This is a genomic window from Hahella chejuensis KCTC 2396 (genome assembly GCF_000012985.1).
GTDB classification, from domain to species: Bacteria; Pseudomonadota; Gammaproteobacteria; order Pseudomonadales; family Oleiphilaceae; genus Hahella; species Hahella chejuensis.
Map to the genome: position 1 here is coordinate 3,817,269 of NC_007645.1, position 57,671 is coordinate 3,874,939.

54 protein-coding genes (2 of these 54 cut by a window edge) are annotated in these 57,671 nt (G+C 55.5%); 20 read left to right on the plus strand and 34 right to left on the minus strand.

The genetic code is table 11. The annotated features are described in order from the left end of the window. The 6 genes from HCH_RS16465 to HCH_RS16485 all read left to right on the plus strand — a co-directional run. Positions 1–726: the 3' portion of a peptidoglycan-binding protein gene (locus HCH_RS16465; RefSeq protein WP_041598720.1), read on the plus strand. The gene continues 30 nt to the left of window position 1, outside the view; the window shows 726 of its 756 coding nt (coding positions 31–756); its start codon lies beyond the left edge, outside the window; the stop codon is at positions 724–726. Between the two features lie 3 nt (positions 727–729). Continuing rightward, positions 730–1,278 (plus strand): DUF5991 domain-containing protein, encoded by a 549-nt coding sequence (locus HCH_RS16470; RefSeq protein WP_011397479.1) that lies wholly within the window; start codon positions 730–732, stop codon positions 1,276–1,278. Beyond that, positions 1,275–1,601 (plus strand): hypothetical protein, encoded by a 327-nt coding sequence (locus HCH_RS16475; RefSeq protein WP_011397480.1) that lies wholly within the window; start codon positions 1,275–1,277, stop codon positions 1,599–1,601. Before HCH_RS16470 ends, HCH_RS16475 begins: the two co-directional genes overlap by 4 nt. 466 nt (positions 1,602–2,067) lie before the next feature. Beyond that, on the plus strand, positions 2,068–4,398 hold the full coding sequence (locus tag HCH_RS16480) for an immune inhibitor A domain-containing protein (RefSeq protein ID WP_011397482.1): 2,331 nt from the start codon (positions 2,068–2,070) through the stop codon (positions 4,396–4,398). A 191-nt stretch (positions 4,399–4,589) separates the two neighbouring features. Continuing rightward, positions 4,590–4,736 (plus strand): hypothetical protein, encoded by a 147-nt coding sequence (locus tag HCH_RS34275; protein WP_158304967.1) that lies wholly within the window; start codon positions 4,590–4,592, stop codon positions 4,734–4,736. Positions 4,737–4,819: 83 nt separating this feature from the next. Next, positions 4,820–5,719: a DMT family transporter gene (locus HCH_RS16485; protein WP_011397486.1), complete on the plus strand. Its 900-nt coding sequence runs from the start codon at positions 4,820–4,822 to the stop codon at positions 5,717–5,719. A 63-nt stretch (positions 5,720–5,782) separates the two neighbouring features. On the opposite strand, the gene yfbR is transcribed toward HCH_RS16485, so the two are convergent. The 15 genes from yfbR to HCH_RS16560 form a co-directional block, all read right to left on the minus strand. Beyond that, positions 5,783–6,388: a 5'-deoxynucleotidase gene (gene yfbR / locus HCH_RS16490; RefSeq protein ID WP_011397487.1), complete on the minus strand. Its 606-nt coding sequence runs from the start codon at positions 6,386–6,388 to the stop codon at positions 5,783–5,785. Positions 6,389–6,470: 82 nt separating this feature from the next. After that, the gene (locus HCH_RS16495; RefSeq protein ID WP_011397488.1) at positions 6,471–7,109 is read right to left on the minus strand and encodes a cation transporter; all 639 of its coding nucleotides are present in this window, start codon (positions 7,107–7,109) and stop codon (positions 6,471–6,473) included. A gap of 88 nt (positions 7,110–7,197) precedes the next feature. Continuing rightward, positions 7,198–7,635 (minus strand): Cd(II)/Pb(II)-responsive transcriptional regulator, encoded by a 438-nt coding sequence (cadR, locus tag HCH_RS16500; protein WP_011397489.1) that lies wholly within the window; start codon positions 7,633–7,635, stop codon positions 7,198–7,200. Between the two features lie 47 nt (positions 7,636–7,682). Continuing rightward, positions 7,683–8,606 carry a TolB family protein gene (locus HCH_RS16505; RefSeq protein ID WP_041598721.1) on the minus strand — a complete coding sequence of 308 codons (924 nt, stop codon included), beginning with the start codon at positions 8,604–8,606 and terminating at the stop codon, positions 7,683–7,685. 392 nt (positions 8,607–8,998) lie between these two features. After that, on the minus strand, positions 8,999–10,840 hold the full coding sequence (locus tag HCH_RS16510) for a protein kinase domain-containing protein (RefSeq protein WP_011397491.1): 1,842 nt from the start codon (positions 10,838–10,840) through the stop codon (positions 8,999–9,001). A 17-nt stretch (positions 10,841–10,857) separates the two neighbouring features. Continuing rightward, positions 10,858–12,444 carry a dihydrolipoyllysine-residue acetyltransferase gene (locus tag HCH_RS16515; protein WP_011397492.1) on the minus strand — a complete coding sequence of 529 codons (1,587 nt, stop codon included), beginning with the start codon at positions 12,442–12,444 and terminating at the stop codon, positions 10,858–10,860. A gap of 12 nt (positions 12,445–12,456) precedes the next feature. Beyond that, positions 12,457–13,434, minus strand: coding sequence for an alpha-ketoacid dehydrogenase subunit beta (locus tag HCH_RS16520; RefSeq protein WP_041598722.1), 978 nt, complete (start codon positions 13,432–13,434; stop codon positions 12,457–12,459). Then, positions 13,427–14,614, minus strand: coding sequence for a thiamine pyrophosphate-dependent dehydrogenase E1 component subunit alpha (locus HCH_RS16525; RefSeq protein ID WP_011397494.1), 1,188 nt, complete (start codon positions 14,612–14,614; stop codon positions 13,427–13,429). The genes HCH_RS16520 and HCH_RS16525 overlap by 8 nt, the downstream gene beginning before the upstream one ends. Before the next feature lie 456 nt (positions 14,615–15,070). Beyond that, a complete protein-coding gene (locus tag HCH_RS16530) occupies positions 15,071–16,228 on the minus strand; it encodes a hypothetical protein (RefSeq protein WP_011397495.1) in 1,158 nt (385 codons plus the stop codon). A gap of 55 nt (positions 16,229–16,283) precedes the next feature. Beyond that, complete coding sequence (locus HCH_RS16535) at positions 16,284–17,153, minus strand: hypothetical protein (protein WP_041598723.1); 870 nt, start codon at positions 17,151–17,153, stop codon at positions 16,284–16,286. A 253-nt stretch (positions 17,154–17,406) separates the two neighbouring features. Next, positions 17,407–18,276 carry a hypothetical protein gene (locus HCH_RS16540; protein ID WP_011397497.1) on the minus strand — a complete coding sequence of 290 codons (870 nt, stop codon included), beginning with the start codon at positions 18,274–18,276 and terminating at the stop codon, positions 17,407–17,409. Between the two features lie 249 nt (positions 18,277–18,525). Then, on the minus strand, positions 18,526–19,434 hold the full coding sequence (locus HCH_RS16545; protein ID WP_011397498.1) for a DMT family transporter: 909 nt from the start codon (positions 19,432–19,434) through the stop codon (positions 18,526–18,528). An 86-nt stretch (positions 19,435–19,520) separates the two neighbouring features. Then, positions 19,521–20,585 (minus strand): PLP-dependent cysteine synthase family protein, encoded by a 1,065-nt coding sequence (locus HCH_RS16550; RefSeq protein WP_011397499.1) that lies wholly within the window; start codon positions 20,583–20,585, stop codon positions 19,521–19,523. A 55-nt stretch (positions 20,586–20,640) separates the two neighbouring features. Further along, entirely contained in the window at positions 20,641–22,026 is a 1,386-nt protein-coding gene (locus HCH_RS16555) for a Y4yA family PLP-dependent enzyme (RefSeq protein WP_011397500.1), read from the minus strand. A 19-nt stretch (positions 22,027–22,045) separates the two neighbouring features. After that, a complete protein-coding gene (locus HCH_RS16560; protein ID WP_011397501.1) occupies positions 22,046–23,188 on the minus strand; it encodes an NAD/NADP octopine/nopaline dehydrogenase family protein in 1,143 nt (380 codons plus the stop codon). A gap of 554 nt (positions 23,189–23,742) precedes the next feature. Here HCH_RS16560 and HCH_RS16570 point away from each other — a divergent pair. Beyond that, positions 23,743–24,660 carry a LysR family transcriptional regulator gene (locus HCH_RS16570; protein ID WP_011397502.1) on the plus strand — a complete coding sequence of 306 codons (918 nt, stop codon included), beginning with the start codon at positions 23,743–23,745 and terminating at the stop codon, positions 24,658–24,660. A 58-nt stretch (positions 24,661–24,718) separates the two neighbouring features. Here the strand turns inward: HCH_RS16570 and HCH_RS16575 are convergent, their stop codons facing one another. Both HCH_RS16575 and HCH_RS16580 read right to left on the minus strand, forming a co-directional pair. Continuing rightward, positions 24,719–25,960 (minus strand): hypothetical protein, encoded by a 1,242-nt coding sequence (locus HCH_RS16575; RefSeq protein WP_011397503.1) that lies wholly within the window; start codon positions 25,958–25,960, stop codon positions 24,719–24,721. 178 nt (positions 25,961–26,138) lie between these two features. Continuing rightward, complete coding sequence (locus HCH_RS16580) at positions 26,139–27,116, minus strand: calcium/sodium antiporter (protein ID WP_011397504.1); 978 nt, start codon at positions 27,114–27,116, stop codon at positions 26,139–26,141. A 463-nt stretch (positions 27,117–27,579) separates the two neighbouring features. On the opposite strand from HCH_RS16580, the gene HCH_RS16585 reads away from it, so the two are divergent. The 3 genes from HCH_RS16585 to HCH_RS16595 are packed head-to-tail and all read left to right on the plus strand — an operon-like array spanning position 27,580 to position 31,615. After that, the gene (locus HCH_RS16585) at positions 27,580–28,110 is read left to right on the plus strand and encodes a heme NO-binding domain-containing protein (protein ID WP_011397505.1); all 531 of its coding nucleotides are present in this window, start codon (positions 27,580–27,582) and stop codon (positions 28,108–28,110) included. After that, positions 28,107–30,497: an ATP-binding protein gene (locus HCH_RS16590; protein ID WP_011397506.1), complete on the plus strand. Its 2,391-nt coding sequence runs from the start codon at positions 28,107–28,109 to the stop codon at positions 30,495–30,497. Before HCH_RS16585 ends, HCH_RS16590 begins: the two co-directional genes overlap by 4 nt. Next, positions 30,494–31,615 (plus strand): response regulator, encoded by a 1,122-nt coding sequence (locus tag HCH_RS16595; protein WP_011397507.1) that lies wholly within the window; start codon positions 30,494–30,496, stop codon positions 31,613–31,615. Before HCH_RS16590 ends, HCH_RS16595 begins: the two co-directional genes overlap by 4 nt. A 79-nt stretch (positions 31,616–31,694) precedes the next feature. Here HCH_RS16595 and HCH_RS16600 read toward each other — a convergent pair whose 3' ends face one another. The 9 genes from HCH_RS16600 to HCH_RS16640 form a co-directional block, all read right to left on the minus strand. Further along, positions 31,695–32,801 (minus strand): protein-glutamate methylesterase/protein-glutamine glutaminase, encoded by a 1,107-nt coding sequence (locus tag HCH_RS16600; protein WP_011397508.1) that lies wholly within the window; start codon positions 32,799–32,801, stop codon positions 31,695–31,697. Further along, positions 32,798–33,757, minus strand: a complete 960-nt coding sequence (locus HCH_RS34625) for a chemotaxis protein, stimulates methylation of MCP protein (protein ID WP_011397509.1) — start codon at positions 33,755–33,757, stop codon at positions 32,798–32,800. Before HCH_RS34625 ends, HCH_RS16600 begins: the two co-directional genes overlap by 4 nt. After that, a complete protein-coding gene (locus HCH_RS16610; protein ID WP_011397510.1) occupies positions 33,730–34,569 on the minus strand; it encodes a CheR family methyltransferase in 840 nt (279 codons plus the stop codon). The genes HCH_RS34625 and HCH_RS16610 overlap by 28 nt, the downstream gene beginning before the upstream one ends. Then, positions 34,569–35,081, minus strand: coding sequence for a chemotaxis protein CheW (locus HCH_RS16615; protein WP_011397511.1), 513 nt, complete (start codon positions 35,079–35,081; stop codon positions 34,569–34,571). The genes HCH_RS16610 and HCH_RS16615 overlap by 1 nt, the downstream gene beginning before the upstream one ends. Before the next feature lie 30 nt (positions 35,082–35,111). After that, positions 35,112–36,767, minus strand: coding sequence for a methyl-accepting chemotaxis protein (locus HCH_RS16620; protein ID WP_011397512.1), 1,656 nt, complete (start codon positions 36,765–36,767; stop codon positions 35,112–35,114). Between the two features lie 142 nt (positions 36,768–36,909). Beyond that, positions 36,910–39,039: a chemotaxis protein CheA gene (locus HCH_RS16625; protein WP_011397514.1), complete on the minus strand. Its 2,130-nt coding sequence runs from the start codon at positions 39,037–39,039 to the stop codon at positions 36,910–36,912. Between the two features lie 223 nt (positions 39,040–39,262). Next, positions 39,263–39,529, minus strand: coding sequence for an STAS domain-containing protein (locus tag HCH_RS16630; RefSeq protein ID WP_011397515.1), 267 nt, complete (start codon positions 39,527–39,529; stop codon positions 39,263–39,265). A gap of 31 nt (positions 39,530–39,560) precedes the next feature. Then, positions 39,561–39,929 carry a response regulator gene (locus tag HCH_RS16635; protein ID WP_041598726.1) on the minus strand — a complete coding sequence of 123 codons (369 nt, stop codon included), beginning with the start codon at positions 39,927–39,929 and terminating at the stop codon, positions 39,561–39,563. Between the two features lie 205 nt (positions 39,930–40,134). Then, the gene (locus HCH_RS16640) at positions 40,135–41,841 is read right to left on the minus strand and encodes a putative bifunctional diguanylate cyclase/phosphodiesterase (RefSeq protein WP_011397517.1); all 1,707 of its coding nucleotides are present in this window, start codon (positions 41,839–41,841) and stop codon (positions 40,135–40,137) included. Positions 41,842–42,153: 312 nt separating this feature from the next. Between HCH_RS16640 and HCH_RS32450 the strand changes: the two genes are divergently transcribed. The 6 genes from HCH_RS32450 to HCH_RS16670 all read left to right on the plus strand — a co-directional run bounded on the left by HCH_RS32450 (position 42,154) and on the right by HCH_RS16670 (position 48,851). Then, positions 42,154–43,332, plus strand: coding sequence for an ATP-binding response regulator (locus HCH_RS32450; protein WP_049780974.1), 1,179 nt, complete (start codon positions 42,154–42,156; stop codon positions 43,330–43,332). A 149-nt stretch (positions 43,333–43,481) separates the two neighbouring features. Beyond that, positions 43,482–44,336 (plus strand): alpha/beta fold hydrolase, encoded by an 855-nt coding sequence (locus HCH_RS16650; protein ID WP_011397519.1) that lies wholly within the window; start codon positions 43,482–43,484, stop codon positions 44,334–44,336. Positions 44,337–44,765: 429 nt separating this feature from the next. Then, positions 44,766–45,680: a 30S ribosomal protein S6--L-glutamate ligase gene (gene rimK / locus HCH_RS16655; protein WP_011397521.1), complete on the plus strand. Its 915-nt coding sequence runs from the start codon at positions 44,766–44,768 to the stop codon at positions 45,678–45,680. 56 nt (positions 45,681–45,736) lie between these two features. Continuing rightward, positions 45,737–46,597, plus strand: coding sequence for a mechanosensitive ion channel family protein (locus tag HCH_RS16660; RefSeq protein ID WP_011397522.1), 861 nt, complete (start codon positions 45,737–45,739; stop codon positions 46,595–46,597). Between the two features lie 36 nt (positions 46,598–46,633). Continuing rightward, positions 46,634–47,461: a magnesium transporter MgtE N-terminal domain-containing protein gene (locus tag HCH_RS16665; RefSeq protein WP_011397523.1), complete on the plus strand. Its 828-nt coding sequence runs from the start codon at positions 46,634–46,636 to the stop codon at positions 47,459–47,461. Between the two features lie 55 nt (positions 47,462–47,516). Next, entirely contained in the window at positions 47,517–48,851 is a 1,335-nt protein-coding gene (locus HCH_RS16670; RefSeq protein WP_011397524.1) for a magnesium transporter, read from the plus strand. Between the two features lie 64 nt (positions 48,852–48,915). Here HCH_RS16670 and HCH_RS16675 read toward each other — a convergent pair whose 3' ends face one another. Continuing rightward, positions 48,916–49,206 (minus strand): hypothetical protein, encoded by a 291-nt coding sequence (locus HCH_RS16675; RefSeq protein ID WP_148212593.1) that lies wholly within the window; start codon positions 49,204–49,206, stop codon positions 48,916–48,918. A gap of 389 nt (positions 49,207–49,595) precedes the next feature. On the opposite strand from HCH_RS16675, the gene HCH_RS16680 reads away from it, so the two are divergent. Further along, entirely contained in the window at positions 49,596–49,955 is a 360-nt protein-coding gene (locus HCH_RS16680; protein ID WP_148212594.1) for a hypothetical protein, read from the plus strand. Positions 49,956–50,104: 149 nt separating this feature from the next. Here the strand turns inward: HCH_RS16680 and HCH_RS16685 are convergent, their stop codons facing one another. Further along, positions 50,105–50,857: an SDR family oxidoreductase gene (locus HCH_RS16685; protein ID WP_011397528.1), complete on the minus strand. Its 753-nt coding sequence runs from the start codon at positions 50,855–50,857 to the stop codon at positions 50,105–50,107. Between the two features lie 78 nt (positions 50,858–50,935). On the opposite strand from HCH_RS16685, the gene HCH_RS16690 reads away from it, so the two are divergent. Beyond that, a complete protein-coding gene (locus HCH_RS16690; protein ID WP_011397529.1) occupies positions 50,936–51,322 on the plus strand; it encodes a winged helix-turn-helix transcriptional regulator in 387 nt (128 codons plus the stop codon). Between the two features lie 107 nt (positions 51,323–51,429). Here the strand turns inward: HCH_RS16690 and HCH_RS16695 are convergent, their stop codons facing one another. Both HCH_RS16695 and HCH_RS16700 read right to left on the minus strand, forming a co-directional pair. After that, positions 51,430–51,807, minus strand: a complete 378-nt coding sequence (locus HCH_RS16695) for a hypothetical protein (RefSeq protein ID WP_011397530.1) — start codon at positions 51,805–51,807, stop codon at positions 51,430–51,432. A gap of 47 nt (positions 51,808–51,854) precedes the next feature. Beyond that, complete coding sequence (locus HCH_RS16700) at positions 51,855–52,238, minus strand: hypothetical protein (protein ID WP_011397531.1); 384 nt, start codon at positions 52,236–52,238, stop codon at positions 51,855–51,857. A gap of 229 nt (positions 52,239–52,467) precedes the next feature. Here HCH_RS16700 and HCH_RS16705 point away from each other — a divergent pair, with 229 nt between their 5' ends. Both HCH_RS16705 and HCH_RS16710 read left to right on the plus strand, forming a co-directional pair. Then, a complete protein-coding gene (locus tag HCH_RS16705; RefSeq protein WP_049781225.1) occupies positions 52,468–53,187 on the plus strand; it encodes a HupE/UreJ family protein in 720 nt (239 codons plus the stop codon). 10 nt (positions 53,188–53,197) lie between these two features. After that, positions 53,198–53,794 (plus strand): hypothetical protein, encoded by a 597-nt coding sequence (locus HCH_RS16710; RefSeq protein WP_011397533.1) that lies wholly within the window; start codon positions 53,198–53,200, stop codon positions 53,792–53,794. A gap of 345 nt (positions 53,795–54,139) precedes the next feature. On the opposite strand, the gene HCH_RS16715 is transcribed toward HCH_RS16710, so the two are convergent. The 4 genes from HCH_RS16715 to HCH_RS16730 all read right to left on the minus strand — a co-directional run. Continuing rightward, positions 54,140–54,535 carry a hypothetical protein gene (locus HCH_RS16715; RefSeq protein WP_011397534.1) on the minus strand — a complete coding sequence of 132 codons (396 nt, stop codon included), beginning with the start codon at positions 54,533–54,535 and terminating at the stop codon, positions 54,140–54,142. Between the two features lie 221 nt (positions 54,536–54,756). Then, positions 54,757–56,583, minus strand: coding sequence for a carbohydrate-binding protein (locus tag HCH_RS34280; RefSeq protein WP_011397535.1), 1,827 nt, complete (start codon positions 56,581–56,583; stop codon positions 54,757–54,759). Between the two features lie 249 nt (positions 56,584–56,832). After that, positions 56,833–57,066 carry a hypothetical protein gene (locus HCH_RS16725; RefSeq protein WP_011397536.1) on the minus strand — a complete coding sequence of 78 codons (234 nt, stop codon included), beginning with the start codon at positions 57,064–57,066 and terminating at the stop codon, positions 56,833–56,835. A 221-nt stretch (positions 57,067–57,287) separates the two neighbouring features. Then, on the minus strand, positions 57,288–57,671 hold the 3' portion of the coding sequence (locus tag HCH_RS16730) for a hypothetical protein (RefSeq protein WP_011397537.1). 261 nt of this gene lie beyond the right edge of the window; 384 of the gene's 645 nt are visible here — the last part of the coding sequence; its start codon lies beyond the right edge, outside the window — the gene reads right to left on this strand; it ends in the stop codon at positions 57,288–57,290.

Here is a 57,671-nt window from a genome sequence, read left to right on the forward strand (position 1 = left end):
GGCGGCGTCAATAGAAAAGCGGACGTCATCCTCGCGCAAACCCTTCTCAACCGCTACGCCAAAACCCACAGTTCGCGCTTAGTGGTGGACGGCGTCGCAGGCGCCGCCACCGTCTCCGCCATCAAACGTTTTCAGCGGGAAAAAGCCGGTATGAACAAACCTGACGGGCGCATTGACCCAGGCGGGCGCACCTTGGGCGCACTACTGGGAGGCAAGCGTTTGCGTATCGCCTGGGGCGGCCGCACGTCCTCCACGTTCAACGCCAAAGTCATAAAAATCGCCGCCGCGATGGATATGTCGCCGGACTACCTGATGGCCTGCATGGCGTTCGAAACCGGCGAGACCTTCAGCCCCAGCATCACCAACGCCGCCGGCAGCGGCGCTATCGGCCTGATCCAGTTCATGCCCTCCACGGCCAAAGCGTTAGGCACCAGCGTTCAGGCGCTCAAGGGTATGTCGGCGGTGCAGCAGTTGAAATATGTGGAGAAGTATTTCAGCCCCTACCAGGGACGTTTGCAGAACCTGGAAGATGTCTATCTTGCGGTGCTGTATCCCGCCGCGGTGGGCATGAATCCGTCCCAGGCCCTGTTCCGGCGCGGCACGCTGACCTATACCCAGAACAGTGGTTTTGATAAAAACAAAGACGGTATCATTACCCCCGCTGAAATTTCACTGAAAGTCCGCGCGGCTTACGAAAAGGGTCTCACGACGGGCTATATGGGATGAGCTATGACCGCACGCCAACGTATTTTATCGCTTTTTCTGATCACTACCGCCGCCCTGCCGGCGTTCGCCGAAGACTCCGATGACTCAACGCTGATCGTTAACTGGGACGGTCGCTACCGGTATGAGTCCCAACAGGGCGACACCGCCGGAGGCACGCCAATTATCATGATTCATCTGTTGACCGTGGCCAAAGGAGAAACGCCCTGCCGCCTTGAGATCAACGGCTTTCAGACCGCGGAGAACCTGATCTGCGCGACCGAAAAATCCGGCGCGCGCATTGATATTAATTTCGTCTCCCATGCCGGCGGCTCCACGAAAAACAGTTACGGCATAGAGGTATATAAACCTGGAGAAACGCTGTTTTCGCTGGAGCGCAGCGCGCAGGACGGCGACCTCATCACCCACTGGGGGGCGCTGACTCCAGACGGCGTTAAAAGCCAAAGCGGCGCTTACTTCGTAAAAGAAGCGTCGAATGAGTCCCTTTCATCGCCGCAACAAAAACGCTTAGACTTATCGTCTCCAGATAAGCAAAAGAACGAGTCAAGTGAATGATGAAACTATCCAAAAGGACCTTTACCAGCGCACTGCTATCCCTGCTGATCGTCTCCGCTCCCGCCCTGGCCTGCGATGAAGATCACGCCGGGCCGCAAGCCGGAGCGCCAGCCAATATCGAAAGCGTCATCAAGAAATTGCGTAGCGAAGGAGCCATTCCCGAAAACGCTACTTACGCTGAAGCAGAGGAAGCTGCGCGGCAGTATTTGAGAGAAAAAGCGCATGCTTCCGCACAGTCAAAAAAGGCCACTGAAAAAACCAAATCCGGAATCAATTCCGGTCAACCGCAATACGCGCCCGCTCCCTCCCCAAACAACTCCTGACACACACGGCGCGGGCTCCAGGCTCGCGCCGCTCAAAATAAAGATTATTTACCCAAAGTACTGATATTATAGAATTTTTTCTGGTTTACTAAATAGCGCGACCACGTAAGCGCTTGCTTATGAGGCCGTTTAAAAGGAAGCAAGGACGTCTCCGGCGTCCCTCCGTAATGTACGTTATTGGGGACGTTTGACCGCTAAGGACATTCCTTATCGGATCGGCAGGGAAACTATAAAACCAAATGGCTTTTGTGAGCGTCGTCAGTGGCCGTTCAATGGTCGCTCCGGCACTCACTAGGCGTCGCGGGGACTTGGCGTTCACCTGACCGGCGCGGCTTCCGCGTCCGACCGGGCGAACTACTTTTTTATCTCGTTTTGAGATTCGCCGGCAATCCATTTGCCTGCTCTCCCCGCTTGAGCCGAAAAACGGCTTTACACAAAAGGGCAATCAATAAAAAAGGAATTAATCATGCATAAAAGAAGCATACTATCGCTCGCTATATCCGGGCTGCTCGCCTCCGCTTCTGCATTTGCGGCCAGCCAGTCGCATCAGCATGGCGCAGGAGCCTTCGACCCCAGCATCGCAAACGAAGGCCGTCTGATTCAAATGCTGAAGGCCGGCGGCAAAATCTCCGAAGGCGCGACGCTGGAGGAAGCCACCGCCAAGTTGCAAGACTGGTTAAAAGAACGCAGGGCCCACGAACTGCAACGCGCTCAGATGCAGGCCACCACTTCCGCTACCGCGGCGGCGCTTGCCGAAGAACCTCGTCGCGCACATGGCGCCCATCTGAAAGACCAAAGATGGCGCGAGTTGGACAACCGCAAGCTGTTCCCCGATAACCTGCAACTGGAAGAATGGACCGAAGGCGCCCGCAAGGCCAAAGTGCTCGCCATTCTGATGGAATTCCCGGACTTCCCGCACAACTCCATTCAACCTGGCGAAACGGATATGTACTACGAGGACTACAACCGGGAGCATTTCCAGGACCTGTTGTTCTCCGGCTCCGGTTACGAAGGGCCCAATGGCGAAAACCTGATCTCCATGCGTCAGTATTATGAAGCGCAGTCCGGCGCCAGCTACTCTGTAGAAGGCAACGTTGCGGGCTGGTATATGGCGCAGAAACCTGCTGCGTTTTACGGCAACAACGTAGACGGCGACGCCCGCGCGCTGATCCGTGAAGCCCTTTTGGCCGCGGCGGCGGACCCCAGTGTGGATCTGAGCGACTATGACATCGAAGACCGTTACGACCTGGACGGCGACGGCGACTACTGGGAGCCGGACGGTCTGGTTGACCACGTGATGGTGTTCCACTCCGCAGTGGGTGAGGAAGCCGGCGGCGGACAGCTGGGCGAAGACGCCATCTGGGCGCACCGTTGGAACCTGGGCCAGATTTTCCCGATCGAAGGCACCACTTCCGAATCCGACAACTGGGGCGGCCTGATGGCGGCGTATGACTACACCATACAGCCAATCTCCGCCGCAGCGGGCGTGTGCGCGCACGAATACGGTCACGACCTGGGTCTGCCGGACGAGTACGACACCCAGTACACCGGTAAAGGCGAACCTGTTTCTTACTGGTCCATCATGTCCAGCGGCTCATGGGCAGGTAAGATTCCGGGCACCGAACCTACCGGTTTCAGCGCCTACGCCAAAGAGAAGCTGCAAGGCATCTGGGGCGGCAACTGGCAGCACGGCGCCACGCTGTCCATCGACGAACTGGACCGCAAAGGCGAAGTCCTGTTGCTGGACGAAGCGGTGAGCAAAGGAACCAACAACGATGTCATCCGCATCGACCTGCCGAAGAAAAAGCGCGTGATCACCACGCCAGCCAGCGGTCAGTACGCGTACTTCGGCGGTAAAGCCAACGACCTGCACACCAGCATGTCCTATGATCTGGACCTTTCGTCCGCCACCTCCGCGAAACTGGCGTTCAAGACCTGGTACGACATCGAAGCGGATTGGGATTACGGCTACGTGATGGTGGAAAGCGAGTCTGGCAAAGTCAGCCTGCCCGCGACAATCACCACTAACACCAATCCCAATGGCAACAACCTGGGCAACGGCATCACCGGCGCGTCCGACGGTTGGGTGGACGCTGAATTCGATCTGTCCGCTTACGCGGGTCAAACCGTTAAAGTCAGCATCGAGTACTTCACCGACTCCGGCACGCTGAACCCAGGCATGTACGTGGATGATATCGCCCTGTCCGTAGACGGAGCGGTGGTCGCCAGCGACAACGCGGATTCCGCGCCAGTGTTCACTTTGGACGGCTTCACCGCCGACGAAGGCTTCACGGTGTCTGATCGCTATTACCTGATGGAATGGCGTACACACAACGGCGTTGACATCGGCCTGGAGCGCCTAAACGTGTCCGGTCAGTTGATGTCCTTCAACCAAGGTCTGGTGGTTTGGTTCGTGGATGATTCCTGGGATAACAACCACGTTGGCGTGCATCCCGGCGAAGGTTTCCTGGGCGTTGTCGACGCCGACCAGAGAGTGGTTAAGTGGGAAGACGGCAGCGTCGCATCCACCAAGTTCCAGTTGCACGACGCGGCGTTCAACGTGATCGCCTCCGAACGCCTGAAGCTGGACCTGACCGATGTGGACTCCGTAGGCTCCACACTGAAAGACCAGAACCGTCGCCCCTATCCGCGTTTCATCGACCGTCTCAACTACATGAGCGACGAGATTCCTGATGCGGGTCGCAACATTCCGGAATTCGGCCTCAACGTTCTGGTGCTGTCACAAAGCGCCGACGGCAAAGTAGGCAAAGTTCTGGTCAGAAACACTTCCCGATAGTCACCCTTACGACTATTCGCTAAGCGCCCTGCGGGGCGCTTTTTTTATACGCCGCGTCCCGCATTTTTTTCGAAGAGCCGCCTACATGGAACACGCGATTTCCCAATCTGAATCAGATAGCTATCCGGTGCTTGATTCCCTCTTTTCAGGGTCGTAAGATCAGCGTTCGATCATATCAACGATTTGCAAACATGACCCAACCTCTGGACATCGCCAAGACCGCCTGCGCATCCAACCTGGATGTCGGCTTTGGCGTCCGTGACGTTTTCATGTTTTGCTTCACTCCTCCACCCCGTCGCCTTCAGGCTGGCGCGCCACCGCCGCCCGCTTTCCACTGAAATAATCTTCACGCCTTCCACCTGATGTCAGCATAGCGCTGACGTGGCCGGCATTTATTTTTCCCTGCGACGGGCAACCCAATATGTCTACAAACAAAACGACGTTACTGTCTTATTCCGCAACGGCGCTTTTCGTGCTGCTTTGGAGCAGCGGCGCTATCTTTTCCAAAATAGGTCTGGAGTCCGCCTCCGCTTTCGCCTTTCTTCTGCTTCGCTTCGCCATCGCTTTTGTAGTGGTGTTGAGTATCGCCCTGAGTCATGGCCTCTGGCTGCCGACACCGGGAACACGGGTCCGCGCGGCGGTCACCGGCTTGCTCATGATCGGCGGGTATTCCATCTGCTACTTCAAGGCGCTGGAGCATGGCGTTACCCCGGGAGTGCTCGCCACCGTGCTCGGCGTGCAGCCTATCCTGACCTTGCTGGCGACAGAGTCCGCCTTTTCCCTGCAACGTCTCTCGGGACTCTTTCTGGCGTTATCGGGATTGGTGCTGGTGGTGTACCACAGTATCGGACTGGCGCAGATTTCCGCCACCGGCGTGGTGTTCGCCCTGGCCGCCCTGGGTTCGATCACCACCGGGGCCATTCTGCAAAAAGGCGTGAAGCAGTCACCTGTCGCGGTCCTGCCGCTGCAGTACGCCATGACGCTGCTACTGTGCCTTGCGTTCACGCCTTACGAGCCTTTGACAGTGGAATTCAGTCTGCGCTTTGGCGTGGCGCTGGTATGGCTGGGGGTCGTTATTTCGGTGGTCGCCACGCTATTGTTGTACAGGCTTATTCAGGCCGGAAATCTGGTGAATGTCACCAGCCTCTTCTACCTGGTTCCCGGCGTAACCGCCGTTATGGACTACCTGTTTCTGGGCAACCAGATGTCGCTTCTGAGTTTGCTTGGCATGGCGGCCATTCTGTTCGGTTTGACGTTGATTTCCCGGACTCGTCAAGTCGAGCCAGTCGACGCCAGGATAATTCCAGTCACCGATAAATAGCTCTCAGCAGCGGATAGCGCTCCATTTGGGGCGCTTCTTCAAATGGAAAGCGCGAACGGAGCGTCAGCCTCGCACCGGATCGTGGTGTTTCAACAGTTCATCCAACGTCAGCAGATAACTGTCCACAAAGGTCGCCATGAAATATTCCACTTCCGGCATCTGCAGCGCACGGATGCGCGCCTCCACGTCCGCCTTGGCGTCGTCAAACTCCTTGTTGCCGGCGGCCACTTCCATCTGACACTTGAGATAAGCGCTGATCAGATCAGCCGCTTTGACGAACTTCACGGCGGCGGCGTCAAACTTGTCATGCAACAGTAAAGGCTCAAAGGGGTTCTGCAGCTCGTCCGGCAAGGTGGACAATACTTCCTTCTCCGCCTCCCGCTCGATGGCGTGATAGGCGTGCTTGATGGCTTCAGAGTGATATTTGATAGGACTGGGCATGTCTCCGGTGATGATTTCCGAGACATCGTGATACAGGGCGGCGACCGCCAGCACGTTAGGGTCGACATCGCCGTTGAACTTGCGATTGCTGATCAGCCCCAGTACATGGGCGATGGTGGCCACCTGCCAGCTGTGCTCCATGACATTCTCCTCCACCACATTCCTTTTCAGCCCCCAACGTTTGATCCAGCGCAGGCGTTCAAGGTAAGCGAAGAATTTACTGGTCATAGGCAGGTCTCCTGAGGCAATGTCGGCGGCCGGTGATAAAAGCGAATTATAACCGTCCGCCGTCGTCTACGCCCAGACGCCTTCAGGCTTTCGCAGCGGCTTCATGATCGTGACGCAGCTCTTTTCTGGCGTGACGCAGCACTTGAACCGCAGCGCTTAGCGCCAGACAGGCCATAATGCCGGCGACGATCAGGTCAGGCCAGGCGCTTCCTGATCCGAACACCCCCAGGGCGGCGAGCATAACAGCGATATTGCCCAACGCGTCGTTCCGGGTGCACAGCCATACACTGCGCATATTGCTATCGCCCTCGCGATAAGCGTACAGCATGGCGGCCACCCCCAGGTTAGCGGCCAGGGCCAACGCGCCGATAACACCCATAGTCAGGGCTTCCGGCAAGGTTCCCGTCATGGCGCTCCATACCGTCGAGCCCAGCACCCACACGCCAAAAGCGCCCATGGAAGCGGCCTTCAGTAATGACGCCTTCGCCCGTATGGCCAGTCCCATGCCCAACACCCAGAGACTGATGCCGTAGTTGGCCGCATCTCCCAGGAAGTCCAGTGAGTCCGCCAGCAATGATACCGAGTCGGCCTGCAACCCGGACAATAACTCCACCGCGAACATGCCGCCGTTGATCAACAGGGCCCAAAACAGGATTTTGCGATAACGCCCGTCGACTTTCGGTTTTTCTTCATGCTCATGGTGACAGCAATGCATACCCATTCGTTGTTCTCCTTACATTTGGATATGCTCAGGTTAAAGTCTGGAGTCGCTACAGGGTCAAGCGTCCAGTAGAAAAAATTACGCCCCTTCAGGAATGGGGCGTTTCCCCGTGACAAGGGCACTCGCCTTCTGCCGGATCGTGATTCAATCCTGTCAGAATGCCGCACTCGGAAGCGCGATTGTGAATGCGGCACTTATCGCGCAGGGATTGCAGCTGCTCCCTGAGTTTCTCCAGGTCGGAAATTTTCTGCTCCAGCGCCAGCAGATGGGAATCCACCAGATCATTGACCTCGCCGCAGTCCAGAGAGGGGTGATCGCGAAAATACAACAGAGATTTGATTTCGTTGAGGGACATGTCCAAAGAGCGGCAATGGCGAATGAAGTTCAAGCGCTCCAAATGACTACGCCCGTATTCACGATAACCAGAGGCGCTGCGCGGCGGCGCCGGCAGCAGGCCTATTTTTTCGTAATAACGGACGGTTTCCGCATCGCAGTTCGTCGCTTTCGCCAACACGCTGATTCGCATGATTTCCCCTTGCTCACTATCGCCGCTGATAAAGGCGGAAAGCAGCGCTATCGGGTGACCATATAAATGCGCGTCTTGCCGCCTTCCGTCTTCTGATAATACAGTTCAGAGCCGTCGCCGGAAATGGACGGCGCTTCCGCCATCACATCCCCCACTCCTGTGACCTCCACCGGAGAGTCGAACGGTTGACTGGTGGAGCCCCGCACCGCTCGCATGATCAAAGCGCGATCGCGATTGTTGGCGCGGTCCGCCAACAGGATACGGGTAAAGAACAACTCCAGTCCATCCGACGAAATCGCAGGACTGTATTCGATATCCCGGGTGTTAACGTTCTCCATCACCCGTTCCACTTCACTCTGATCATAATAGTAAGTGGCGCCGCCACGGTGGGTGGCGAAATGGATATCCGCCCGCAGCAGTTGTCCGTTCATGAAACCGCCCGCGCCCCAGGCCGCCTCAGTGAAATACAGCACACGGCTGTCCGGGCTGACTTCCGGCCCCATATTGCCCTGGAATTTGCGGGCGAACGCATTCGCCTTACGCGGCGGCAGACCATCGATAGCGCGCACGGAAGAGAGCTTGCCGCCGGAGAAGCGACCGCTGCGCACCATGGATTCCACCCCCGTGTCGGAGAACACCAGATTGTTGTCCACGTCGATGGCGGGCGCGCCCTGGATATACTTTTCATCTTCGCCGCCCAGACTGATCTGGCCGCTATAAGCCCATCCGCCGTTGGCGCCGCGCTCGGCGTAGTGCAGCAGGCGTTGGTTATTATCCACGCCGCCATTAAAAAACAGAGTTTTACCGTTGCGGGAAATGTAGGGCTCTTCCTGGTTCATGGGCGAACCGTCAGGTCCGTTGGGGATACCGGAAATCGTCACCTGCACAGGGTTTCCGAAATCAGCCGCCTGGGTGAACCCAGCGGCGGAGGCCAGCGTCAATATACAGGCGGTCAAAACTTTATATCGCATATGCATTCTCTGTATGGTCTTTCGTTTTTCTACTCCCTACAGTGAACATCCCTGATAGTTGTTCTAGTTTTTCCCACAGCTTTTCCCATTCTGCCGGGCCTTGAGGGCAAATAAACCAACCTCCGTCACAAAAGAAACGAAAACCAGTTCACGTAATGCGCCGCCCCAAACCAGCGGGCGTCCAGGGAGGAAGCCGGTAAGGCCACCAGTTATGCAAAAATTACGCCCCGATTACTGCTTTAAATACAGCACGTAATAACGCAATTTTCAAGTTATCTGGCGCCACAGAGCGTAAAGAAGTGCACTAAATTGGTGTTTTGGCGAAGGTGGCGCGCACCATTTTTGCACACCCTAATAACCAGGCGAGTGCGCGCATCCATTTAGGCCTGGCGTTAAGAGGTCGGACCGGCGGTTAGCGCAACCGCTTCATCCCGCGGATTCTTCGGATAATATTTTTCCGGCAGGCGCTCAATATGAGAAAAGAATTTGGTGTCTTTGTAGGGCATCTTCATGAAACCTGACACGCCCAATCCTTTGATCAGGGGAATGGCGGCGATGATTGCGTCCAGGCAATAACGGAACTCCTGCTCCCTGGATGGGTCCAGCAGACGATAGTAGCTATGGATCTTTAAGTGAGTGGGCAAGCTCTCGAAAATGATGAGGCCGGTATGATGTATATTATTAAGAAGCTCAAGTATCTCCATGATTTCTATAGGAAGAACCAGAAACTCTTCCGGGTCTGGACCGTCTTCAAAATAGGAGTGCACCCTGGTTTGATCCTCCAGATCCGGGGTGGCGCTCACCTCATAACCCAGACTCAACCCTGGCTCTGGAATAAAGGGTTTCTCCGGCCCTTCACGATCCACGTGTAAGGTATCGCGAGCATTGAACAGACAGCTTTTGAACACCCCCTGCCGATGAATCGCCCGCGCCAGATTCACCATATTGTTCACTGCGGCGACAAACGCCGGCTTTAAATCCGGGTCGCGCAGGTTAAGACTGGTGTCGATATACACTCCTTCCTTCTCCCAGCGCACCGCCAGCCCGCCCACCACAGGGTAGCGGCCAAGACGGCTAACCGCGGCGATAAACGCCTTTTCCGTCTCTCCCATGCCTTGCATGAAGTTCTTGTAGTAGCGATCCAATTGCACATCATTGATTTCTTTCAGCTCTTCCTTGACGCCCTCCTCCCGCAGGAAGGACTTACGCGAGCTGTACACCACAGTATCGATGCCGCGCTTCTGTGGGCGCACCCAGACCGGGGCCAGCGGCGTCTCCTGGACCGGCGGCAGATCCAGCATGACCAAACGCGCCATATGTCGCAGAAAATAATCGCCCGCCTTGGCGCGCACGGTGGGATCATCGTCCATCATGGCGTCCAACATGCGGGCGAATTCCGCCGGCAGCCCCAGAGATACTGCGGGCAAAGCGCGGTGGCCAAAACGGCAGGACTGCCCGGAAGCGAGGGCGTATAAGGTTCCCGCCACGCCCTGCTCGTCGAAACGAGGCGACGACAGGCCGCCATTGAGCTGCTCGTCGCCGATGAAGTAGACGTCCCCCAGACGCGCATTGGTCTGTTGCAGGTCACTGGACATCAGCTCCATGACATTGGCGGAGACGTATTGATTGTTCTCATCCAGTTGCGCAAAGACGGCGGAACCCCAATCGATCAGCGCCACCTGCTCGGTATCCGGGTTGTACACCAGATTGGAAGGCTTGATGTCGCCATGCACCAGAGGACGCCCGGCAGGTCCTTTATCAGAGCGGAGATTTCTTAATATATCAGCAAGTTGCGCGGCAATCTTAACAACCAGTCTAGGCGGCATACGCCCCACTTTGAGGGAATATTGTTCAAGATCCACTCCCGGCGCCCGCTCCATCACCAGAATGGATTGCCGACGAATGCGCTGAAAGGCGATCAGGCTGGGCACTCTGGGGTGCTCCACCAGACCCAGCATAAACGCCTCTTCTTCCAGGCGATCCTGCAAATGCTGGGGCAAAGTAATGCGGGAAAATTTGAAAACGTATTGTTCGCCGCCAGCGGTGACGCCTGCGAACACAAAACCGTAGGCGCCCTTGCCCACCATTTCTATATCACGATAGCCAAGCTGCTCAAGCTGGACCTTGCACAAGGCGACCCAGTCCTTGAGCTTCTTGGCGTCATTGTGACTGAGCAGGTAGATCGACTGCTCTTCCGGAATATAGAACTGTTGTAGCTTAGGCGCGCCGGTCATTCACTCTCGCAGGGTTATCAGCTCAGATGCAGCAACATCGAGGTTGGGTCCTGCAGATAAGATTTCCACATATTGCTGAAGCGGGCAATGGTTCCGCCATCAATGATGCGGTGATCGCCGGACCAACTGATGTTCATGATCGAGCGCGCCACTACCGAGCCGTCGCTATCGAACCTGGGCACAGTCTGGGTTTTACCCAGCGCCACAATCGCCACTTCCGGCAGGTTAATGATTGGCGACGCGTACGTGCCGCCCAACGCGCCGATATTCGAGATGCTGATGGTTCCGCCTTTGAGGTCTTCCTGACGCACGGAGCCGTCCCGCGCCGCATGGGTCAGGCGCTCCACTTCCCGCGCAATGTCGAGAATGCTGCGACTTTCCACATGCTTGACGTTGGGCACCAGCAGACCGACTTTGGAGTCCACCGCCATACCGATGTTGCAATGCGGCAGATAATGAATCTCCGTGCAGTCGTCATTGACCCGGCTGTTCATGATCGGATATTTCAGCAGCGCCATCGCCATGGCTTTCATGATGAAAGGCATCAGCGTCAGACGCACGCCGGCTTTCTCCGCCTCTGGCTTGAGCTGCTCGCGCAAAGCCAGTAATGCGGTGACGTCAACTTCATCGCCAAAGGTGAACTGGGGAATGGTCGTGGCGGCTTCCACCATGCGTTTGGCCATGACCGCACGCACGCCGCGAATCGGCTCCACCCGCACTTCGCCGACGCTGGCGGGCGTTTCCGGAGCTTTACTTGGCGCCGGAGCGGCGTCAGCCTGCAGGGATTTCCGATACTTATGAATATCATCCTTCAGCACCCGCCCATGCTTGCCGGAGCCCGGTACGCGATTCAGGTCCAGAGAAAGCTCTCTGGCCAGACGGCGCACCGCCGGGCTGGCGGGCACTTTGACGCGCCCTGAAACTTGCGCCGGAGGCGGCGAAGACGCCGCCAGACAGGCTGACCTGGAGGCGTCTTCGCCGTTGACCTTGGCGGTCGTCGCAACAGGCGCTGCGCCGTCCGCTTCAAAGGAGAACAGCGGCGTATGCACTCTGGCGATTTCGCCTTTGCCGTAGTGAAGTTTAACGATACGACCAGCGCGGGGGGCGGGAATTTCAACCACCGCCTTGTCAGTCATGACGTCGACGACAGGCTGGTCTTCTTCCACATGGTCGCCTTCCGCTACCCGCCACTCGACAATCTCACACTCTACAATACCTTCGCCGATATCCGGCAGGATGAAGTCGTCCCCGCTTTTCCCGGCAGGCCGGGACGTTGGAGCCGGTTTTTGCTCCGGCGCAGGCTTGCTGTCCGCTTGTTTGACCGCCGCCCCCTGCGCAGGTTCCTCGTTGACCGCTTTCGCAGCCCCCGCCATGTCCACCGCAAACAAAGGGGAATGCACTTTGGCGGTGTCGCCCTCGCGGTAATACAATTTGGCGACGCGGCCGCTATTGGGCGCGGGAATCTCCACCAGAGCCTTGTCAGTCATTACCTCCGCCACAGGCTGGTCTTCCTGTACGAAGTCCCCTTCCTGCACCAGCCATTTGACCAGCTCACACTCAACAATGCCCTCGCCAATATCGGGCAAAATAAAATCAGTCACCATCTTCGCCCCCCCTTAAAAGTTCACGCTCTGTTTAATCGCTTCATAGATCTTCAGGTGATCCGGCAGATACTCTTTCTCCAGCACCAGCGGGAAAGGCGTATCCAACCCGGTCACCCTGGCGATGGGCGATTCCAGATAAAGGAAGCAGCGCTCCTGAATGGTGGCGGCGATTTCGCCGGCGAAGCCGCCGGTCAAAGGCGCTTCGTGGGAGATAACCAAGCGTCCGGTTTTCAGCACCGAATTGGCGACAGTGTCCACGTCCCAGGGCAGAATGGTTCTTAAATCGATAATTTCGCAGGAAATGCCGTCTTTTTCCGCCATTTCCGCTGCTTTTTCGATGTATTCCATTTGCGCGCCCCAGGCCAGCAGAGTGATGTCGGAACCTTCCTTCAACACTTCCGCCTTGCCCAGCGGCAACTCATAATCTTCCTCGGGCACTTCGCCCACAGAGGCGCGATAAATGCGTTTGGGCTCGAAAAACACCACCGGGTTAGCGTCGCGAATGGAACTGAGCAGCAGCCCCTTCGCCTGATAGGGGTTGCGCGGAACCACGATTTTCAGACCGGGAGTGTGCGCAAAATAGGCTTCCGGCGACTGCGAGTGATAATGTCCGCCGGAAATGCCGCCGCCATAGGGCGTACGAATAGTCAGACCGCCGACATCAAACAGGTTGCCGGAGCGATAGCGGTACTTGGCGGACTCATTCACAATCTGGTCGAAAGCGGGAAAGATGTAATCCGCAAACTGGATTTCCGCCACCGCCATATGGCCCTGGGCCGCCAGGCCGTTGGCGAAGCCGATAATGCCCTGTTCCACCAGCGGCGTGTTGAAACAGCGGGCGCGACCGTACTTCTCCTGAAGATGACTGGTGGCGCGGAAAACACCGCCAAAAACACCGACATCTTCGCCGAAACAGATTACTTTCTCATTCTCCGCCATCGCTATATCGAGGGCGTTGTTGATCGCCTGTAACAGATTCATCTTAGCCATGCGTCATTCTCCCCGCGCTCTTGGGATACGCGTCCGGATACTTGCGGACATGCATCTTGAGTTTTTCTAATTGTTCATGCAGTTGCGGGGTCACTTCGTCGTAGACATCCGTCACCAGCGACTCCACCGGCGGCGGAGGCCGCTTCTCGGCTTTCTTCATGGCGTCCAGCACTTCCTGACGCATGCTGTCCTGAAGTTGCTTTTCTTCGTCTTCGCTCCACCATTTTTTCTTGATCAGCCAGTTGCGCATGCGCGCGATAGGGTCTTTGGCGCGCCAGACGTCTTCTTCTTTCTTGCTGCGATAGCCGGATGGGTCGTCGGAGGAGGAGTGGGCGGCCAGACGGTAGGTCATGGCTTCGATCAACACGGGCTCGTTTTCTTCGACGGCGATCTTGCGTGCGGCCAGGGTCGCCAGATACACCGCCAGCACGTCGTTGCCGTCTACGCGAATGGCGCGCATGCTGTAGCCTAACGCCCGCGGCGCGATGCCGTCCGCGGCGAACTGCTCGCTGGAAGGCGTGGAAATAGCGTAGCCGTTGTTGCGGCAGAGGAAGATAACCGGCACTTTGTGTACGGAGGCCATATTCAGGGCGGCGTGAAAGTCCCCTTCAGAGGCGGCGCCTTCGCCGAATACGGTCACGGTGCAGAGCCCCTTGCCTTCCAGTTTCTGGCCGTAGGCGTAACCGGCGGCCTGAGGAATCTGGGTGGCCAGAGGCGAAGAAATCGTCATGTAATTGAGTTTGGCGGAGCCGTAGTGAATCGGCATTTGCCGGCCTTTGCCATAATCCAGCTCGTTGCCGAACAGCTGGTTCATGAACTCGTCCACCGAGAATCCGCGATAGGCCAAAGCGCCCTGCTCCCGGTATTGAGCCATGATCATGTCCCGATCATCCAACGCCGCAGCGAAGCCGACAACCGTGCCTTCTTCGCCGGTGGACTGCAGGTAAAAACTGAGACGCCCCTGACGCTGGGCGGCCAGCATGCGTTCATCCAGCACGCGGGTGAACACCATGGTGCGGTAGATCTTCAGGGCTTCTTCCTGATCCATCTCCGGCAGCTTAGCCCCTTTATAGGTCGCGCCATCCTGTTTCAGGACCTGAAAGATGGGAAACTTAAATTCATTTCCCTGAATGAATTCAGGTTTATGAATAACTTCTATTGTTTTTGTTGTTTGACTCATAGGGTCCTCTTCCTGGATACGTTCGGAGGCAAGGCGGGCCCCTTTTGAAGGCTCCGCTCCACTTTCTACTGTAGACGGTAATCCACCCTGAGGATAATAGACTTTAGTGACGTTGACGTAAACGTCAGCATTGAAAAAAGATGCCGACTGTTCAATCCAGTGACTACAGAGTTTTGTGCGGCACGAAATTGCTCGATATATCTGCTTTCGTAAGCAATTGAAAGCCCCCTCCTGCGTGATCAGAGGAGCTCAGGAGACAAAACCCATGTCGTCCAATAAAAGAAGTCTCTCGGCTTCCGGGCATCAATCGCAAGAAATAACCCAACAGCCGAGCGAGTGTTATGTAGGGGGTATAGTTAGATATCTGAATCCGTGATTACAACTATCGTGTCAAAACAAACGGAATCGGTTAATACGCTTGAGCTGATAACGACTGACGATTATGGAAAGGTTTCATCAACCCTTCCATTCCTGGTTGCCTTTGCCAAAGGCAGTAGACACAAATCCTGGTACATGCCGGGCATACGCGCTGAACTTGCCCGCACTTTCCTTGGCTAATACGTAACCAGACACACCAAAAAAAACCGCAGCCAAAATACTACTGGCGGAGGAGAACATTTCATAGCTTTTTTCAAGCACTGTGTAGCCCGCAGCCCCGGCCACTCCAGAGATAACAGACTTTGCCGCAAGTTTTTCCATTTCCGCGATAAATGCTTGACGAGCGTCTTTGTTACCTAAAATATCAGTAGGATTAACCTGAACGCCAGCATAGTGTAATCCCACTTTTTCACACAGGTCTTTCAACGCTTTTTCCGTGGTGTTTTTCCCTCGTGGGTTGGAAAAATACACAATCTGATTTTCCAACTTATTCCCAGCGGCAATTACATTATTGGCAAGAGGGTTACTTTGAATAGTCTCCAGGGCTTTTACAAAAGAGCCCGCCCCTTCGCCATGAATCAGCCAGCGAATATTCGCGTTTTTCATTTGCGCATTCTGAATCAGGGACACTATGTTTTTTACATACTGCTGGTTGTTGAAATCATTATTCAGCCAGACCAGAGAGAAGTGATTACTCGACTGTTTGACTGTGTTTGGACTGAAGGCTACGGAATAGGCGTTGGCGATATGGACAAAGATCTTTTGTCCTGCTTCCTCTTTGTTTGCAAACTTACCCGGCACCGCCGCCATATGTGCGCCGCTCCACTGATGGCTAAGTTCCATCACCGTCTGTGGTTTATTGTCTGTTTCCCAATCTTTTTCCGCCTGATTCCAACCAACTTGGTAAAGCCCAGGAGTATTGCTGGTAGCCGGCTCAAGGCCTTTTTCGTCGACACACAACCACAACACTTTGACATCACCATTTGGCTCAATACTGTATTGCAACCGCATAGCCCCGAAGTCTTGTTGTTTCATCCCGCCGGTCTGGGCGCCGGGAGTCAGCGCCAGCGTATAGATAGCCCTGTACATACTGGTCATGTAAAAGTTCCCGGAGTGCTGACGCTTAATCCTCAGCCAGTTGTCATAATTCCGCTTATTGATCAGCACATTGCGCTGCACATTGGGATCTTCTTCTTTAGTGATAATCGCAGGCCATTGTGGGTCCTTAAGAGACACGGCTTTCTCCTCGTTTAAGTTCGTTATTTAGATGGTTTCCGGTGAGCAAATATACTTAGGGGACAAAAGACGGCGGAGAGGAACCGGGTTTAAGAATCACCACACGGGGTTCGCCTATGCCGGACTCTCCATACCGCCATTCCGGGTACACCCAGTTTTCCGGCTCCCGTTGGAGTGAAATGCGGGCACCGGGCCAGCGGTGTCGGGCCTGTTCCTGCTGGGCTCGGGCCGAGGGACTAAGTTTCAACTCGATATGGTGGCAGACCTTGTCCCGCAGGACATTCAGATGTCGGATGGCGTATTCCACGGGGGCATAGCCGTTGTTATGGAACATCAGACGAAGGTAATGGCGGTCGTCCAGGGGGGTCACGGCGTAACTAGAGTATTGGGCCCGCATAAAGTCCTCCTCTTCAATCAGCTCTCCCAGGTTTTTATGTACTTCATAGTGCACCCATAAGCTATCGCCCGACTGACGCACCACCCAATTCACTGGTGCGATCCTTTCACCTCTGGCTGGAGTATTCGGCCCCATTTGATAAATTAAGTGTATTAGCGCCTGCTCCAGATGATGAGGGTTAAAACAACTCATCCCTTCCGGCAGGCAGTTAACCCGCTCCACTACCGCAATGAAGGTCGTATAACCCAGACGCCTCAAGCGCCAGAACGGACCGTAATAATCCCAGTTTCGCTTAATAAACACAGTACTGGAAAAGGGGTCATCAAGGGTGCTGTCACGGTACAGCGCCGGGTCATAAATATTGACCTGGGGAATCGGTGCTTGTACGTCCTCAAATCCATCAGAATCGTGATGAGGCGGTAGTTGCAAGCACAGTTTGGTACCGCTTAAGTCAATTTCGATGGTTTCCGGTCTGTTCAGGCCCGGAATGTAGGGATGTCTACGGGAGGCGAATAAGCGTTTTAGCATAGAATATTTGACGTTAATCCTTTTCTCCCCTGTCAGCATAAACGACAGGAGGCTACTCACTATAATGAAGGGTATTGCAAATACTAGAGACAGGCCCTAGTAGGGTCAATCGTCCATATTACTTATGTTTTATTGGTCGTGGGCCAGCACGCAGATATCCAAGTTCATGCTGGTGACGCAAAAATCCTAGAGGGTGAACGTGCGCCCCTAGTCCAAGTTCATCTCCCAGATGATTTCCGGTGAGCAAATGTATTTAGAGATCAAAAGGCGGCGGCGCCGAACCAGGTTTAAGAATCACGACGAGAGGCTCATTCAATCCAGATTCACCATACCGCCATTCTGGATACACCCAATTTTCCGGCTCTCGTTGGGGTGAAATGCGGGCATCGGGCCAGCATCGCTGGGCTCGATCCATTTGCGCTTGGGCAGATGGGCTGAGTTGCAACACAATATTACGACAAACTTTGTCCCGCAGGGTGTTCATATTATAGATAGCCTGCCCCACTGGAACGTAACCATGATTATGAAACATCAGGCGCAGATAATAACGATCATCCAAGGGGGTCACTGCGTAGCTGGAATAACTGGCTGCGCTGGAAGGGTTAGGTGCATGAATTCTGGCCAAGTCTTGGTGTACTTCGAAGAAAGTCCATTGCGTTTCACCAGCTGCTCGAACCACCCAATTAACCGGTGCGAGTCTCACCCCAGGTAGAGGGTCGTTAGGCCCCATCTCATAAATCAAGTGTATTAGAGCTTGTTCCAGATGATGAGGATTAAAGCAACTCATCCCTTCCGGCAAGCAGTTAACCTGTTCCACCACTGCAATAAAGGTGGTGGAGGCCACTGGCTGCATGCGCCATATTGGGCCGTAATACTCCCAACCCCGCTTAATGAAGACAGAGCTCGAAAACGGATCTTCAGGTGTACTGTCACGATAGATTGACTGGTCATAAATATTGACTTTAGGTATCGGGGTTTGCATTGCTTCAAACCCCTCATAATCGTGATGGGGCGGCAGTTGCAAGCACAGTTTGGCGCCGCTTAAATCAATTTCAATTCTTTCCGGTTTGTTCAAGCCAGGAATGTATGGATGTCTACGGGAGGCGAATAAGCGCTTTAACATGGGTTACTTGGCGTTTTGTCAGCGTAAAACGAATAAAGACTACTAAATGTTGAAATCAGGGATACTAGAGATGAGGTACAGCAGGGTCAATCGGTCGTTTTATTAGTGGAATGCGCTTAATCCCTGAGAGCTTCGCCTTGAGCGCCTTCATGCCGCAAAGCGTCGTGACTATAAAGCCGTTTTTACTGTCCCTGATAAAAAACCAACAAAATCATCGATCTTCCCGGGCCGCCAGGGCCCGGGGCTCACTCAGGACGCTTTGGCGTCATAGGTTTTGTCGCGCCGAAGGGCCCGTGGGAGAGGTAGCTTCATCCCGTTTTTTACGGAGACCATCAGCACGGACAGGAAGATTACTCCACTTCCCAATAGCGTATAGAAGTCCGGCGTTTCATCGAAGAAAGCCCAGCCGATTAAGTAGGCCAGAGGCAGAGCCAGGTAGCTGATGTGAGCGGCGATGGCGGCGCTGCCGATACGCAGGCCGACTATCCAGAAATAGCTGTATACGGAACCCAGTACGGCGATCAGGCCGATAAAGGAAAAGTCTTTGACTGACACTGGCGACCACTCCGCCACCGCCATGGGGCCGGACATGAGTATCGTCAGGATCGCCAGCCAGAACATCAGGCTGATGGGGCTTTCCTGGGAGCCGTACTTCTTGGTGCCAATGTGCAGTAACGCGAACCCTAGCGCGCCGGCGAGCGGATAGATGATTTCCAGAGGCGCAAAGTCGCCGCTGGGCCGGGCGATCAGCAAAACGCCGATAAAGCCGACCAGTGTCGCCAGCCAATGTCCCGGCGCCACTTTCTCTCTCAGCCAAAGCGCGGAAATCGGCACAATAAACAAGGGCTCGGCGAAGAAAATCGTGACGACCACCGCCAACGGCAGATTGGCGAGGGAGTAAAACAACAGAAAGGAGGCGACGCAGTTGAGCACGCCGCGCATCAAGTGCGCCTTAGGCGACTTCCAGACAAAGATGCCCGCGCCTTCTTTTACCGCCATGGGAATCAACAGCAGCGCAGCGAAGCACCATCGAAGAAACAGCAATTGCCATGTATCGACGTCTTCCCCCACCTGTTTAACGAAAGCATCCATCCCTGTGCCTGCGACGACAGCGATAAAAACGAACGTCATGGCTTTGCTATTGTGTGTGTTTTCCATTTTGGTATCCCTGATTTTTATTCACGGTTGACCGCTCGGCGCTCACCCCCTTGTGAACGCCAAAACCGCATCGCGTCACGCCTGCGTCAGAGACACAGGCTCGCCGCCCTGGCGTCCGCCCCGGCCCGGGTCTTGTTGATTCGCCCGGGAAAGGCCGGCGTGAGCCAGCGGTTTAACTCCTGATGCACCCGCGGTTCGAACAGTCCCCTCTCGCTCATCCACTCATCATTGAAAATTGTCGGCAGATATTTTTCTCCTCCATCACAGACGATGCAGACCATCGTCCCGCTTCCGCTCAGGTTCTGGGCGATTTTGACGCTCTGGTACACCGCGCCTCCCGCCGAACCGCCAATCAACAACCCGCGCTGACGCGCCAGGTAACGACAGGTTTCAAACGCTTCCGCGTCCGTCACCTGATATCCGTAATCCACCAACTCCCGCCGAAACGCCGCGCCGATGGCGTCGCCGGGCGGAACGCCGGTGCCGGACTGGTAATAAGGTCCGCCTTCCTTGCGAAACACCACCGAACCCACCGGCTCCACGCCGAAAATGCGAATATCGGAACGATACTTCTTTAACTCCGAAGCCACGCCGGTGATGGAGCCGCCCGTACCGACACAGGCCACCAGCGCATCAATGCCGCCATCGGTGTCGCGAATCAGCTCATGCGCCAGGGAGCCGGAGTAACCGCCTGGGTTCGCCAGGTTGTTGGACTGATCCATAAAGCAGGCGCCCTCGATTTCACTGGCCAGACGCGCCGCCGTCAGTTCTCTCTCCACCGTCGCCACCTCATCGTCGGCGTAATCGCCTTTAACGATGTGCACTTCTCCGCCGTAAGCCTTCACCGCCATGACTTTCTCGACGGCGGCGTGATGGTCCATCACGGCGATAAAGCGAAAGCCCATTTCCGCGGCCAACAGGGCCAATCCCGTAGCGGTGTTGCCGGAAGACGACTCCACAATCACGCCGCCCGGCTGCAAACGGCCTTCCCTCACCGCCGCTTCGATCATGCTGCGGGCCATGCGGTCTTTCATGCTCATGCCGGGGTTGAACTTTTCCAGCTTCAGCAGCAATTTCCAGGAGCAGTCCTGCAAAGGCAGCTCCAGTAGAGGGGTTTCGCCAATTAATTCCGACACTTTTGTTTTAATCATGTTCATTCCTTATTCGTTATATATCAGTGCTTTCCAGTCCTGATTGCGAAACTGCTCAGAACGACTCATCCAATCGCCATGACCAATCGCCATGCCCTCCTTCATGGGCGTCGGTTGCGATTAATGCAAGCTTTTTCGGTGTCGGCGCACGATGAAAACAGGTCTCCATGAGATCCATCTGATAACCGGCGGTGTTCACGAAGGCCAGACAATCTCCTGCTTGCGGCAGATTCTTGAAAGGAATCCACCTCTTCGTCAGCACGTCCGACTCCAGGCAGCTACCGCCTGCAATGTAGGCGACGCCGGCGCCGCCCTGGCCTGCGCCAATCACGATCGGGTCCACCAGAAATTCCGAATGGAACCAGGTTTCACAGGCGCTGAAGCTGAAGCCGTCGACAACGATGACATGCTTGTCCGGTCCCAGGCGCTTCACGCCCTTGACGCGAAACAAAGTCATTCCGGCCTGATCCACCAACGCGCGCCCTGGCTCCACGTATAACGCCACGCTCTCTTGTCGCAGGCGCTCGCGATTGCCGCAGGCGGCCAGAATGTCCTCCAGGGCCTCTTCTTTGACCCGGGGGGACCAATAGGGGTAAAAGTCGCTCGGTGGATGTCCGTCCGTGTAGTAATGAGATCCGTTGTATCCCTGAAACGCCTCCCAGTTGCTTCGCGAGAGGTATCGGGTGGGGAAGCCCCCGCCAATGTTGACGCTGCGGGCGTCAAAGCCCAGTTCGCGAATGTAGCGGATCATTTCAATAGACACCGCCAGCGCCTCGGCGCGTTGACGGATGGAGTAGCCGCCCAGGTGAAGCGCGACGCCTTCCAGCTCCAGGCGATCCTGAAACGGCTGCAATGTGTCCGCCAGCGTCCTCAACGTTTCACTGTTCATGCCAAAGCGGCTGGCGCCGACATCGCCGTTCCAGCGCAGCTTGATGCGGGTCTTACCGCCTTTGTGAGACGCCAGCAGCAACGCCTGCAGGCCCTCGAATTCTTCCGCAGAGTCAATGGCGACGACCGCCCCCTTCTTGACGCCCAGTTCAACAAAGTCAGGGCTTTTAAACGCGCCGGACAGCGAACAGGCATCGCCCTCCACGCCCGCCGCCAGCGCATCCTGCAACTCAAACAAACTGGAGACATCCGCTCCCGCGCCATTGACCGCGAGGGCTTTGAGAAAGCTGTTGCAGCGATTGACTTTCATCGCATACAGCACGTCGCCGCGAATATCGGCGGCGGCGTACACCCGCCGAAAGCGGTAGAGATTTTCTTCAAATATCTGTGGAAACATCAGGTGCACGGGCGAGCCATGGGCGTCCATCAGCGCCTGTAAACGAACGGGATCGCAATCCAGCACCCTTTGCGTCAGGGAATGGGCCAGCGGCGCCAGAAAGGGCGCAACCTCTCCCCTCACGCCGCCTTGCCGGCATGATTTAATTGTCACCATTACTTCCCTGCTCCTTTGGCTAACGCACCAACGCCATGGGGCGTTGCGGCCAACCCGAGGGAAAATAGCGCTTAATGTTGTCTTCAAATCCCCCGCAATATTCATAAGCCCAATCCCGAATTTCCGCGAGCATGGGGGTATTTACGTTGAGTCTTTTGGCTGCTTCCAGGAAAAAATCCATGCCGTAAGGCACATCTTCCGTGAAGATACGGTGGCGACGATTAACCTCAAAACCGCCTTCACACGTCAACATGGGAATCTTGATGCCGGCGTACGCCGGATTGGTGCGGAAAGTAGAGTATAGCGTGCGCGGATCAGCGATCTGTCTGCCGTATATTTTCACGATGTCTTCGTGTAGCGGCAGCACAAACGGGAATTCGGAACGATACGCGCCTTTCAACGCAGCCAGTATGGCCTGCTGCTCTTCGTCGCACTTCTTGATCAGATAAGCGGCGAACTCGGTGAGATCTTCATAGAAGTTCAGGCGTTCTTTGAAGGGCTTGCCGTCCCACTGCGAATACGGCCCCACCAGGGAATACAGAATCGGCAAATGTTCGATGGGATTGCCGGCGCAGGCGCTCAGTTCAATGTAGTGCTCCACCCGACTCGCCGGCTGGTAGAACAGCTTTTCCAGGGCTTTCTTGGCCAGCTCCACCTTGATGTGTGTCGGGTTGGAGATAGCGTAGAACAGCTCCTTCTTGAACCCGAGAATGCTGACGCTCTGGCCTGGCGTAAGATGCGAGGCCATCACCGGCGTGTCCTTGATGCCCCAGGCGTAGACATTGGAGCGGCGGCCGATGTGATAGTCCACCATCCAGTCAAAGGCCCCCCAACCGGGTATTGCGCACAACTGCACGACCTTGTCTTCAGAAATCAGATTGGCGATTTGCGCCAGAACGCGGGGACGATCGTTAGCGGGATTGGTGATAAAAATCAGATCCGCCTGGGGTATGACTTCAACGGGATTGTCCGTTACACGCACCGGCTTGGCGTGCAGATCCTCCCCATAGGGGGTGGATACGACAATCTGGCCATTGGCGCCCAGTCTTTCGTTTATTTCCTGGGCTTTCCGGGTCAGCATCGAAACTTCCTGCCCTCGTGAGGCGAAGATACCCAGAAGTGCGTGGGCTTGTTGGCCCCCGCCAATGATTACGATATTCATATTGCGAACTTCCTTTCCATTACTTCTTGACTTGGAACACTGGTTTGTCAGGTCAAACGCGTTACCTTACGCTTTGCGTTGCTGCGTTATATCGCTCTGAGCCGGGTCCTGCAATTGCCTGCAACATCCGGGTTTGCGGCGGGCTTTCCATGTGCGCCCCTGGCCTGGGCGTCCTACGCTGGAAAATCATTGGATGAATGTCGGGTTTGGACGCCTGTTGCATCACAAGCCTCCAAACAACCCTCCACGAAACCAGCGACGAATCGAACGGTGCGTGGACGGAGAGTTGAAATACCAGGCCAGTCAGGAGGAAAATCCTTCCAACCGGCATGACGACACACCTATCCGGCCGACGGTCCGCCTCTCATTGCGCCAGTCAAACCGCCGCATTCCGAGAACTAAACCTGTCGCCGCGAACAGTGACAACCTTGTCAATACCATGCAAAAAGCAACGTTACAATTTGTTTTTATTTAGAAAAAGATATTTTAATCGACTCAAAAAAGTAAATTGATTATATTGCACATCGCTGTGATATTTTTTCCACGAGGGATGTATGAGGAGTAACTCACGGCCTTCATTAAAAGCCTTGGAAGTTTTTGAAGCAGTCGCCCGCCACCAGAGTTTTTGTAAAGCGTCAGAAGAGCTGTGCATCAACCACAGCGGGGTCAGCAAGCATATCAAGTCTCTGGAGCTGCATTTCGAAAAGCGGCTGTTGGTGAGAAACAACAAGCAGGTGCAACTGACCGACAGCGGACAGCGTCTGTGGGAGCAGCTAACCCAAGCCTTCGAGATCATTCGCGGCGCCTGCGGCATTCCCCACGAAAAGAACTTTATCGAAATCAAAGTGCCGGTCACTTTCGCCATTCGTTGGATGCTGCCGCGCCTCAGCCGCATTCGCGAAGAAACAGAACTCAATCTGAAGGTGACGACCGCCTGGCGTCATTCCGTCGATTTTCTGAAAGAACATTACGATATGGGCATCATCTTTTGCGACGATCCGTCCGAGGAGTTCTTTTACGAGGAAAACCTGGTCGCCGTGTGCTCCAAAGACTATTACGAGCAGTTACAGGGGTTGTCCGACCAGGAGATTATGAATCAGGCGAATTTCATCAGCCCTAACCCTTCCATGTCCGACTGGGAACTGTTCTTCTCCCACACCGGCCTGTCCAGCGCTCAGATCAGTGCGGACCGGATGCTGATCATGGACTCCATGGAATCCGCCATCACCGCCGCCGTGAAGTTCAGCGGCGTCGCCATCACCGATGTCCTGTACGTGCAGAATGAACTGGCCGGCGGACAATTGATCAACGTGTTTTCCCGCACCGTGAAAACCGGTTTGGGCTACAAACTCACCTGCGTCCCCTCGTTACGGGACAGCCGGGAATATGAAACGCTGCAGGAATGGATCACCCGCGAGGCCAATAGTCAGCCAGCGCGCATCTTGAGTACTGAGGCCGTGGCGGCGGAGTAGCTGTTACAACGGTCTCTTACTCTCCTCGCCTTTTCCCCCGCAATCTATCACCCGCGCCCTAGAAAATATCCGCCGAGTCATCATCCTCTTCCGTGAAATCTATGATGGTCTCCCCCAGGGAGGCAGCCTTGGCTCGGCTGTAAAACTCTCCTGAATAGTCGCCGCCCAGCAGGACTTCCGTTCTGTCCGTCTCGCCAAACAGATAAATCATTCGCTCTGAAAGAGCCGGCGCAGAGGTTTGATCACGTAATCGCGCAATGGTTTCTTTAAAGACTTCTTGGGCGACAGGCTTGTCGATGTCCGCGAAACGCTGCTCCACTAGCGGTAAATATTGTTTTGCGTCCAGGTCGGCGATGGCGCAAGCAGCATAGGATAAATTTTTCGTATTTTCGGGATTCTGAAGAAACGCCGCAGCGCCATCTGCGTCGCGGTTAATCATCCACAACGCGTAGCGGGTTTCCATGACGAATTGAGCGCCTTCATAGCGCCACTCAAAGCTTTCCAGAAAGGACTCCAATACACTCACGTCTCCCGCATACCCGCACAGCGATAGCGCAATCGCCACAGGACCGGTCTTGCAGTTCAGTCCATAAGAGGCGTCGTCATCGCTGACCTTCTTCAAGACCTCCAACAAGATATCGGTAGCGTTGGGTACGTGGTGGCGCGTGTACTCCATAGCGAGAGCGCCTACCAGCCCCTTATTGGCTTCATGATAAAGCGACGGCGTGAAGCCATAAGAAGGCAACTTTTCGCTGCGCACCCTTTTGGCGTACTCGAAATGCCGCTCAAAGCTGGATTCCAAGAACGCCGTCACCCGTCCAGCGTATTCTGCTTTTTGCCCCCAACCGCGCAACGTGGGCAGCCAGGCTGAACGGTAGTCATGATCCTCCACTTCAAGCTGCTGCGTCAGCTTGTCCAGCAACATGGAGAACGTGGTCTCGTCACTCATCTTCGCAAACAGGTAATAACGATAGTCCTGTTCTGTCTCCGCCAGATGTTCATGTAGCGTCTGCATGAACGTCTCCGAGGCGTTCGCCCGGGCGATGAGCGTATCGCAGAAGGCGTGCAGCCCGTTTTCGACAGCGGTAAAACATTCTTTGCTCAACTCCGCGCGGATATCCCAGTCAATGTCGTCGGTCCATAATTCGTCGTTATTGAGAAAGTCATATATCGGGGAGGTCTGACGGCTGATCGTAGTCAGCGTCGCCGCAAAATCCGTTTGGAAGGCGTTGACCGCCGCTTCAATATTGTTTTCGATTTCAGCTTTGAGGGCATGTATAGCATCGTAAGGAATAGTCACGGGATAACATCTCTAAATTGTTTATTTCAGTCTGTGCGCGATTCGCGATTAAAGACGCGGTGAGGATATGCAATGAAACCCGGGCGTATTAATCGGCTGACAGAATGCGGGATAAAAACGAGGAAATAAATCACCTGCGGGCGTCAGGAACCCCATCCCAACGCCCGCTTCGATCTGTTTAAGCAGCGGCCACTACGGTGTAGCCGAGGTAGCTGGTGTAGGCGATGTACACCGCAAGCAGAATGCCGCCTTCGACGCGGTTGATGCGGCCTTGTTTGCCTTTGAAGCCGAAGCCCATGACGAATAGCGCCAGGGTGAGGCCGGCCATCAGCGACCAGTCGCGGTACAGGACTTCCGGCTGCACTTCCAAGGGATGAATGGCGGCGGCGATACCGACGACGGCTAGTGTATTGAACAGGTTGGAGCCGATGACGTTGCCGATGGCGAGGTCGTGCTCGCCTTTACGGATCGCCGCCAGCGAGGAGGCCAGCTCCGGCAGCGAGGTGCCGATGGCTACGATAGTCAGGCCGATGATCAGGTCGCTGACGCCCAGACTCTGCGCTATTGTGACCGCGCCCCACACCAGAATGCGCGAGCTGACGATCAGTAGAATCAAGCCGGCCACCAGCCAGAATATGGCGCTTTTCAACGGCAAAGGATGCGCGATCATTTCATCGTCCACCTCTAACGCCAAGGCGTCGGAGCGCTGCTGCATGCCTTCGCGAATGGTCCAGCCCATCAGGCAGGCGAACACTACCAGCAGAATCGCCGCGTCTACGCGGGTCAAATCGCCGTCCCATAACAAACCGGCGGATAAAAGCGTGATTGCAGTCAGAATCGGCAGTTCTTTGCGTAATACCTGGGAATGTACGGCGATGGGGCTGATCACCGCCACCAGACCAAGAATCAATGCAATGTTGGTGATGTTGGAGCCATAACCGTTGCCCAGCGCCAGACCGGGGTTGCCTTCCGACGCCGCCAGCGCCGACACCACCATTTCCGGGGCCGACGTGCCGAACCCCACAATCACCATCCCTATCAGCAGGGGCGGCATGCCTCCATGCTTCGCCGTCGCAGCGGCGCCCTCCACAAAACGGTCCGCGCTCCAGACCAGTAGCGCCAGGCCAGCAACTATGGCAAGCAATGCAAGCGTCATGCGATCACCTCGCGTTTAGCAGAGTTCGGCGCGTACGCCTTGGGTGCGGCCGGATTCCATGGAACGGAATCGGCGACGTGAAGAGCAAGTAGTTTCATCATGTGCAGCCTCTGGGGTGGAAAGATAAACGCTAAGACGCACGAAAAGCATCCACCCCTGGGTGCTTTTCGTGCGTCTTAGGTCTCATCAATCCTGGGAGGGACACGACCGCCACGGACTTTGCGCCCGGAGACTGTTGACGACCGTCCCGGCTGCCGCCGGGAGACTACTCCCCTAAGAGTGGGCGAATCCTAGCAAACTCCTTTCTTGAGGACAACCTAAAGCTTCCACCAGGCCCGCTCACGCCGCCAGAAGCCTTGCGCCCCGCGGCGTCAGCGCCATTAATAATCGCTCAGGTTGCATTGCAACGCCCACCTCCACTGCTACAATTTTGGTAACGGACCTGCTCAGGAAGAGAAGCAAGATGAAAGGCATCGTTTTCACCGAATTTCTGCAACTGGTGGAAGATAAATTCGGGCTTGAGGAAGTCGACGCTCTTATTGAAGAATCCGGCGTGTCAGGGATATACACCTCCGTAGGCACCTACGACCACAGCGAAATGGTCGAACTGCTGCAAACGCTTAGCGCCCGTCACAGCGCTCCAATTCCTGACCTGTTGAAAACCTTCGGCGAACATCTCTTCGGCCGCTTCTATGTCCTGTATCCGCAGTTTTTCAAGGACATCCACGGCTCGTTCGACTTTCTCAGCAAAATCGACGTTTATATCCATCAGGAAGTGCAGAAGCTCTATCCGGACGCGGAACTGCCGCGTTTTGACTGTGCTCAGCCGCAGCCCAACCGACTGCTGCTGTATTACTATTCAACCCGACATCTGGAAGACCTGGCGGAAGGGTTGATACAGGGCGCCCTGGCCCATTTCAATGACGGGGTCGTATTAAGTCAGCGAATTGAGGAAAAGGACCATATCACCTTTGAGCTGAAAAAAATCCAATGACCAAAATCGCCGTGCTTGAACGCGCTCTCGCCCGGGAACGCGCCGCCCGTCATCAGGCGGAGCAGTTGCTGGAGTTGAAGGCCAGCGAACTATATGAGAGCCACCTGTTGTTAGAGGACGCCTTACAAAAAACCGCAGGCATGGTGCACTCCCTCGGCGACATGGTCAAAGATCGCACCAGGCAGTTGGAACTGGCTCGGGATGAGGCCATGGCCGCCAACAAAGCCAAGAGCCTGTTTATCGCCAACATGAGCCACGAAATTCGCACGCCCCTCAACGGAGTGATCGGCATGTTGCAGGCCATGATGCAGGGCGATCTGTCCCGCGAGCAGAAAGCGCGCGCAAAAACCGCCCTCACCTCCGGCAAACTGTTGCTGACGGTGATCAACGACCTGCTGGACTTCTCCAAGCTGGAAGCCGACAAAGTCAATCTGGAGCGCATCCCTTTTTCACTCGGCCGCCTGCTGGACAGTTGTTTTCCAGTCGTGTGCAGCCAGGCGTCCGATAAAGGCCTGACCCTGACGCTGACCCTGGCCGCCCATCTGCCCGATCAGATCATGGGCGATCCAACCCGACTCAAGCAGATCATCTGCAACCTTCTCTCCAACGCGGTAAAGTTCACCAAGCGAGGAGAAGTGTCGTTGTACTGCTACCCGGTGGAGGACCGTCTTGTGTTCGGCGTGGCGGATACCGGCGTCGGTATTCCCGCAGACCGGCAACAACAGATCTTCGAACCGTTCAGTCAGGCCGACGACTCCCATACCCGGCGCTACGGCGGCACCGGACTGGGCCTGTCCATCAGTTCCCGTCTGGTGGAGGCGATGGGGGGACGCCTGAAGGTTCGCAGCGAACCTGGCGTCGGCGCCGACTTCTATTTCGCGTTGCCTTATCACTCCCTGTCCTTAGATGGGTCAACCCGGCAGCCGCCCTCCGCGCCCTGGGCGGACAAGCCCATTCTCTTGTTGGCGGAGGAGTCCATTACGCCGTTCCTGAAACGCGGCCTGCGCGAACTTGGCGTGGACAACCTGGTTCCGTCCAGTTCTATGGAAGAGGCCCTGAGGGCTCTGGAAAGCGCCTGCCGCCCCTTCGATCTGATATTGATCCACCAACAGACTCCGCCACTAAAAATTATGGAATGGCTACGCGATAAACACGGCGAGCAAAACCTTACCGCCATACGGGTTTTTGGCGCGCAAGTAGAGCTGGAGAGCGAAGCCGCGCTTTACTCCGAGTTGCGTTCGCCCATTCGTCCCCATGACTTATTCGTGCTGCTGCAAAACCACTATGTGGGCGAGAATTGCAGACTCTGTTGCCTGGATGACGACTCCGACGATGACGACGAACAAAGCTGGTGGTTCGGCGGGTCCAGGGTGCTGCTGGCTGAAGACAACGTGATCAATCAGGAAGTAGCCATAGATCTGCTTGGCTCTGTCGGCGTCAAACCGGACGTGGTGGACAACGGGCTGTCCGCCGTGCACGCCGTACAGGGTAAAGACTACGACCTCATATTGATGGACGTGCAGATGCCGGAACTCAACGGCCTCGACGCCACCCGCGCTATCCGCGCTTTAGGCGGCCGCTTTGCGAATATTCCCATTCTGGCGATGACCGCCCATGCGCAACAAAGCGACCGCGACCTGAGTCGCGACGCCGGCATGAACGGCCACATCGTCAAACCCTTCGCCGCCGAGGAACTGTTCGAAACCCTGAGCCATTGGTTGCGCAGTAAAACCCCGGCGCCCACGACGCGGGAAAGCGCCAATGCGGCGCCGGCCGGAGGCCACGACATTCCCTCCCTGCCCGGCCTCAACATCACAGAAGCCTTACAGCGTCTGGGAGGACGTTGGTCCCTGTTTCAACGCATTCTCAGCGGTTTCTATGAGAAGTGGTCGGACACCCCCGAGGAACTGCAAACCCTGACGAAACAGAACGCGCTCGGCGAAATCGCCATCATTACTCATGGCCTCAAAGGCAGTGGCGCGACTATTGGCGCGGAAGCACTGGGCAAAGCCGCCGGCGCGGTGGAAAGCGCCGCTCGCGCCGGCGACCAGAGCCAGACCCGCGACCTGATGGCGCGGTTGCTGCAAACGTTGGAGGAAGTACTGACGGGCTTGTCCCGCCTTGAGCAAAACGAAGCCGCTCCTGCGCCATCGATACTCAGCAAAGATCAACGCCCATTGCTGCCCCAGTTGCTGCAATTAAGAGACTATCTGGAAAGCGACCTGGGACAGGCGCAGAAGTCTCTCGCCCAACTGCGCGCCTCCATCAGTGATCCGCCTCAGATCCGTATGTTGTCGGAATTGGAGGAGGCGCTGTTCCAATTCGATATCGAGCTGGCTCAAACCCACTTATCCCAACTTATTCAAACCCAGGGTGAACCACAATGAGCGACGAAAAGCCCCATGTGATGATCGTCGACGATTCGCCGAATGATCTGCATTTCCTGCTGGAGAACCTGAAAGACGAATATGCGGTGCAAGCCGCCACCAGCGCCGCCAAAGCATTGCAGCTGGCGGAAAAAGATCCACTGTTGGATGTGGTGTTGCTGGACGTGACCATGCCGGAAATGAACGGTTACGAATGTTGCCGGCGACTGAAGGCGAACCCCGCCACGCAACATATTGAGGTCATCTTCGTCTCCGCCCACGACACGGTGGAGGAAAAGCTGGCGGGGTATGACGCCGGCGGCCGGGACTACTTGATCAAGCCTGCGCAACCGGACGTGCTGCGCAAGAAAGTGCGCATGGCGATTCAGCAAATTCAACGCGCCAAAGCGGGCCAGGAGGCGCAGCAGGCGGCCATGTCCACCGCCATGACCGCCATCACCGTCGCGGGCGAGCAAGGGGTGATTCTGGAATTCCTGCGCCGCAGTATGAAAGTTAACTCCCTCGCGGATCTGGCCGCCCTGATCATCGAGACGCTGGAGGAGTTTGACCTGCAGGGCACCGTACAGATCAATCTGGAGAACGAAAAAATCAGCCATAGCAGCAAGGGGTTTGTCTCCCCGCTGGAGTCTGAGCTGCTGCTCAGAGTCAAAGATCAGGAGCAACGCCTGCTGGAGTTCAACAAACGCTTACTGGTCAACATCCCGCCCTTCTCCCTGTTGGCGCCCAAAATGCCGGAGGACGAAGAAAAGAAAGGCCGCGCCCGCGACAACTTACTGCTGTTGCTGGAGTGCGCCGAGTTTCGACGCCAGGGGCTGGAGAACCAGATGCTGATCGCCCTGATAGAGGGTGTAATGAAGGACAGCCGCAATGCCCTGAAAGAGATCAACAACATTCGCGAGCGACAACATAAAACCGCCTTCCAGGTTCTGGAAGAGACGCTGGATGAGCTGGTGATCTCCTACGACAGTCTGGCGTTGCTGGAAAGCCAGGAGGAGACTCTGACCAAAGTGGTTCGCAAAGGGCTGGAGCGCACCTTCAAGACCTACGAAGAAGTCACCGGACTGGATGATCAGTTAAAAGCCATCATCCAGCGCATGGAGAACTTCCGGGGAGCGTAATCGCTCTCTTGCTCCGGCGCCTGATGACGCATCCAGCCCTGCGGCGTCCCGGGGCGTCGCCGTCGCCAGATGCTGAAGGTCATCCCCGCTGGGCGCTGGCGGTGAGAGACGCTCCCATATCCAGAACACACTGCGGTATGCGCTCCAGAGAGATTTCCCGGGTCACCGCGCCAATCTTGGCCGCTTCCTTCGGCATGCCGTAGACAATGCAGGAGCGCTCATCCTGACCAATGGTTAAAGCGCCGGCATTGCGCATTTCCAGCAATCCCTTGGCGCCGTCGTCGCCCATGCCGGTCATGATGACTCCTAAAGCGTTGCGTCCCGCCGCCTGGGCCACGGAACGAAACAGAACGTCGACGGAGGGCCGATGCCGGTTCACTGGCGGCCCGGACATGATCTCCACAAAATACTGCGCGCCACTGCGCCGCAACAGCATATGCTTGCCGCCGGGCGCAATCAGCGCACGCCCCGGCGCCACCTGATGGCCGCTTTCCGCCTCCAGAATTTCCAGCTCGCAGATGCTGTTCAGACGCTCAGCGAAAGCCGCGGTGAACTTTTCCGGCATATGCTGCACGATAACGATGCCAGGGCAATTACGGGGTAAACGGGTCAGAACGTACTCCAACGCCTGAGTGCCGCCGGTGGAAGTGCCTAACGCAGCGATTTTATTGGCGCCGGCGATGACGCCGCCTGTACGCAGGGGAATCACTGCGTCCGCGGAGAATTTGGCGGGGAGCGCCATGGACTGGGCAGACGCCGTCGCGGCGGGCATATTGCGCATGTTGGCCTTCGCCGCCGCCTTGATTTCCATGATCAGCTCGCCAGCGGCGCTCTCCAGATATTCCTTCACCCCTACCGCAGGCTTGGCCACCACCGCCACCGCACCGGCGGCCAGCGCTTTCATGCTGGTCTGCGCGCCCTTGCTGGTCAGGGTGGAGCACATCACCACCGGCGTGGGCCGTTCCGCCATCAGTTTTTTCAAAAAGGTGATGCCGTCCATGCGCGGCATCTCCACATCCAGCACGATCACATCCGGCCACTGCTTGCTCATCCTCAATTGCGCGAAAATAGGGTCCGCCGCGGCGCCGATCACTTCGATATTTTTGTCCCGCTCCAGCACTTGTTGCAGCACCTGCCTGACCACAGCCGAGTCGTCCACCAGCAAGACCTTGATCTTAGCGTTCATCGGCTTCCCTTCCTTAGCCACACATCGCCGCTCCAGACGTCGAACACCAGATTGCGATGCGCCCGACCGCCCAGGTCTTCGCCCACCAATCGAAATCCATGCTGTTTGAGCAGGCGATACGCCGCTTCAATGTTTCGTTTGCTCACGTTGATTGAAGACCCTTCCAACATCGAACTGCCTCCGAATATTTTCACTTCATACTCCTGCGGTCGTGTGCGCTCCTTCCTTAAGGCGTCTACCAATAGTTGCATTGCTTCGTCCGCATAGCGTCCGTCCAATCCCTGGTTGGACGCCGCGCCGTTGCGTTGCGGAAGCATATAATGACACATGCCTCCCAGGCGCTTTTGGGGATGCCACAACACCACCGCCACACAGGAGCCAAGCAGCGTTTTCATGCGAGTGTCCGCGTCGGAGAAATACCATTCCCCCGGGTCCAGATAGACTTCCAGAATGTCCTGGGGCGCCTTGCCGGCGTCAATCATGCTGGGGGCGTCTTTCTGAATCCAGACATCCCCGTTCCAGACATCAAACACCAGATTGCCGCTGCCGTTGTGGTCCAGCGTCAGTTTGAAGCCAAAATCATGCAACAACTTTCCCGCCTCTTTCGCCGTCTTGTCCGCGTCGGGTCCGTCGAAGACGAACAGTTTCGCCTCAAAGCGTCGCGGCGTCGCGCCGGCGCGCACCATTTCCAACTGCAACAGACTCAGCGCCGCGTCCGCATAGGCTGGGTTCAGCGTACGCCCGCCGGGTTCGTCGGCGTTCATGCGCACATTCCTGAAATGACACATGCCCCCGAGTTTCAGATGCGGGTGCCACAGGGTGATGACGCCCCCTTCCCCCAGCAGACTGCGAATGCGGGTGTCCGCCTCCGCCAGGTACAACTCCCCTGCATCCAGGAAAATCTCCAGAGGCTCTTCAGGTTTGATGGTTACGGTTTGCGATACACGGCGGGACATATCTGCTCAAGTTGTTCCGTCACGCCATTCAGACTTTCCGACCGGCCGATGAACAAATGACCGCCTTTGTGCAAATGTTGTATCAATTTGGCGATCAGTTGACGCTTGGTGTCAGCCTGAAAATAGATCATGACATTGCGTAAAAAAATCACGTCGAACTGCCCCACGTTGGGCAGTGTGGCGTTTAAGTTAAGATTTCTGAATTGCACGGCGCCGCGCAGTTTTTTGTTCACCAACAGATTGCCCTCCTCCGGCCCCACCCCTTTCAGGCAATAGCGCTTCAGATAGTTCGGCGGCATGTGTTGCGCCCGCTGCAGGGAATAGCATCCGCGCTTGGCGTGGGTGAGCACATCGGTGGAAATGTCGGTGGCGAGAATTTCCCAGTTCGCCTGCCCCAGCGCATCGTCCAGCAGCATAGCGATACTGTAGGGCTCTTCTCCCGTGGAGCAGGCTGCGCTCCACACCCGGAACGCCCGTCCGCGCGCGCGTTGCGGGAGAATATGTCGCTGCATGTAATCAAAGTGCTGGGGCTCGCGAAAGAAGTAGGTTTCGTTGGTGGTTAACAAATTCAGCGCAATCTGGCGCTCTTCCGCATCGGCGTCGACCAACTTCAGGTAATCGCCATAGCTCTGCAGATTGTGCGCTTGCAGGCGTTTGGCGAGGCGACCGGTGACCAGATTTTTTTTGGCGTCGGTCAAAAAGATGCCTGCCGCGTCATGCACGAAACGTTTGACGATGGCGAAGTCCCTGTCGCCGATCCGATAGAGCTCGGACTTCGGCCCAGCGTTTTCGCTAGCGACGTTTTTGACCATCAGGCGACGCTCTCCTGCAGGACCTCCGTCAAGTGAGTGATTTCATCCACGGACAGCACTCGGTCAATATCCATGACAATGACAAAGCGGTCATCAGACTTCCACATGCCCTGAATGAAATCCACCCGGATCTTGGCGCCGAACGCCGGCGGGGGCTGAATGTTGACCATGGGGATATCGATAACCGCACTCACGCTGTCCACGATCACGCCCATGTCCTGGTTTTCTTCTCCCGAGCCAACCTCCACGATGATAATGCAGGTGCGCCGGGTCACCTCCCTTTCGGTTTTGCCGAAACGACAGCCCAAATCAATCACCGGCACCACCCGACCGCGCAGGTTGATCACCCCGCGGATAAACTGCGGCAAAGTGGGAATCGGCGTGATGCCGCCATACTCAATAATTTCCTTCACTCCCAGCAGGGGAATCGCATACATGTCCCCGCTCTGCATAAAAGTGAGGTACTGTTCGCTGTCCGCAGGCTGGGCGCTGGTTTCCAATGCCTGAGCCATATTCGCCTCCTTATTGACGCAGGGTTACGGTTAAAAACGGATGAAGTGCGCTTCGTCCGGCTCCGCCGCTTCCGCCGCTGGCTTGCTGACCACCCGCAAAGGCTTGACCTTGGCGGATTTTGGGGTCACAGCCTCTCTCTGCGCCGGCGCTCTCGCCGCGCTGGAAATGCTGTCGCCGAGCTTGAAGAACGCCATGATGTGCTGCAGTTGCTGCGCCTGGCTGCTCAACTCTTCCGCCGTCGCCGCCAGCTCTTCACTGGAGGAAGCGTTGCTTTGCGTCACTTGGCTGACCTGGGTCATGGCGGTGTTGACTTGCGCCACGCCGCTGGCCTGTTCAGAACTGGCGGCGGCGATTTCCTGCACCAGGCTGGCGGTTTTCACAATGGAGGGAACCAGTTCATCCAGCAAGGAGCCCGCCCGTTCGGCGCGGTCGACACTGTTGTCGGCGAGATTACTGATCTCCTGCGCGGCGGTCTGGCTGCGCTCCGCCAGTTTGCGTACTTCCGCCGCCACCACAGCGAAGCCTTTGCCGTGCTCGCCCGCCCGCGCCGCTTCGATAGCGGCGTTCAAGGCCAGCAAATTGGTCTGATAGGCGATGTCGTCAATGATTTTGATTTTGCCGGCGATGTCGCGCATGGCGGTGACGGTCGCCTGCACCGCCTGTCCGCCTTCCTGGGCTTCCTGCGACGATTTAGTGGCGATGTCCTCGGTGACTTGCGCGTTTTCGGTGTTTTGCGAAATGCTGGCGTTCATCTCCTCCATGGACGCTGTAGTCTCTTCAACGCTGGCCGCCTGTTCGCTGGCGGCCTGGGATAGCGACTGCGCCGTGGAGCTGACTTCCTCACTGGCGGAGGACAGGTTGTCCGCGGAGCTGCGCACGTCGCTGATGATATCAGTGAATTTCTCCACCATTTGCAACATGGCCGCCAGCACCTGCCCGGTTTCATCCCGGCTGTTGACGTTAACGCTTACGTTCAAATCGCCTTCTGATAAGCGGTAGGCCACATCCGCGGCGTGTCCGAGCGGACGCGATATGGCGCGAGAGATAATGAAGCCTAATAGCAGACCCAGTACGGCGGCGACGCCGATCACCGACAGCATCAACGTTTTGCTGGTGGCGTAGAGCTCATCGTTGGATTTGGAAGTGGACTCCGCATTTTTTTCGATCACCTTCACCAGCTCAGTCATTAGGTTATCCAACGCATCTGCTTTGGGGCGCAACGTCGTCATGGCGAAGTCAACAGATTCGCGATTGGACATCAGGCTCTCCTGTCTGACGATGTTCAACAGACGGTCCCGCAGCGGAACGAACTCCTGATAGGCGCGATCGAGATCTTTGTACAAACGTTTCGATTCTTCCGTTTCAGCAATGCTTTTGGAAATACTCAACTCCGTTTGCATGGCGGAGTCGAACTCCTGCACCGAACGCATGAAGGCTTCGCGCTCCTCCATCGTGCTGGCCAGCATCAAATTGCGCAAAGCGCGGCTCTGGTTGAGAAGCTGGATGTTGGCTTCCTTGACGTGAGAAATGCCCAAAGTATCGCGTTGATACATCTTGGTGTCGGACTCGTTGATTTTTCCCATGTTGGAGATTCCGAGATACCCCACCACCGCTATCAGCACAAGCATCAGCAGAAAGGAGCCTATCAGCTTTACGGAGACTTTCAGATTATTAAACCAACCCATGATCCCTCTCCCATGTTTCCAGTGTTTCTCTCTATGCGACGTTGGCTATGCGACGCTGGCTATGTGGCGCTGGCGGTCCTGGCTTTGTTACGGACTTTCAGTCAATGAATTCGTCCCATCGCTCATGCAAGCCATTGCGGCGTTAACCCGCCGCCATTTTCCTGCCCGCAAACTGGTTCTGGGCGTGTTCCGCCCGGGTGACCAGCTCCGGTATATCCAATATCAGCCCTACATCGCCGCTGCCCAGCAGGGTGCATCCGCTGACCCACTTCAACGGCGTGAAGATATCGCCCAGGGGCTTGATGACGGTTTGCAGCTCGCCCATCAGACGATCCACCACCAGCCCCGCGCGGCGGCCGGCGTATTGCACCACCACCACGCTCTGCCGATCGGCGGGCCGCCCGTCGATGCTGAACAGTTCCCGCAGTCGCAGAAACGGCAACGCCATGCCCCGCAACCCCATGAAGTCGCCGCCGCCGTCGCCGTTCAACTCGACGCACTCATCCACGACTTCCATGGGCACCACATACTTGCTGTCCCCTACACCCACTAAAAAACCGTTAATGATGGCCAGAGTCAGCGGTAAGCGCAGACGAATAGTAGAGCCTTTGCCCAGTTCGCTTTCCACCTCCACGCTGCCGCGCAGCTCTTCCAGGGTTTTCTTCACCGCGTCCATGCCGACGCCACGGCCGGAAACATTGGTCACCTGTTCCGCCGTGGAGAAGCCGGGTTCGAAAATGAGCTTGAAGATGTCGCCGTCGCTCATCCCTTCGCTACTGCGGATGAGTTGTTTCTCAATCGCCTTGGCGACGATTTTTTCCGGATTCATGCCGCCGCCGTCATCGCTGACTTCAATGACAATGCTGCCGCGCTCATGAAAGGCGTTCAGACGAATCACGCCGGTAGCCGCCTTGCCCCGCTCCCGGCGTAACGCATCCGATTCGACGCCATGGTCGATGGCGTTGCGCACCAAATGGGTCAAAGGTTCGCTGATGCGCTCCACCAGGGTTTTATCGAGATCAGTGTCGCCGCCGCTGACCACCAGCCGGATATCCTTGCCAAGATCACGGGCGAGATCGCGCACGACCCGTTGAAAGCGATTGAAGGTATCGCCGATCTGCACCATGCGCAGGCTCAGGGCGCAATCGCGCACGGCTTCGATGAAGCGGGTGGAGTTGGCGACGGATTCATGCAACACGGATTCCTGAATGCGTTCCGCCCGCACCCGCACTTCCGCGTTGGCGATCATCAGTTCGCCGATCAGATTGATGAGGTGATCAAGCTTTTGCGCATCAACTTTGAGGAAGCTGTCCTGACGTTGTTTTTTGACTGCGCTGGCCTGTTTCTCCAGGGCGGTGCTGACGGTTTTCTCCTGCACAGCGTGGCGGGCGACCAGTATTTCTCCCAGCTTGGGCCTTTCCGGCGTGCGCTCCTGTTGTTTCAGCGCCTGCTCAAGCTCATTGCGGGTGACCGCGCCGCTATCCAGCAGAATCTCACCGAGTCGTTGGTCCTCATCCGGGGCCGCCTCGATGGCGCCGTCCCAGGAATCCGGATCACCCACCGGCGTGATGCGCACCTCACTGCTGGCGCTGACGAATTCAAACGCATCCTCAATTTCTTCTTTGGCCTGCTCGGTGATCAGGTCTATTTCGAAGGCGAGATAACAGGACTCCGGGTCCATTTCCTCCGCCGCCGGCATATGTCCGCAGAAGGTGGTGACCCGGGTCAGTTCGCCAAGGGTGGAGATATAATGCAGGATGCTGAGAGGGTCCATGCCGTCGCGCAGCAGATCGCGACCACAGCGCAGTGAAATATGCCAGCCGCGGGCCCCATAAGCGGCTTCGCCAGCATCCTCTTCCTGAGCTGCGACCATGACGGCGCCGGGTAGATAGCGTTGCAACTGCGCCTGCAAAGCAGCGCCTTTACGCAGCAGCGCCTCTTCCACTTCGCCGGCCAGGGAGCTTTCCACCAGTCGTCCAATCTGATCGCCGCAACTCAACAGCAGGCTGATCAGATCGCCGTCGATGTCCAGGCGGCCATCGCGAACCGCGTCCAGCACCCCTTCCACATCGTGCGTGAAGGCGACAACATGATCCAGTCCAAACAGCCCGCCAGACCCCTTGATGGTGTGCGCAGCGCGAAACACCGCATCCACCAGTTCCTTTTTGGCGCCCTCCTCCTCCAGGGTTAGCAGAGACTGCTCCATTTCCGCCAACAGATCTTTGCTTTCCTGGGCGAAGGCTTTTAAGGCGCCGCTGAAATCCAGGCTCATTATCCGTCTTCCCTTTCCGTGACGCAGGCTGCAGTTTGCGTCGCCGAGGTCGGTTCATCGACCAGCGCAGCGCCTGTCAGCCCGGCAAGTCTTATTCGCCATATCGGCTTATTTGTCGCCATCCGGGCGTTAGAGAAGGGCTCCTTCCCGGACCGCCGCCATGGCGGCCCTACCGTTCGCGCTACGCCTTGGCGTAGTTTAGATTCACTCAGAATAAACCGCTTTATTCCAACATGTCGGCGAGTCCGGTCAGCGAGAACACTTTGTTGACCGCCTCGCTGGCGTTCACCAGTCGCGCGCCCCGATCCCGCTTGGCCAGGATCAGTAGCTGCAAACCCGCCCCGTCCAGCTCCGTCAGTTGGCTGAGATCAATGTCGATATCCTTATGTTCAAGCAAGGGCGCTTTGGCTTCCGCCGCACAATAGATCGTCAGCTCGCCGTTCAAGGTCAGCCGGTTCTGCTCGGGGTCGTGCTGGGAGTCTATGCTCATTGTGTCTCCCTCCCTGGCGGGTTACTGCGCGTCAGGGCAGTATCAGTTTCTGGACGGCCTTGAGCATGGCTTCAGGGCGGAACGGTTTCACCATCCACGCCTTGGCGCCCGCCATCTGACCTTCCATTCGTTTATCTTCGGTGCTTTCGGTCGTCAGCATGATGACCGGAGTGAATTTGTATTCAGGCAGGCTTTTAAGCTCTTTGACGAAGGAGATGCCGTCCATGACGGGCATATTCACGTCGCAGACTATCAAGCTGGGCTTGGCGTCAGGCAACTTCCCCAGCGCGTCCTGGCCGTTTTCCGCCTGTATTACGTTGTAGCCTGCGGACTTGAGCGTAAGGTCCACCATTTGCCGCAGAGAGATGGAATCGTCAATGATCAGAATGGTCTTCGCCATAGCATTCGTCCATTTGCGCCGATGCGTTATTGGTCTTCCAGTCAGGGCCTGTGAATGATCCGACGTCATGGGCGCCGCCGTCGAATCATCAACAAACGCTTAAGATACCGTCCTAAATAACTAATCAATAAAAGTAGATAAAGTGTAGTTCAAAATTTAGCCATTAAATCCAGCTATGCAAGTCCCGTCCGCCTTTCGAGGCGCCCTAAGCCGGCGCCTTAAGTCCATTGAACAGCATGGCCGTGGCGTTGGCGGCGGGCGCCGGCTTGCTGAATAAATATCCCTGCGCTTCATGACAGCCCAGGCTGCGCAGACGCGCCAATTGGTCCACCGTTTCTATGCCTTCGGCGATAACTTTGAAGCCCATATGCTCGGCAATGGCGAGAATGGCTTTAACGATGGCGAAATCGTCGCCGGAATCACAGATATTGCTGATGAACGAGCGGTCGATCTTCAAGCGATTGAAGGGATATTTGCGCAGATACTCCAGATTGCTGTAGCCGGTGCCGAAATCGTCAATGGCGATGTCGAAACCCTGGCTCCACAACTCCCGCAACTGTCCTCCGCCCTTAGGGTCCATCAGACTGGTTTCCGTCAGTTCCAGTTCGAAGTCATTGGGGGACAGGCGATAGCGGGTGAAAAGATCCACAAAGTCCTGGGTGAACTCATCCCGATGCAGTTGCACCGGAGAAATATTTATCGCCATGCGCAGACGCTTGCCGGCGCGTTTCCATAACGCAATCTGCTGGCACACCTGCTCCATCATCCACAGGCTGATGTCGTAGATCTGTCCGTTTTCCTCCGCCAATGGAATGAAACGCGCCGGGCTGATATGGCCTTTCTCCGGGGTCTTCCAGCGCAGCAAAGCCTCAAAACCCACCAGGGACTCCTGCAGAATATCCACCTGGGGCTGGTAATAGACCTCAAATTGCTGTTCTCGCACCGCCTGAAACAACGCCCGCGACATCCACCAGCGTTCATGATTCACTGCGTCCATCTCAGGCGCGAAGCGTTTCACTAAATTGCCGCCTTCTTTCCTGGCCTCTAATGCCGCAATTTCCGCATGATTGAACAGCACTATCCATTCCAGCCGGGGATGGGGCGGCGGCGCATAGCCTATGGAGAATTTAAGAAAGAATTCCTGTCCCTCCACCAGAATGGGCAGACTCAACTTCTGCTGCAGCAGGCGCAAATGCGTCGCGCCTTCCTCTTCGCCAGCTTCGAGCACCACGCCAAATTTGCCGGAGCCAAGACAGCCCAGCAGCATGCCCGGCGGAAAAATAGACGACATGCGCTCCACCACGGTGCGACTGACCTGACGTTCGGACAGGTCACGGTCATGACTGCTAAGCAGGCCGATCAGGGTTTGATCCATGTCCACTTCGCAGACGCACACGCAGACGTTGGCGTTGTTTTTCTGCTTGATGAGGGTGTCGATCAACTCCATCAAAATATCTTTTTTGGGCAAGCCGGTGACGGAATCATACTCCTCCAGCAAGCGCAGGTTTTGGTGCTGAAAATCGTGCAGTTTCTTGAGTTTGAGTAGGTTGTTCACCCGCGCCAGCAGTTCGCGCCGGTTAAACGGTTTGCTGACGTAATCCTCCGCGCCGCATTCCAGTCCCGACACGCAGGAATCGCGGTCGGCCAGGGCCGTGAGAAGAATAATGGGGATATGTTTCCAGTGCTCCTGGGCTTTGATTTCCCGAGTCAGTTCAAACCCGGTCTTACCGGGCATCATAACGTCCAGAATAATCAAGTCCGGCTCGTAGCTGGCGACGGCGCCAATCACTTCGTTGGCGTCATTCAGAGGGATGGCGTCAAATCCTTGCGCCCGAAATATATCCGTAAGCAGTTTGGTGTTGCGCTGCTCGTCATCAACAATAAGCAGCCTGCTACCGGTGAGTGGGTGCATGACTACAGGCTCCTGCCGTTGAAAGGATGAATGTTACAGAACAAGGATTCTCAGCGAAGAAAGATCCCTCTACAGCCACGAAGGAAGAGTCTCGCATTCGGGCGTTAGCCCGGTTATTTCAGCTCCATGAGCTTCTGTCTCTTAATACAGTCCTGAATTTGATTTTTGTCAAATTAGCGGTAGCTTTTATAGGTATGAGGACTCAGGTATAGGTATGAAGACTCAGGTATAGGTATGGGGACTCAGGGAAAGTCAGCGACGCCGACCTGCAGTCTGCGCCAGGGGCGTCGGTCTATCCGCCTGGAGGACGCAATGAGCGAAGAAACGGACAATGCATCCATCCTGATCGTTGATGACAACCAGAATAACTGTGACCTGCTGAACCGGCGGCTTGAGCGCAAAGGATTTCGCTGCGCCATCGCCCTCAGCGGCCGGGAGGCGTTGCGACAAGTGGAGAAGCAACCCCCCGACCTGATTCTGTTGGACGTCATGATGCCGGAAATGGACGGCATGGAGGTGCTGGACATCCTGCGTAGAAACTTCAATTCCGTCGAACTGCCGGTGCTAATGGTCACCGCCAAAAACGCGCATGAAGATATCATCAGCGCGTTCGCGCAAGGCGCCAACGATTACATTGAGAAGCCGGTGGATTTTCCCATCATGCTCGCGCGCATTCGACATCATCTGCAGCATAAACGCCTCGATGACGAACTCAAACGCAGCCAGCAGCAGTTACGGGAACAGAATCGTCAGCTGGGCATGTCCAATCAGTACAAGATCAATTTTCTATCCTCCATGTCTCACGAATTACGCACGCCCCTCAACGCCATTCTGGGGTATTCGGAAGTCCTGCTGGACGGCATGATGGGCGAACTGAATCCAAAGCAGCTGGAGTATTGCAAGGAAATATACGACAGCGGCTCCTACCTGCTGATCATCATCAATGATTTATTGGACCTGTCCAAAATCGAGGCGGGCAAACTGGAGTTGGAAATCCAACCTACTCACATTGAAATTCTGGTCAACAGCGTCATTGGCATCATCAAGGAAAAAGCGTCCCGCCACGGCATCATCCTGTTGACGGACATTCAAGAAGATATAGGACCGGCGGAACTCGACCCTCTGCGGGTCAAACAGATTCTCATCAACCTGCTCAGCAACGCCATCAAGTTCACCGACAGCGGCAAGCAGGTAGGTTTGAAAGTCAGTCTGCATGACGATCAGGAGTTGCTGATTCAGGTGTTCGACCAGGGCTGCGGCGTGTCGGAACAAGATCTGCAACGCATCTTTCTGCCCTTTGAACAGGCCGAATCCTCCATCAAAAAGAAAAACGTGGAAGGCACCGGCCTGGGTCTCGCTCTGGTGCACAAACTGGTGCTGCTGCATGGCGGCAGCATTGACGTGAAAAGCGAACTCGGTCAGGGCAGCAGTTTTTTCATCCGACTTCCCTATCGCGCCTCGGCGGGAGGGTCTTGCGACATGATTTATTGATGCTATTTGCGCTCCTCTGAAACCGCCAAAGCGCTGACCAGAAACGGCCCGCTTAATTTTACCCCCATTTTATTGACTTAACCGGGCCAATCCCGTTAGGCTGCGCCTCTAAACTTGATGGATCACTATAAATTTCAGGATGTTACCTAATGGAAAATGTGAACTATCGGCAGGCGCTGATAGATAGAATGGGCGCGCCCATCGCGCAAAATCAGGTTAACGCAGGGAATATCAACACCGCCTATCTGTCCGCCGGCGCTGGGGCGCCGGTGATATGTCTGCACGGCGCCGGAGCCGGCGCGGTCACTTGGTATCCCTCTCTGGGCGCGCTATCCCAACACTATCATGTGATCGCGCCAGATATCGTCGGTTACGGCGAGTCCGACAAACCTGACGCCCCCTATGATCGCCCTTATTTTTCCACTTGGCTGCAGGACTTCATGGCGGCGCTGGATATATCCAAAGCGCATATCGTCGGCCTGTCCCAAGGCGGAGCCATCGCCCTGCAATTCGCCCTGGATTGCCCGGACAAAGTAGACAAGCTGGTGTTGGTGGACACCGCCGCGTTGGGCGCGCAGCCTTCCCTGCGCCCGATGGTCGGCATGATCTGGTTGAACAGTTTCCCCTCTGCATGGGCGAATCGTTTTTTCGCCCCTTCGCTACTGTTCGATACGAATAACCGGGACCCCAACCACGCTCATTACTCGATTGAAGTGCTCAAACGCCCTGGCGGCAAAAACGCCTTCACTCAAGGCCGTGGCGCAGCAGTAGCGGCCCTGCCGGAGGAAGCGCTGCGGCGCATTCACAACGAGACGCTGATTATCTGGGGAGAGCAAGATCAACTGTTCGCCATTGAACATGGCGAGGCCGCGGCCAAGCTGATGCCGAACGCTAAACTGCACCGCATTCCCCGCGCCGGTCATCTGCCGCTGATGGATCAGCCAGAATTGTTTAATCAGGCGTTGTTGGATTTTCTGACCTCGACAACTCCAGCGACCGCTTAGTCTGACGCCCCTGCGGCTGAAAGTCAGTCGTTTTGTAGTCCATCTTAATGTCGGAAGGCGCTTCGCTTTTCCAACCTACTCTGTTTTGAAAAAACGAGTGGTAGTATTCAATTAAAACGTTTAGTTCCCGCTTTCGTATGCATTCCAGTACACAGCAATAAACGTAGGTTGGATAAGCGAAGCGCCATCCAACACTTCCGCCAAATAGCCCCCCATACGCCACGTCTAAATGGAACTTCGGGTCTATACTTTAGTTATTGCTGCCCGCAGTTATCGCAGTTCGAAGTAACAGCAGTCCCAAGAGATATCGCAGTCCGATCTCGCAAACGTGTCTTAACCCCTTCTTTTTGTCAGGGGCTGGCAGGCTGTCACAGGGATGTCAGTCGCCCCGCAAGCTTCGCAAGGACTAAAGCAAAGGAATAAAAAATAATGAAAATTGGCATACTCTCAAGAAACTCCAAACTCTATTCAACTTCCCGCCTGGTGGAGGCGGCCCGTGAGCGGGGACATGAGCCACGGGTGGTGGACGTGTTGAAGTGCTACATGAACATCACCACCAACGCGCCCACTGTCCGCTATCGCAGCAGCGGCGTCTCTGAGGAATTGCAGTTCGATGCAGTGATCCCCCGCATCGGCGCCAGCGTCACTACCTATGGCTGCGCAGTGCTGCGTCAGTTTGAAGTCAGCGGGGTGTATTCCATCAACGAATCCATCGCCATTACCCGTTCCCGCGACAAACTGCGCGCCCACCAACTTCTGGCCCGCAAAGGCGTGGGGCAGCCGGTAACCAGTTACGCGCACTCGGCGGACGCCACCAATGATTTGATCGAGTCCGTGAACGGCGCGCCGTTGATCGTCAAAGTGATGGCGAGCACTCACGGCAACGGCGTGGTGCTGGCGGAGACCGATAAAGCCGCGGAAACCCTGATCAACGCCTTTCGCGGCCTGAAAGCCGACTTCCTGGTGCAGGAGTTTATAAAAGAAGCCGGCGGCAGCGACATCCGCTGCTTTGTGATCGGCGATAAAGTGGTCGCCGCCATGCAGCGCACGGCGCAGCCGGGCGAGTTTCGCTCCAACCTGCATCGCGGCGGCAGCGCCCAGGTGGTGAAGTTACGACCCAATGAACGACGGCTCGCCGTACAGGCGGCGCAGGTCATGGGGCTGGATCTGGCCGGGGTGGACATTATCCGCTCCAGTCACGGTCCGCTGGTGCTGGAGGTCAATTCGTCTCCCGGCCTGAAAGGCATCGAAAGCGCGACCAACAAGGATATCGCCGGCGCCATCATCGACTACATTGTTAAGGACGTACTGAACGGCCCTAATAAGCCCAAGGGGAAAGGTTAAGCCATCGTTACCCAGCGCTGGCGTTAGTCTTTTTCTTTATCATCAAGAGAGCATCCATGGACCCGATACAAACTCAAGATTGGCGGGAACTCTTACATCAGACCTACGAACAAACGATTCAGCAGTTGATCGCCTTTACGCCCAATATTCTGGGCGCACTGGCGTTGTTCTTCTTTGGCTTCTTTATCGCCCTGGCGCTGGCGCGCGCCGTGCGTACCGGAGTGACTCTGCTGGAACGTCTGCTAGGCCGGGTGTTCGCGCGCTTCTCCACCAGCTCCGCCTCCCTCAAGTTGCGGCAGTCATACACCAACGTCATCAGCAAAGCCGTGTTTTGGTTGGTGTTGCTGTTTTTCATCGCCGCCGGCGCCAATAGTCTGGGACTGAATATCGTCTCCCAGTGGATGAGTCAGTTATTGCTTTATCTGCCTCATTTCGCCGCCGGCATGCTGATCATGTTGGGAGGATACTTGCTCAGCAAAGTGATCAATCTGGTGATGACTTCTGCGGCGGAGTCCGTGGGCATCAGACAGTCGGCGCTTATGGGGCGCAGCGTGCAGTTTACGGTGATCTTTATCGCCGTCGTGATAGGCATCGAACAGATCGGCATCAACATTCAGTTTTTCACCCAGTTCACTATCATTCTTTCCGCCGTCATTGCAGGGGGCTTCTCCCTGGCGTTCGCCCTCGGCGCCAAGTATCTGGTGGCGAACATCATCGGCTCCCAGCAAATGAACAAGCTGGTGCAACTGGGTGACGAAGTCAGCATCGCCGGCGTGGACGGCGTGATCGTCGATATCACCAGCTCCGTCATCGTGCTGGAGACGCCGCAAGGCAGAACCGCGATTCCCGGCTCCTTCTTCATGGAGCACATCAGCCAGATAAAAGCCGGAGCCGCCAACCACGCCAAAGAGAAATAGACCGCCGCTGATATCCGACACAGACGGAGTTTCGCCATGACCGATCAGACTTACCAGCTTGCGTTCAGCTTTCTGCGTCAGGAGCCCAGGGCGGCGGCGCGGTTGCTGGAGGACAGAGACCCAGGGGAAGTGGCGCAGTTCCTCGCCAACGCGCCCCTGCCCGTATCCATCAGTGTGTTAAAGGAAATGCTGCCGCGTTTTTGCGCGACGGTGATTCACGCCGCGCCGGAGAGCAGTGCGACTCAATGGAGCGCTGAAATAGGCGCGCATCAGCTTTGCAATATTCTGCGCCACCTGCCGCCCAAACACAGAGAAACCGTATTGAACCTGCTGCCGTTGGCGCGCCGCACCCTGTGTCAGCAGCTGCTTTCCTACAGCAATAGCATGCTGGGCGCCTGGACCGAAATAGACGCGCCGGTATTCACCCGCGACATGACCGTGGAAGACGCCATGACCCGCCTGAAAAAGCGGGAGTATCAGGAGGAACGGGTCATTTTCGTCATCGATCAACAACGGTCGCCCCTTGGCGCGATACCCGCCGTCAAACTGCTGCGCTCCTCCAGGCAGGTCATTCTGGGCGCGCTGGTCAAACCCTCGCTGGCGAGTCTGAACAGTCGGCTTTCCCTAAGCAACGCCGCCAGTCATCCGCTGTGGGCCACGCAGGATTTCGCACCAGTGGTGTTTCACCATAACGAGTTCATGGGCGTGATCTGGCATAGCCGTTTACGCGAGCTTCTTTCCACGCATTCCGACTGGCTGGCGGCCCCGCAAAAGCCCTCCGGGTCGGCGGCGCTGGATTTGCTGCGCGCGCATGGCGAGAGCATGCAGGCGATGGTGGAAGTGGTGCGCGACTCACTGGTATGACCCGGCTTCACAGACAAGGCGAACGACACTCAAAGCCTCTGGCGAGGAATCTCACATGGACAACACGACGTCTTACATCAAAGACACCGCGCAGCAGCTCACAGACGCCTATTTATTGCGTTTTCCAGCCAAAGCCGCGCGCGAAATCGCCAAGATGCCGGACCAGGAGGCCGCCGCACTCTTGAGCCGACAACCCGCTGCCGTCGTCGCCAATCTGTTCCCGTACATGCCTCCGGGACTGGGCGAACAACTGATCGCCAACTGGGACCCGGTCGCCGCAACGGAACTGCTTCTGAAACTGGATATTCAACTTAGCGCCGCACTGCTGTCACGCCTGGAGGATACCCAAAGAGAGGCCATTGTGACTCGCATCGCCGCGTCAGAGAAAGCAACCGCCGAGGAGCTGGTCGAGTTGCTTTCCTATCCGCTCAATACGGCGGGCCGCATGATGGATTCCAGAGTGCAGATGTTTCACTCCCATCTCACCGTGGAGGAAGTGCTGCAGCAGATAAAATACCGGCGTCCCAAATACATGGACGCCTTTTTCCTGATCAACGACGAGCGCAACGTCATTGGCGTCTTTGAGTTAAGCGACCTGATTCTCGCCAACGCCAAGGACAAAGCCGCCAAAATCGCGCGCCCGATCACTGCGTCTTTCAGCACCTTAGACCCGGCCGACGACGTCATTGAAAAATTCGAAGGCATGCGGGTCAACTGTCTTCCCGTGCTGGATGTGCATGATCAGGTGGTCGGCGTTATTCGCAGCGCGGATATTTATCAGCGCACCAAGGAGGACCTTGCCTCTGATATGGCGTCGATGGTGGGCGCCAGCAAGGACGAAAAGGCCCTGTCCAGCAGTTGGTTCGCCGTCCGCAAACGCATGCCCTGGCTGCAAATCAATCTGGTGACCGCGTTCGTGGCCGCCGGCGTGGTTGGCGCCTTTGAAGGCATTATTTCCCAGTACACCGCCCTGGCCATCTTGCTGCCCGTGGCCGCCGGGCAAAGCGGCAACGCCGGCGCCCAGGCGCTGGCGGTGACCATGCGTGGTTTGATTCTTAAGGAAATCACCCTTCGCAATATGGGACAGGTGTTTCGCAAAGAGAGCTTCGCCGGTTTTCTCAACGGCGTCATTATCGCGGTGACCTGCGCTATCGGCGTCTGGATCTGGAGCCGCTCGGTCGGTCTGGCGCTGATTATCGCTCTCGCCATGGTGTTGTCGCTGACCATCGCCTGCGGCGCGGGGGCGCTGGTGCCCATGGCGCTCAAGAAGCTCGGTCTGGACCCGGCGCAATCCTCCTCCATCGTACTGACCACCATCACCGACATCGCCGGTTTCATGTCATTTCTTGGGATTGCGACCTTGCTGTCAGGGCTATTGCCGGTGGGGTAAAACGCTAGCTGATGCAGACAGGCTTGGAAAAACGCCCCTTACGTTGATTTGTGTCTGTCGATGACTAGTGCCTGACGGTGGTTTCCCGCCATTCGGAAACCGCCTGGCTCACTGCAGCCAGGTGAGCGTTGGTGATGTCTCTGGGCAAAAACTCGTTCTGACAGGCGTTGATGCGCGTCGCCAACTGGTCAATGAAAGCCTTGCCCTCAGCTTGATACCCCTCGCACTCCTCCTCATTGAGTTCGATCAAGATAGAAAAATCCACAAACGAACGGGAGCACCTGGCGTCGAGGTAAAACTTCCTGTCCTGCTCAAAAAGAAACCACGAGCCCGGCTCATGCAGCATTACATACACAGTTTGATCCTGCCTTTTATGATTGGATTGAGTGTCAGGGGCGGAGCCAAGATCCATCATGCATCGGCGAGTTTGATAAAAACGCTGTCGCGCGTTCATGGCTGGCTGCAACCCTGTGATTTTTTTCTACTTTATAGTTTCCACGGAGTGATTACGAGAAATCAGTGCAAACGGTTTCCAAGTGAAAATGCGAGCGCGCCCTGCTGGATGCGGAGCAGGTTCATATAAGACAGAGAAATCAGCCGGCTCCAGACAAGTGAAATTGCAGAGAATCCACGCCGCCAGGATTTTCAATACGCGCCTAAGTCACTGGAATTATTAACTTTACATCGTTAATAAAACAGCGAATAGTTAGCGCTCTTTTTTTTGAAATGTATAGATATCGCAGAATGAAGATCAAGTCCCAATTAATGCTCGCAATGTGCTCACTTTTAATCGGTTGCTCGTCCAATCAGACCAAAGAACCCACAGAAGTAGTGTTCACTTTCGGCGAGACCGCCATTACCGCGCCCATTAACGAAAACAGCGCCTTTGCAAGCACGAAAGAAACAGACAAGGAAAAAGTACAACTCTCCGGGAAAATCCAAAAACAGGATGCGGATTACATCGTGGAAGTCGAATTTATCAGCGAGACGAAAGAGTCCAAAGCGCGCCACAGCTATAATTCAACCGTCCTGGTGAAAGCGGACGAGCCTTTGGTCATCGGTCACCTGGAGGATGACGAATTTATCATCAACTTAAAAAGATAGTCATGAACTTAAATAGGTAGTCATGAACTTAGATAAGCAGTCATGAACTTAGATAAACAGCCATGTCCTTAATAAGATAGCCATAGCGTCCGCCGGCGCCTGAAGATTACCGGCGCGTCAGGTGGACTCTCTTGGAAAATCTCTCCCAGTTATAAATTTCCAACCCCGCCATCCACCAACAGCTCAGATCCCAGCATGTAAGCCGATTCATCCGACGCCAGGAAAACGGCGGCTTTCGCCAGTTCCAAAGGCGTTCCCATTCGCTTTAAAGGCACGAGCTCCTGAACCTCTTCTATCAGTTCCTGCTGCTTTTCCTCCGATAAACCAAACTTCTGAAAGGCATCAGTATAGGTTGGGCCAGGGCTGAGAGTATTAACGCGAATTCCTTTGTGATGCAGCTCCCCGGACAGCGTCCTCGATAAAGAGATAAGCGCCGCCTTGCTCGCCGCGTACACACTGCTTTGCGCTAATCCAATGTAGGCGGATACGCTGCCACATAAAATAATGGACGCCGAATCAGACAATAAAGGCAATAATGACTGTATTAAAAAGAAGGGCCCCTTTAAATTAACGTTCATAACATGGTCAAAGCAATCTTCGTCCCATTCATCCAATGGTTTATGCGTCACATCGCCTGCGTTTATATATACAATATCAATGCGCGGAAAATTATCAGATAATTGCTGCGCCAATATAGTTTGTTGATCTGCTTTTCCAGAGTCATTCTTTATAACCAGCGCAGACTCTCCCAGTTGATCTTGCGCATACTTTAACCCGGATTCATTACGCCCGGTTACCGCAACGGTCGCCCCTTCAAGTTGAAACTGTTTAGCCGTCTCCAAACCGATTCCCGCCGTTCCACCTGTAATTAACGCGTACTTCCCATCCAGCCTTCTCGACATACTATTCGCCTTTACTTGCAATTCATTAGAGGATTTATAGTATATGCAGGCTATTTCCGTTAAAACAGTAGGTTCCAAATGGATACTAAAGAGAAAATCAGTTATTCGGATAAAAAATTTGAGGATGAATCACGGTGTCCAATGACGGATTTCATCAATATCGTTTCAGGAAAATGGGCGATCCCCACCTTATATCGCTTGATTATTACTGACGATATTATTCGGTTTGGCGCCCTGCAAAGAGGAATCGGCGGCATTACGCAAAAGGAATTAACCAAACAACTCAGGACGTTTGAATCCTTAGGCATCGTTTCCAGACAGGAATACCCGGAGATGCCGCCACGGGTTGAGTATCGGATTACAGAACTCGGAAAAACGCTGAAACCGACACTGGACTCACTGGCCCATTGGATGACCGAACATAGAGACGAGTTATTGGCGAATAGTCGAAATAACGCCAGTTAAAAGCCGTCATATACTTAATAGGCTCCTCTCCAAATAAAGAGGAACATTTAACGACTCGACAGTAATACGGAGTTTATATTTAACTCAGACAATGTGTTATTAAGGCTCTATACATTCGTACGCTTACTCTTAATCTCCTGACCATTGGGCTTATGTTTTCCCGTAGAGATAAAATGGGCCTGCTCTATTCGCTCAGGCATTTTCCGTATATCACCCCAATATTCTCTGCGAACTTCTTCGTCAACAAACACTTTGGTTCTGTACAACCCATCATTGCCATCTTTGCGGCAATTTGAAAACCAATAGTGTTCTCCCGTCTCCGTATCGAAGTAATTGGCCTTAAACCCAGATCCTTTTAGCGACTTAAATTTACGGCCTTTGTACTCAAGCGTTTTCCCTGACTTTGAAAAGAAGACTTGGCCAATATTGGCTTCCAATGCAGCCACGCCTGATTTCTCTTCTATGTACATCACATTGTATTTCATTACATTCACTCTCAATTGTATGTGGTAGCACGCAGGCGCTCGCAGCGCTAACTTCTAAACTTAGTCACTTTACCTGACTCATCAACCGCCGCGTTCACCAGGCCATTCAAGTCCAGGGACGGGTTCGATTCGAGGCAGTGTTGCAGGATATTCAACGCCACATGAGGAGCGAACATATGTGGGCCGCGAAACCTTAGCAACAGTGTTTGAATTTTCTCGTCTTTGCGGGGATTCAACGCCTTGAAGATTTGCTCCCAGTCGGCGTCCATCCGCACAAGTTCTGTCACGACTTTGCTGGCGATACGGGCGTTCCTGGCGCTTATTCTCGCCGTCCTCGCCTCCAGTTTATCCCGCTTATCCGCCTCCGCCAGCAGCCAGCTGGCGTCCAGAGGATTCTTGGGCGAAGGTTTCGTTTTGCGTTTCTTGGCCATAATCAAATTGAGGCATGCTACGGGACTAAAGAGTATCGCAATAACAGATCCCAGACTTCAACGCTCGCGCAAACCCGACTGACGCTGACTCTGTACTTCAACTCTTCACAAAAGCGACAAGTTCAGCAATTCGGCTGATAGGTTCAGCTTTACAGCTGGGCTATAGTTTTCCGGCAATTACGACAGCGACCTCATACATCGACTTCGGAGGCCATGCCGGGTGGTTTTGATTTCTTCAACTCAATATAAAAATAAGACGGTTAGCGCTCGCGGCCCCTCCATTCTCTTCCTGCTGTTGCTCGCCATCGCCGCCTCTCCCGTATTCGCCCACGGCGTGGCGGAAGGCGACGCGCTGTTCATCGAACAGGCGGAAGGCATGCACCTGATCTCCTTTATCTATCTCGGCGCCAAGCATATGGTGACGGGCTATGATCACCTGCTGTTTCTTATCGGCGTGATTTTTTTCTTGTATCGGATGAAAGACATCGGCGTTTACGTCACGCTGTTCGCCATCGGACATAGCATTACGCTGCTGTATGGCGTGTTGAGCGGCGCTCAAGTCAATCCTTATCTGGTCGACGCCATCATCGGTCTATCCGTCGTCTATAAAGCGCTGGATAATCTTGGCGCTTACCGTCGCTGGTTCGGCTTTCAGCCCAACACCAAAGCGGCGGTGCTTATTTTCGGCTTTTTCCATGGCTTCGGGCTGGCGACAAAGTTGCAGGATTTCACGCTGTCCCAGGATGGCCTGATCCCCAATATCATCGCCTTCAATGTGGGTGTGGAAATCGGCCAGTTACTGGCGTTGAGCGCTATTCTCATCATCATGAGTTTCTGGCGCAAAACTGACGCCTTCGCCAAGCAGGCCTTCACCGCCAATGTGCTCCTGATGAGCGCCGGATTTATGTTAATAGGCTACCAACTCACCGGCTTTTTCGTGAGTTCTTGAGATAATCGACATGCATGACATCACCCACCGCAACCGCGCTGAATCGCCTTCCAGCAAAACACTGTTTAAAGCAACCGCCATCGCCTTGGTAGTTGGCGCGGGCCTGCTCGTCACGACGGTGCTGCCAGCGGAATACGGCATCGATCCCACCGGCGTCGGCGGCTACCTGGGCCTGACCCAGCTCAACGCCATCGCCCCGCAGGAAACGGCGGAGCCGGTGGAAGACCCCATGATCAGCGACGCCCAGCTCGCCTCCCTGCTCAACCCGGTATGGAAAAGCAGCGCCCCTCTGCGCAACGACACGCTGACCATCACTCTCGGTCCCAATGAAGGAGCCGAGATCAAGGCGCAAATGCAGGAGGGCGACCGCTTCATGTTCAAGTGGGAAGCGCAAGGCCCCGTCAACTTCGATATGCACGGCGAACGCCCCAATGCCGGCGACGAATTCACCAGCTATTGGACAGGCAGAAATAAAACCAACGCCAACGGCGCTTTCCAGGCTCCCTTTGAGGGCGTTCACGGCTGGTACTGGCACAACGGCGGCGCCCAACCGGTCACCGTAACCGTCACCACAACCGGGTTTTATGAGAAGCTGTATAAGCTGTAGTTGCAGGGGCTTCGCGTTATGCCAAAGAAGACAAAAAACGAACATCCCCTCACGCTTATTCCCACTCCGTTCGCCCTGAGCCTGTCGAAGGGCCCTCCCAGGCACAGCACCATCACACGATCCTCAAGGATCATTAGAATGTATTCCCCTCGCGCTTATTCCCACTCCGTTCGCCCTGAGCCTGTCGAAGGGCCCTCCTGGGCGAATAGAGGAAAATCACCCTATCCTAGAGTCGTGACGTATATGACGGTTTCAAACTAGCGCTCTGGAAAGCCCTTCGACAAGCTCAGGGCGAACGGGGGAATATGGCCTGGGAATCGGATGATATAAAACCAGAGTTCCAGCTCACGCCGGAGCGGTTTCATCTTCCTGGGTTGTTTTCACTTCACTCGGCGGTACGCCAAAGTAGGCTCTGACGTGGTCCTCATTCAGGTATCCGCGAACGCCAATGATGTAGACCAGAAACGGAATGCCAGTGATCAAACTGATAAGCAAAGACGCCCAATCTCCCATCAACATGCCGAACACCGTCAATAACGCCCAGCCGTATATCAACGGCCTGGCCAGCATCCAGACATACTTCGAGCGCACCCACAGCAAGGGTCCGCACAGGGTCCAGGCTACGCAATTCGCCATCAGCACATAGCGGGATAAATCATCAGCAACGATGATGACCAGCACCAGATTGAGCAACAAAAAAACTGTGTTGATGATGGATATGACTTTGATTCCCTTCGGCATGTTATCTCCTCACGAGAGCTGCGTGTTGGCGCGGATAGGTCTTCACAGGCTCTCAAATTTGTTTGTGGGATATGTCGGATAGTGGTCAATTCAGGAGGCGTCGGACTTATGCATCCAACGCCTCCAGTATAGCCAGAGGATAGTAACACAGGGTCAGCTATTCTCAGCCCTGTCGTTTGCAGACAAATAGACGGAGGCGACTTGTCTGCTGGATTGAGGGATTAACGCAACCAGGGGTCGCTGGTTTCGATCTCCGATATCCGTTTGGATTCGGGATCAACCACGTCGCGCCAGACGCCATCGTCATTCATGATCGACCAGGTATTCTCATCCTTGCGCAACCCCATACGCCAGAACATCCAGGGAATGCCTCGACGCCGCGCGGTTTCCGCCACATGGCGGTATTCATCCGTCATCGCTTCCATCCCCACCTTGCGCTCCTTGCCGAACTCCTCCACGAACAACAGTTTGCCCCACTGTCGCACTGACGGCAGGGCGTCGTTCAACCATTGATCCAGATCGCCGCCGTAATAGTGCAAGGTATAGATATCCGCCGCCGGAATGTCGCCCAGCGTTTTAATGTCGTCAGCGCTGCCTTTGTTGTAGTACTTATCGTAGCCGGCGATTCCCAGGGAGACGTAGGTATCTGGATCTTCTGCTTTCAGATGCGCGGCCATCTGGGTCAGGAAATTGCGGTGGATATCGTATTTCTGATCGTTCGACAGGTTCTCATTCGCCAGGGACACGCCGGATTCATTGGCGATTTCCCACGCCAGCACCACATCGTTAATGTCCTTCCATTTCTTATTGCCGAGGTAAGGATTTTGATGGTTAAGAAAATGAGTGAAGCGCTTTTTATAGGCGTCTATCGCATCCTGCCGATACATCCCTACGGGGCCGAAAGCATTGTAATAAACGGAGTTGGAGTCCTGGGCGTAGGCGAAGTTGATCAACGCCAGCACCATCTTTATGCCCATTTCCTGGCACTCCTGCATCAACTTATCCATTTTCTCCAACTGATCGTCGTGGTATACGCCCAAAGGTTCTTCATAGGTCCAGCCCTTTGGTTGAATTTCCCATGGCGCATCGCCCCTGCGCGTGACGAAGACGCGTAAGACTTTCAATCCGCTGTCTTTCATCGCCTGCAATTGTTTGCGACGGTCCGCCTCCGACATATGCGCAAGCTGATACTGATTGGCGCCGGCCCACAGGCGAGAGACGTCAGGGTCTGGTCCAGGGCCGTCCCCCAGCGTGAATTGCAGGGCGTTCAGATTGAAGCCGGATTGCAGCATGGTGACTCTCAACCTATGCTCGCCGGCGCTCAACTCAAGGCCCGCGTCCACCCAGGTCCAGTTCTGCCAGCCGCCAGTCACTGGCGCCGTCACTTCCACCGCTCTGGCTCCGTCAATGCTTACCGCGAAACGGCCTTCCGCACTTTCCGCCGCGACCAGTGAGGACATGGTGTAGACGCCGCTTTCGCTGACGTTAACGCTGTATTCCAGCCATTCTCCAGGCTCGATCCAGCCGATGTTATAGCCATTGCTCGTACTGGCCTCGATATCCACGGCGTCCTGACGCAAAGCGCCGCCTTCGTTGGTGGGAGTGGTGTCCTGGAAAGCGCCGTAATCATAGTGCTCCGCCTCCAGCACGCCTGGTATCGGGATGGGCGCGCCATTATAGGGGCCTTCGCCGGCGCCATGATCACCGCCATCGCCATCATCTCCCCCGCTGTCACCGTCGCCGTTATCACCACCGTCGCTATCACCACCGTCGCTATCATCACCGCCATCACAACCAGCGGGCCTGACTCGCTCCCACAGAGACCCCACCTCCGGCGTCCAGCCAGCGCCGGGATAGGCGGTGTGCGTCACCAAGGCGCGATAGATATCGCCTTGATACAGCACTTCCTGCGCAACCTGATATTGGGCTCCCTCAACCCAGCTGGCGGGGCAGTCGGCGGCGAAAACGCCCTGCGCGCCGGCGGCGCTGACGCCAGCGAACAGCAGCTGAGCCGATAAGAGGGCGAGTCGAAGTTTCTTTTTTGGCATGAATCCAGTCCTTTTTGGTCGTCGTTATTAGGGCGCATTCCCGAGTCTAGAGTGGGAATACGTCCCAAACGCCCCCCAAATGGCGTAGGAATCCATGTTTTGAAGAACAGGCCTTCGCGCCTATGTGAGAGCCCACACGGACGGCTATCAATCGCCCGAAATAACGCAGGAAACGAACAGGAACTTTCTGTGCGGACAGCGCCGCCCATTTCATGGTCTACAGTATCTTGGGCCAAGCTGACAGGGAGCTTATTGCCCCGTACGTTTGAAAGTTTTAAAGACAAAAACCAATAATCCCAAACCGCCAGAAACAACACACATCCAGAACATCCACAACCCCAAAACCATGACCCAATCGATATCGCACGCCACTTCTCCGGGGTTGCGACAAAACTCGCCCATGGCGTTGTGAGAGAGTCCTAGATACGTCATAAGTGAGGCGGTTATAACGCCGAAAAAGAGCGTCGCAGCATAAGTTTTCATACTTGAATCACTACTCTATTCGATGAATACGCTTCAACTTCTCTCTGGCGTCATAACCCCAAGCCAAATCACGCACCATCATACCAGTCAATCTCTACATACACTTTTTCTGACTTACTCATTTCTTACCGTCCACACGAGTAGAAGCACCAAAGGCATCCAGTCTTAAATCCGCCAAACTTTAGCTAATGAGGAGCTCCCCCTTACCTTTTAAATACACCCTACGCTCCCAACCAGGCGGGTCTCCCATAAAACGCCCTGGCCATGTTACCGCCGTTAAGAATCTGTTCTTCAACGGTCACTCTCTCCACCCGGGTGACTGGCTGCGTATTGGTCCCGCAAAAGCTCATGGCGATGTGTCGGCCAAAAGCGTCTCTTTGGCCGGTGAGCAGGACTGCGTGTCCCAGTTGGTAGTGTCCGTTGTAGAGAGGTTGATTGCGGTAGGAAAAAACGACGACGTCGCCGCGATTGAGTGAGGCGGGAAATGGCGCTGGCCAGGGGTAAAAGGTTTCGTTATGGAACATATTACGCATGATCTGCACGCCCCAGTTGCGTCCGTTGATCACTCTGGCGGTATGCGCCCGGTTATAACGATCAGAGAAAAA

Excerpts from the sequence above, each read along its gene's own strand:
- HCH_RS16470 (WP_011397479.1), top strand. The coding sequence starts at position 730 with ATGACCGCACGCCAACGTATTTTATCGCTTTTTCTGATCACTACCGCC.
- HCH_RS16475 (WP_011397480.1), top strand. The coding sequence starts at position 1,275 with ATGATGAAACTATCCAAAAGGACCTTTACCAGCGCACTGCTATCCCTG.
- HCH_RS16480 (WP_011397482.1), top strand. The coding sequence starts at position 2,068 with ATGCATAAAAGAAGCATACTATCGCTCGCTATATCCGGGCTGCTCGCC.
- HCH_RS34275 (WP_158304967.1), top strand. The coding sequence starts at position 4,590 with ATGACCCAACCTCTGGACATCGCCAAGACCGCCTGCGCATCCAACCTG.
- HCH_RS16485 (WP_011397486.1), top strand. The coding sequence starts at position 4,820 with ATGTCTACAAACAAAACGACGTTACTGTCTTATTCCGCAACGGCGCTT.
- yfbR (WP_011397487.1), bottom strand. The coding sequence starts at position 6,388 with ATGACCAGTAAATTCTTCGCTTACCTTGAACGCCTGCGCTGGATCAAA.
- HCH_RS16495 (WP_011397488.1), bottom strand. The coding sequence starts at position 7,109 with ATGGGTATGCATTGCTGTCACCATGAGCATGAAGAAAAACCGAAAGTC.
- cadR (WP_011397489.1), bottom strand. The coding sequence starts at position 7,635 with ATGCGAATCAGCGTGTTGGCGAAAGCGACGAACTGCGATGCGGAAACC.
- HCH_RS16505 (WP_041598721.1), bottom strand. The coding sequence starts at position 8,606 with ATGCGATATAAAGTTTTGACCGCCTGTATATTGACGCTGGCCTCCGCC.
- HCH_RS16510 (WP_011397491.1), bottom strand. The coding sequence starts at position 10,840 with ATGACCGGCGCGCCTAAGCTACAACAGTTCTATATTCCGGAAGAGCAG.
- HCH_RS16515 (WP_011397492.1), bottom strand. The coding sequence starts at position 12,444 with ATGGTGACTGATTTTATTTTGCCCGATATTGGCGAGGGCATTGTTGAG.
- HCH_RS16520 (WP_041598722.1), bottom strand. The coding sequence starts at position 13,434 with ATGGCTAAGATGAATCTGTTACAGGCGATCAACAACGCCCTCGATATA.
- HCH_RS16525 (WP_011397494.1), bottom strand. The coding sequence starts at position 14,614 with ATGAGTCAAACAACAAAAACAATAGAAGTTATTCATAAACCTGAATTC.
- HCH_RS16535 (WP_041598723.1), bottom strand. The coding sequence starts at position 17,153 with ATGCTAAAACGCTTATTCGCCTCCCGTAGACATCCCTACATTCCGGGC.
- HCH_RS16540 (WP_011397497.1), bottom strand. The coding sequence starts at position 18,276 with ATGTTAAAGCGCTTATTCGCCTCCCGTAGACATCCATACATTCCTGGC.
- HCH_RS16545 (WP_011397498.1), bottom strand. The coding sequence starts at position 19,434 with ATGGAAAACACACACAATAGCAAAGCCATGACGTTCGTTTTTATCGCT.
- HCH_RS16550 (WP_011397499.1), bottom strand. The coding sequence starts at position 20,585 with ATGATTAAAACAAAAGTGTCGGAATTAATTGGCGAAACCCCTCTACTG.
- HCH_RS16555 (WP_011397500.1), bottom strand. The coding sequence starts at position 22,026 with ATGGTGACAATTAAATCATGCCGGCAAGGCGGCGTGAGGGGAGAGGTT.
- HCH_RS16560 (WP_011397501.1), bottom strand. The coding sequence starts at position 23,188 with ATGAATATCGTAATCATTGGCGGGGGCCAACAAGCCCACGCACTTCTG.
- HCH_RS16570 (WP_011397502.1), top strand. The coding sequence starts at position 23,743 with ATGAGGAGTAACTCACGGCCTTCATTAAAAGCCTTGGAAGTTTTTGAA.
- HCH_RS16580 (WP_011397504.1), bottom strand. The coding sequence starts at position 27,116 with ATGACGCTTGCATTGCTTGCCATAGTTGCTGGCCTGGCGCTACTGGTC.
- HCH_RS16585 (WP_011397505.1), top strand. The coding sequence starts at position 27,580 with ATGAAAGGCATCGTTTTCACCGAATTTCTGCAACTGGTGGAAGATAAA.
- HCH_RS16590 (WP_011397506.1), top strand. The coding sequence starts at position 28,107 with ATGACCAAAATCGCCGTGCTTGAACGCGCTCTCGCCCGGGAACGCGCC.
- HCH_RS16595 (WP_011397507.1), top strand. The coding sequence starts at position 30,494 with ATGAGCGACGAAAAGCCCCATGTGATGATCGTCGACGATTCGCCGAAT.
- HCH_RS16600 (WP_011397508.1), bottom strand. The coding sequence starts at position 32,801 with ATGAACGCTAAGATCAAGGTCTTGCTGGTGGACGACTCGGCTGTGGTC.
- HCH_RS34625 (WP_011397509.1), bottom strand. The coding sequence starts at position 33,757 with ATGTCCCGCCGTGTATCGCAAACCGTAACCATCAAACCTGAAGAGCCT.
- HCH_RS16610 (WP_011397510.1), bottom strand. The coding sequence starts at position 34,569 with ATGGTCAAAAACGTCGCTAGCGAAAACGCTGGGCCGAAGTCCGAGCTC.
- HCH_RS16615 (WP_011397511.1), bottom strand. The coding sequence starts at position 35,081 with ATGGCTCAGGCATTGGAAACCAGCGCCCAGCCTGCGGACAGCGAACAG.
- HCH_RS16620 (WP_011397512.1), bottom strand. The coding sequence starts at position 36,767 with ATGGGTTGGTTTAATAATCTGAAAGTCTCCGTAAAGCTGATAGGCTCC.
- HCH_RS16625 (WP_011397514.1), bottom strand. The coding sequence starts at position 39,039 with ATGAGCCTGGATTTCAGCGGCGCCTTAAAAGCCTTCGCCCAGGAAAGC.
- HCH_RS16630 (WP_011397515.1), bottom strand. The coding sequence starts at position 39,529 with ATGAGCATAGACTCCCAGCACGACCCCGAGCAGAACCGGCTGACCTTG.
- HCH_RS16635 (WP_041598726.1), bottom strand. The coding sequence starts at position 39,929 with ATGGCGAAGACCATTCTGATCATTGACGATTCCATCTCTCTGCGGCAA.
- HCH_RS16640 (WP_011397517.1), bottom strand. The coding sequence starts at position 41,841 with ATGCACCCACTCACCGGTAGCAGGCTGCTTATTGTTGATGACGAGCAG.
- HCH_RS32450 (WP_049780974.1), top strand. The coding sequence starts at position 42,154 with ATGAGCGAAGAAACGGACAATGCATCCATCCTGATCGTTGATGACAAC.
- HCH_RS16650 (WP_011397519.1), top strand. The coding sequence starts at position 43,482 with ATGGAAAATGTGAACTATCGGCAGGCGCTGATAGATAGAATGGGCGCG.
- rimK (WP_011397521.1), top strand. The coding sequence starts at position 44,766 with ATGAAAATTGGCATACTCTCAAGAAACTCCAAACTCTATTCAACTTCC.
- HCH_RS16660 (WP_011397522.1), top strand. The coding sequence starts at position 45,737 with ATGGACCCGATACAAACTCAAGATTGGCGGGAACTCTTACATCAGACC.
- HCH_RS16665 (WP_011397523.1), top strand. The coding sequence starts at position 46,634 with ATGACCGATCAGACTTACCAGCTTGCGTTCAGCTTTCTGCGTCAGGAG.
- HCH_RS16670 (WP_011397524.1), top strand. The coding sequence starts at position 47,517 with ATGGACAACACGACGTCTTACATCAAAGACACCGCGCAGCAGCTCACA.
- HCH_RS16680 (WP_148212594.1), top strand. The coding sequence starts at position 49,596 with ATGAAGATCAAGTCCCAATTAATGCTCGCAATGTGCTCACTTTTAATC.
- HCH_RS16685 (WP_011397528.1), bottom strand. The coding sequence starts at position 50,857 with ATGTCGAGAAGGCTGGATGGGAAGTACGCGTTAATTACAGGTGGAACG.
- HCH_RS16690 (WP_011397529.1), top strand. The coding sequence starts at position 50,936 with ATGGATACTAAAGAGAAAATCAGTTATTCGGATAAAAAATTTGAGGAT.
- HCH_RS16695 (WP_011397530.1), bottom strand. The coding sequence starts at position 51,807 with ATGAAATACAATGTGATGTACATAGAAGAGAAATCAGGCGTGGCTGCA.
- HCH_RS16700 (WP_011397531.1), bottom strand. The coding sequence starts at position 52,238 with ATGGCCAAGAAACGCAAAACGAAACCTTCGCCCAAGAATCCTCTGGAC.
- HCH_RS16710 (WP_011397533.1), top strand. The coding sequence starts at position 53,198 with ATGCATGACATCACCCACCGCAACCGCGCTGAATCGCCTTCCAGCAAA.
- HCH_RS16715 (WP_011397534.1), bottom strand. The coding sequence starts at position 54,535 with ATGCCGAAGGGAATCAAAGTCATATCCATCATCAACACAGTTTTTTTG.
- HCH_RS34280 (WP_011397535.1), bottom strand. The coding sequence starts at position 56,583 with ATGCCAAAAAAGAAACTTCGACTCGCCCTCTTATCGGCTCAGCTGCTG.
- HCH_RS16725 (WP_011397536.1), bottom strand. The coding sequence starts at position 57,066 with ATGAAAACTTATGCTGCGACGCTCTTTTTCGGCGTTATAACCGCCTCA.